Raw genomic sequence first — 56,446 nt, forward strand, 5'->3', positions numbered from 1 at the left:
TTCCCCCTCCTCGCCGCACGAGGCGTACCACCTGCTCAAATATGCCGCCACACGCCCTGATCCCGTGATCTTCATGGAACCGAAGTCCCGCTACTGGCAAAAGGGCGAGGTGGACACGGCCGACGGCGGCAACCCTCTGGGCTCCAAGGTGGTCCGCAGCGGCAAGCACGTCACCCTGATCGCCTGGGGTGCCATGGTGGCGCGCTGCCTGCAGGTTGCCGAACTTGCCGCCGAGGACGGCATCGAGGTGGAGGTCCTGGACCTGCGCTGGCTCAAGCCGATCGACGCCGAGGGCCTGGCCGCATCCGTCAGCCGGACCCGGCGCGCCGTCGTCGTGCATGAAGCTCCGCTGACCTCCGGACTGGGAGCGGAAGTGGCCGCCCTGGTGACCGAGCGCTGCTTTGACACCCTGCGCGCGCCCGTTGAGCGGGTCACCGGTTTCGACGTACCGTATCCCTCAGGCGATCTTGAAGATGAATACATTCCGAACATTGACCGCATCCTGTTCGGAATCCAGCGAGTATTGGAGTACCGGCGTGGCTGAAATCCCCTTTCCCCTTCCCGACCTCGGCGAAGGCCTGATTGAAGCCACCGTGCTGGAATGGCTGGTGTCCGAGGGCGAGCAGGTGGAACGCAACCAGCCGCTGGTGGAAGTGGAGACCTCCAAGTCCGCCGTGGAGCTTCCCTCCCCGCAGGCCGGCCGCGTGGCACGCACCTACGGCCAGCCCGGCGAGAAAATCAACGTGGGCGAGCCGCTCATCGTCTTTGAAGTGCCGGACAATACCGCAGGCATTGTGGGAACCGTGCCGGCCGAAGCGCCCGCCCGCCGGCGGGTCCGCCTCACCGCAGCCCTGGACGAGGACTAAGCCATGCAGCTGAACACCCATGCCGTGGAAGGCTCCGATCCGGGCCTGTTTGCCGAGGTCATCGCGCCCGACGGCGGTGCCCCCGCGTCGCGGCCGGTGCTGCTGCTGCACGGCTTTGCCTCCTCCTCGCAGCTGAACTGGCATGACACCGGCTGGGTGAGCGCTCTGACTTCCGCCGGCAAAACCGTAATTACCGTGGATCTGCCCGGCCACGGGCGCAGCGCAGCCCCTGCTGATCCGCAGGCGTATCGCCCCAGCCGCATCCGCGCAGACCTGCTGCAACTGCTGATGGATGCCGGGGTGCTTCCCCTCGCGGATGACAATCCGGCGTCGGGCGTGGACATCATCGGTTATTCGCTGGGCTCGCGCCTGGCGTGGGAATTCGGAGCCACCCAGCCGGAGATGGTGCACCGCCTGGTGCTTGGCGGCGGTCCGGGCACCACCGATCCCCTGACGGGCTTTGACCTGTCTGCGGCTCGGGAGGCTCTGGCCGGCAACGCAGTGATTCACGATGAGACCACCGCCGAGACGGTACGGATGGCCCAGCTGGTTCCGGACAATGATCTGGCTGCACTGCTGACCATGGTGGAAGCAGTGAAGGAGGAGCCGTTCATTCCGGATGAAGCTGTTCCCGGCATGCCTGCGCTGCTGGTGGCCGGAGACCGTGATTCCTTTGCCGAGGGCACAGCTGAGCTGGCCGATCTGTCCGGGAAAGCGGAAGTGCTCCTGCTGCCGGCCCGGACCCATGCCAATGCGGTAACCTCGCGGTCCTTCAAGCAGGCCGCCCTGGAATTCCTGTCCTCACCGGATGCGGCCCCGGTCACCCACGGGTGAGAAGCGGCATATTAATAGTTGGTTCCCCGGCCTTGAGGCGCGAATCGCCGGGGACCCGCCGCGATAGGGTTAAACCGATAGCAGAGTACGATTCCTTTAGTCAGGCTGCTGATTAAATGTATTTCCGGTGCCACACAAGAACCCTGGGAAATCACTGCCGCTTCTTCATTTTTTCGACAGACCCTCAGGGAGGACACCCGTGGATGTACTCCTTGGGCAGCGCTACCGCACCACCGAACTTATCGGTTCCGGCGGCGCTGCATCGGTCTACCGCGCGGTGGACCAAAACCTCGGCCGGGAGGTCGCAGTCAAGCGCTTCCGTCCCGAAAGCAGCGACACAGACGCAAACCGCCGGCAACAGCAGGAAACCCTTCTGCTCGCCACGCTGAACCATCCCGGACTGGTGACGCTGCTGGATGCCGGAACCTTCGAGGAGGAAGACGGACGCACCTCCACCTATCTGGTCATGGAGCTCGTGGACGGGCCGGACCTGCGGGGAACCCTGAAGTCCGGGCCGCTGACACCGGCGGGCACCGGCTCGCTGGGGGCCGATCTGGCCGACGCCCTGAATTACGTGCATTCCAACGGCGTGATCCACCGCGATGTAAAACCGGCAAATATCCTGCTCTATCCGCAGGCGGAAAATGACACGCGGCTCTACCCCAAGCTGACTGACTTCGGCATCGCCCGGATGACCGACGCAACCCTGGCCACCGCCCACGGCGCCACCATCGGAACCGCGAATTACCTCAGCCCCGAGCAGGTACAGGGCGGCACCGTTGATCCGCGCACGGACATTTACTCCCTGGGCCTGGTGCTGCTCGAGTGCCTTACGGGTGTGAAGGCTTTCCCGGGGCCCATTGTTGAGTCCGCCGTGGCCCGCCTGCTCCGGGATCCCGAGGTCCCCGCCGAACTGGGCTCGGACTGGGTGGAGCTGCTGCGCTCCATGACCGCCCGGACCGTTGACGCCCGGCCGGACGCACATGAGGCTGCCGAAGCCCTTCGTGCCCTTGCCGTGGAGCCGGAGGTTCTGCAGCATCTGGGGTTCCCGACGGATTCCGGTTCCGACGACGCCGTTACCGGCGGAATTACCACCGGCAACATCTACATTCCGCTGCCTCCGGCGCACGCCCCCAGCCTCGGCTGAACCAGCGCAAACAAAAGCCCGGGCCGGAAGAAACTCTCCGGTCCGGGCTTTTGTTTACCGGCTGATTTGCTGCCGGCTCCGCTTCTATTGGTTACAAAGCGTTACTTGGATCCGCCCTCGGCAGACTCCTGGTCTTCCTCGGGTTCAAAGTTCGACGCTTCACCGGTGGACGCGGCGGCCACGCCGTCTTCAGTGTCGGGGATGGTCCCTTCGGGTCCGGTGGTCTTCTCGCCGTCCTTCGAGGAACTCTCGTTGGCGTTCTTTTCGCTGCCCATGGTGGGTCTCCTCATCCGCTGCGGCTCCCGCCGATTGTTCCGGCGCTTACCTTCGATACTAAGCCACCTGTTGACCGCGCCGACAGCTGAAGCGGATTGGCCGCCGCTGCCGGGGGCTTGTTCCGTGCCCCGGACAGCCCCGGACGCTCAGGCACGCCGCCGGCGGGCAGCGACGGCCCACCTGGTGCACAGGCTCAGGATCAGCAGCGCAGCAGCCGCTCCCACGGTGACCAGGAACGCTGCCTGATGCCCGTGACTGTCCGCCAGCCGCCCGGCCAGGGCCGCACCAAGGGCGGTTCCGGTGACGACGCCGCTGGCGAGCATGGTCATGACGGTTCCCATCAGGTGTCCGGGGGCAACCACGGCACCGATGCCGAAGATGCTCACCATGGTGGGACCCACCGGAATGCCCAGGATAAAGAGTGCCACCAGCATGGTGGGAATGCTTGTGGGCAGCAGCAGGAGCACCGAGAAGGCCGTCATGGCAGCCGCGGCGGCCATCCACCGTGCCGCCGGACCGAACCGCTCCGGCCAGAAAGCGACGGACAGTGCTGCGGCCGCGGAGCTGATGCCCATGACCGCGTACAGCAGACCGGCGGCAGAGGAGATGCCAAAGACACCGCCGAAGGCCGTGAGGCTGGTCTGGGTTCCCCCGAAGAACGTTCCCATGGCCACCATGCCCAGCACGGGAAGGGCGATCAGCAGCCAGTCGGCGCGCGGCTCTGCGGTTGCCGCCGGTTCCGGCTGGCCGGAGGCCGCTGCAGCGCTCCGGGCGGCCTTGGCGGCGCGGGCCGGGATTACCGTTCGCACCGTGGGGTGCACGGCAAAGGCCGCGACCATGGTCAGAGTCAGGACGGCGGCGAGCGTCAGGGGCAGCCAGGGTGCGACGGCGGCAGCCAGGAGGCCGACGAGGGCCGGGCCGAGAACGAAGCTCAGTTCGTCAGCCGTTCCTTCGTAGGACATGGCGGTATCCAGATCCCGGGCACCTTCGGTGCCGGTGCCGGTGCTAGTGCCGGTGCCGGTGCCGGCCGGACGCCGCGACGTCATGGACATCCAGCGCACGCGGGCCAGCGGACCGACCTGCGGGCAGGTGGCCCCCATGAGGAACGCTGCAGCCAGGATTCCGGCCGCGCTGGAACCGTCGGCGGCGGATAGAAGGTGGGCCATGTAGAGCACCAGTGCCGTGGCCAGCGGGTTGACGATGGCAGCGGCCAGCAGAATCGGACGCTGTCCCACGCGGTCTGCCGCGAAGCCGAGGATCGGAGCACCGATGGCCGAACCGATGCCGACGGCGCCGGCTGCCAGTCCGCCGGTGGCGTATGAGCCGGTCACGCTGGTGACCAGGGTCAGGGCGCCCACCGTCAGCATGGCCAGGGGAAGCCGGGCGAGGAAGGCGACCGGAACGAAACCGCGGCCGGCGAGCGCAAAGATCCGTGCGTAACGGCCGGCGGTGCCTGCGGCAGCCTGGTCCGGCTCCTGCGGATGCGACTGCTGCTGCCGGGGATCCTGCGGCTGCGGGGGGTGGGAAGAGGCTGAAATTGGGGTTTGTTGATTGCTCATGCGATATCCAGATACGTTGCATCGCGCATCGTCCCCCCTCCCGATGCGCCCAACCCGGCTACCCAGCAACCTTACCCTTTATCCGCGGTGCCGATCGAGTTCCGGGGTCCGCCCGCCGCCGCGGGGTTACACCCCCACCGGGTCTCCGGCGGTGAACCGCACGGTGGATCCGTTGCGGCCCTTGGTGATCTGCAGCTGGGCACCGATCCGCTGCTTCATTTCCGCCACGTGGCTCACCAGCCCCACCACGCGGCCGCCGTCGCGCAGTCCTTCCAGCGCGTCCATGACCTGTTCCAGGGAGGTGTCGTCCAAGCTCCCGAAGCCCTCGTCCACAAACAGCGTTTCAATGCTCACCCCGCCGGCTTCCTGCTGAACCACGTCAGCCAGGCCGAGGGCCAGTGCCAGGGAGGCCATGAAGCTCTCTCCGCCGGACAGGGTTGACGTGTCCCGGTGCTGGCCGGTCCAGGCATCCGTGACGTGCAGCCCCAGGCCTGCCTTCTTGTTGCCCGACGTGGAGTCACTGTGTACCAGGGCGTAGCGTCCGCCGGTCATGGCGGAGAGCCGTTCAGTGGCTGCCGCCGCAACCTGTTCCAGCCGGGCGGCGAGCACGTAGGTGCTCAGCGTCATCTTGTAGCCGTTCTCCCCGAGACCGCGCGCGGTGTCAGTCACCGAGCGGAGAAGCTCATGCCGCTGCTCGAGGGGCTGGATGCGTTCCGCGGCGCCGGCCAGCTCGCGGCTGTAGGACTCCAGCGCCTGTGTGGAGGCTTCGAGGAGACCCAGCCGCACCGAGCACCGGGTCAGCTGCGCCCGTGCCGCCGCGGCTGCCTCGGAGGCCAGGACCACATCTTCCTCCTCGGGAACCGGGAGCGGTTCCCCGTGTCCGTCCAGTGCCGCGGACGAGTCCTCGCCCTCACGGCGAAGGGCAAGCCGCTGCCCTTCCTCGTCGTATCGGGCCACCGTGAGCTGAAAATCAGCGGCAGCGGCGGAATCCAGCAGGGCATCGCGCACATCCTGCACCGTGGCGAAGTCCGATCCGAGCAGCCTGGCCGCGAGATCTTCGCGGGCTTCAGCCTCGTTTTCCCGTGCCGTCTGCAGCTCCGCCAGGCTGCTGCGCGCGGCCGTCAGCAGGAGGTGAAGTTCAGACAGGCAGTCAACCCGCTCGCCGAGGGACGCGAAGCCGTCCCGGGCAGTTTCCACCCGGCCGCTGAGCTGTTCGATCTGCCGTTCGCCTGACAATCGCTGCTCATCGGCCTGCGCTGCAGCGAGCAGCGCGGAGGATTCATCGTCGGCGAGCTGCTCGAGCTGCCGGGACAGCTCGGTGCGCCGGGCTGTTGCCTCGGCCAGCTTGCCGGCGGCCGCTGCTGCCGCGGCGAGTTCGGCGCCGGCTGCTTCTTCGCAGGCCCTGGCAGCACCGGCATCGCCGTCGCCGCCCTGCACCTTGAGCTCGGCGACCCGGCGGCTGTCCCTGTCTGCCTGCAGCCGCGCAGCCTCGAACTCTTTCTCTGCGGTTTCGGTGCTCTGGCGGGCCTTGTCCTCGTCCTCTTTGGTGACGGCGCTCTCGCCGTCGGGCAGGGCCGCAGGTGCGGGGTGTTCGGCGCTTCCGCAGACCGGGCATCCCTGTCCGTCAACAAGCCGTCCGGCCAATTCAGCTGCTGCCTGTTCCAGCCGGCGCTGGAGCTTGTCCTGCCATTCCTGGCGCCGGTCCTGGTAGGCGCCGCGCAGCCGTGCTGCCTCGGCTTCGGATGCCGCTGCCGTCCGGGACGCTTCGGTGAAGTCTTCGATGGCGCGGGTTAGGGAGCGGGCGTGTTCCAGTTCACTGCGTGCTGATTCCTGCTTGGATGCCTGTTCGCGCAGGGTGTCCAGTTCCCGGGCAAGGCCGTCTTCTTCGGTGCGGAGTTCCCCGGCGGCAGCTTCCGCAGCCGCGGCAGCAGCACGGCTTGCCGCGGCCCGTGTGGCGGCATCCGCACAGTCCGCTTCGAGCTCGCCTATGCGCTGTTCCTCGGCCAGGGCGGCTTCCGCTGATCCGCGTTCGCTGGTCAGACGGGCGTCCGCGGCCGACAGCACCGGCAGCACGGCTTCCCGTGCCGGGCCGTTGTCTGCAGCCGTTTCCTGCCTGATGCCAAAACCGGCCGCCAACGGATGCTCGACCAGGGCCTGACGGGCCTGGTCCGCAGCGCTTTCTCGGCTTTCCAGCCGTTCCTGCGCCGTATCGACGGCCCGGACATAGCCGCTGAGCACCTCTGCCTGCAGGTGGCGGGCCAGGCTCTGGCGCACCGGTTCCACTTCCTCGCGGTGCCGGAGGTGGTCCTGTTCATCGCGTTCGAGCTGTTCACGTGCGATGCCGCGGGCACGGCGGTGCTCCACGTCCTGACGAAGGTCCTCGGCTTCGCGAAGCGCCGTCTCCAGGGCGGCGTGTTTTTCCCTTTCCTGCGCGGTGCGTTCTGCCAGCCGGCGGCGGAATTCTTCGACGGATTGGATTTCGCCGGCGGCGTCCTCCCCTGCCGGGTCGGGCAGCAGGCCGGCTCCGTCAACAGCATCGTCGGCGGCTTCGCCGTCGTCGCCGCTGTCCGCCCACCTGTCCATTTCATCGCGTGCCCTGCGCAGGACGTGCTCGCTCTCCGCCCGGGCGGCGTCCAGCTCCCCGGCGGCGACGGCGAGATCATCCCGCAGCTGCGCTTCAATGTTCTCGAACCGGGTGGTTCCAAACAGTTTCTGCAGCAGGGCGGCCCGGGTGAGCGCGTCAGCTCGCAGGAAGGCGGCAAAGTCGCCCTGCGGCAGCATCACCACGCGGGTGAACTGTTCCTTGTCCATGCCCATGAGGGCCTGGATCTCCGCACCTGCCTCATCGTTGCGGGCGGTTTTTTGGATCCATTCCCCGTTAACAAGCTCGCGGAGCGTGGTTTTGGCCTGCTCGACCACCGTTTTTCCGGTGCCGCGCTTGGCCGGACGGTTCCACGCGGGATTGCGCACCACTTCAAAGCGGCGGTCGCCAGAGCTGAATTCACACAGGACTTCCGGCGCGGTGTCCGGGGCGGCATGATCACTGCGCAGCCGCTTGGAGGTTTGCCGGGCGCCGGGAACGGATCCGTACAGGGCATAGCAGATGGCATCCAGGATGCTGGTTTTCCCTGCTCCGGTGGGGCCGTTGAGAAGGAACAGCCCGTGTGCTCCCAGTTCATCGAAATCGATGACCTGACGGTCGGCAAACGGACCGAACGCCTGGATTTCAAGCCGGTGGATCCTCACTGTGCCGCCTCCGCTGACTGGACTTTCGACAGGACTTCAGCGAAGAGCTGTTTCTCCTGTTCATCGGCGCGGCGGGACCGCACGTGGTCCAGGAAGCCGCAGCAGATGTCCAGATCATCAGTGGCCCGCGCCAGCCGCTGGCTGTAGGTCTGGGTGGCGGTCCGCGGGCCCGACGCCGGCTCAAACGTGAGCACGAGGGTGTCCGGGAAGCGGGTGCGCAGCCGTTCCATGGCTTTCGCCGGACGCTCGTCATCGGTGAGCGTGACCTGGCAGTAAGCGTCTTCAGCGTCGGTGAGCCCCGGATCGGCGAGCAGGTGCTCCAGCGTCCCCTTGAGCACGGCGAGCCGGCGCGGCGCCGGCCAGAGGACCGGTTCCACCGATGCCAGCCCGCCGCCGTCAAATTCCACCAGCAGCCCACCCTTTTGCTGCCGCGCTTCGGAGAAGGAGTACGGCAGCGGGGAACCGCTGTACCGGACGGAGGAGCTCAGTTCCTGCCGCCCGTGCAGATGTCCCAGCGCGGTGTAGGCAAAGCCGTCAAAGAGGTCCAGGGGAACAGCGCCGACGCCGCCCACGGTCAGGTCACGTTCACTGTCCGAGGTGATGCCGCCGCTGGCAAAAACATGGGCCATCGCCACGGGAATGACCGGCTGCCCCTCCGCGGCGCGGCGCTCAACGTCCGTCCGGATCCGGCGGACGGCCTCGCCCACCACACCGGCATGGTGCGGAACGTCAACGCCGAGCTCCGGGGCGGCCAGCCGCGGCTCAAGATAGGCAATGCCGTAGACGGCGACGGGAGCGCCGCCGTCCTGCGAAAGCAGCACCGGTTCCGCGATCTCGCTGATCCGGGTCCGCAGGTAGACGCCTCCGCGCTCGAAGATTTTGCTGCCGAAGCCCAGCCGGGCCGCGGAGTCGTGGTTGCCGCTGGAGAGGATGACCTTGGCTCCCGCGGCGGTGATGCGTTCCAAGGCCGAGTCGAGCAGGCGCACGACGTCGACTCCGGGCAGCGCGCGGTCGTACACGTCACCGGCGATCAGGACGGCATCTACGTCCTTCTCGCGGACCGTCTCGACCAGGCGGTCGATGAACTGCTGCTGGGCGCCGAGCATCCCCACGCCGTGGAAGGAACGGCCCAGATGCCAGTCGGAAGTGTGCAGTAATCGCATACCAACAAAACTACCCCGAGGCACTGACACTCCCCGGCCACCGGGAACATGAGAACGCCCACCCCCTTCCGCGGGTCCTGCTGCGGAAGGGGGCGGGCGGGGTAATGCTCGACGCCGGCGCCTGGCTGGCGGCGCGGGCTGCCAGCGGCGCCGGCGGCCCGGGCTAGGCCTTGGCGCTGCCCGGACGGTCGCCGTCGTCGTCGCCGTCGAAGAACCCGCGGGCGTCGTCCTTCTTCTCCAGTGACACCGCATGCGGCGCAGCGGGAGCAGAGGTGCCGGCAGGCGCTGCGGGAACGGCCGGAGCGGCAGCAGGTGCGGCGTCTACTGCATGATCTGCGTCATCAACGTCGGTTTCGATTTCGGCATCTTCTGCCGTGCGCTCACGGGCGGAAACCGTCAGGTCGATGCTGCGGTAGATCAGTCCGGTGATCAGCGCACCCAGGATCGGTGCCACCCAGAAGAGCCACAGCTGTTCCAGGGCGTCGGTGCCGGCAAAGATTGCCGCCGCCGTTGAACGTGCCGGGTTGAGGGAACCGCCGGTGATCGGGGCCAGGAAGGTCAGCAGGACGGCGTAGGTCACGCCCACGGCAAATGCGGCCGAGACGGCAGGGATCCGGCCCTTGGAGGCGCCGAGGAACACGGCCACCAGCAGTGCGGTGCCCACTACCTCTGCGAGCAGGGCGCTGGCCAGCGGAAGACCAAGCTGGTAATCGGGGCCGTAGCCGTTGGCAAGCGCGTTGAAGATGTCCGAGCGCTGTGCAATCTCGGCCGGGACGCCCTGGAACACTACCCACAGGATCAGGAACGCCAGGAGCGCACCGATAAGCTGTGCCACCACGTAGACGGGAAGGGCCTTCCAGGACGTGCGGCCGGCCGCGGCGCTGCCCAGGCTGATGGCGGGGTTGAAGTGACCCCCGGAGACATAGCCGAAGGCCACCATGCCGGCTGCGGCGGCCAGTCCGACGGCCAGGGGCGCCGAAACGCCGCCGGTGGAGCTGAAGATGGCGGCGGCCGTGGCGAAGACCAGCAGGAAGGAACCGATGAATTCCGCGGCGCTGCGCCCCAACAGCCCGTAGCTGTGCAGCGGCTTGCGGCGTCCGGGTCCGACGGCAGGGCGCACAGCGCGTGCGCCGCCTGCAGAGATGGGATCAGCATTCATTGGCAAAAGTTTCCTCTTCCTAGTTATTGCGGCATGGCGGTCGGCTCTCCGTGGAGCCACCGCCGCCCCGAGCCGTATCTTCGGCGCCGGGGCAAACTCCACCAGCCTCCCATCCCGCGCTGTGAAGTTCCTGTGGGCGCGCTCACTGGGGGACCCTCGATATGCTGGAACGGTGAGTCCTAACCCTGAAAATGTCCCTGCCGCCGAGTCCTCGCCTGCGGAGCCCGATGCAGCTTCCTTCCATCTTCCGTCGAACGGGCAGTCAGGCAAAGTAGTTGGCTGTCTGCTGGGCGGCGCGTTGGGCGATGCCCTGGGCTACGCCGTGGAGTTTTCCAAACTGTCCGAGATCCGGTCAGCCTTTGGCCCTGACGGGCTCCGGGACTTTGCGGCGCTGCCGTCGCCCGTCCCGTTTTCCGATGACACACAGATGACCCTCTACACCCTGGACGGGCTGCTGGAGGCGCTGGAATGGGCCAACCAGGGCCTGGGCGCGGATGAGACAGCCTGTATCTGGCTGGCCTACCTGCGCTGGCTGAAGACACAGGGGGTCCCCCTGGATCCCGGTGCTCCCAGCCCGCCGCTGCGCTGGATTGATTCACAGACCGTCCTGCACCAGCGCCGCGCACCCGGTAACGCCTGCATTTCCGGCCTTTCTGGACCGGACATGGGCACCAAGTTCCGCCCGGTCAACCCGGACTCCAAGGGATGCGGAACGGTGATGCGCTCCGCTCCCTTTGGGCTGCTCCCCTATGTGGAGTCCGAAATGGTGTACCGGCTCAGCGAAGATGCTGCGGCGCTGACGCACGGACATCCGTCCGCCCTGCACTCCGCTGCGGTGTTCTCCACCCTCATCCACGATCTGCTTGCGCCGGACGCTTCCCTGCAGCAGGCCGCGGATGAGGCTGTGCGCCGGGCCGCGGACAGCGGGGTGCCGGAACTGGCCGCCCGGCTCACCGCGGCGGTGGAGCTGACCCGCTCCGGACCGGTCTCCCCCGAGGCGCTCACCGCTGCCCTGGGCGAGGGGTGGGTGGCCGAAGAAGCACTGGCCATCGGGCTCTACGCGGCCCTGGCCACCGCCTCGGCCGGCTCGCCGCAGGAGCACTTCCGGGCAGCGCTGGCGCTGGCCGTCAACCACGACGGCGACAGCGACTCCACCGGCTCCATCACCGGCAACATCCTGGGCACTCTCTACGGCGCCGCCGCACTGCCGGCCGCCTGGGTGGCAGCCCTGGAGGGCCGGGACGTCATCGAGGAGCTGGCGCGGCAGTTCACCGCCGCCACCGCGGGCTAAGCGCCGCCCAGCAGCCGAAGGAATTCCGGCTCGGAAAGCACCTCGATGCGCTGTCCCTTGCCGTGCAGGTCCAGGACCCGGCGGGCCTTGCCCGTCAGGACGCCGTTGCGCAGGTCCCCGGCCTCAAAACCGTCCCCCATCACCAGCACGGTGGTGGCCCGGGTGACGTTGGAAGCAGGCCTGGCACCGAGATCGGCTGCCCGGTTCTTGGCGGACTGGCGTGACATGCCGAGGTTGCCGCTGAACACCACGGTCTGCCCGTAGAGGGGGTGGTGCGGGTCGGCCGCCGGGTTGGGTGCCGGGTTCTCCCCCTCGGACGGCCACCCCGCCCAGCCGGTGGCCGCTGCCTTGGCTTCGGTTCCGGTTCCGCGTTCCAGCGCTGCCCGGGTTGCCTTGGACAGGGCATCCACGCCGGGGATGTAGGCGGGCAGCCGGGACGGAACCATGCCCTGTCCCGTGAAGAACTCCGGCATGTCCGCCGCACCGCTGCGGCGCACAATGTCCAGCATGATTCCGGCGCACGCACGCGCGTCCTCGACGGCGTCGTGGTGGTTCTGCAGCGGCACCCCGGCGGCCTCGGCCGCGAACGGCAGCGAGTGCGATGCCAGGGAATAGGTCCGGCGGGAGTGGACCACTGAACAGGTGTAGTCATAGGCCGGGCCGGGCAGATCGGAGACTTCCAGCGCGGAGCGGATCACGCCCATGTCAAAGGCGGCGTTGTGGGCCACCAAAAGGTCCTCACCGATGAATGCACCGATCTCCGGAAACAGCTCGCCGAAGCGCGGGGCTCCGGCCACCATCTCCGCTTCGATGCCGTGAATGCGGATGTTGCGGCGTTCAAAGAAGTCGTGGCCGGCGGGCGGGCGCATCAGCCAGGACGTCTCGTCGACGACGACGCCGTCCCGCACCTTGACCAGCCCCACCGAACAGGGAGAACCCCGGAATCCGTTGGCCGTTTCGAAGTCAATGGCCGTGAATTCAATTCCCACGCGGTGTTCGGTTCCTTAGATTTCTGCCTGCAGACACTGCTGCGGTGATGCGGTTTTTCGTACGTGCCGGGGTGCTGGTGAAACGGAGAGTAAAGGCTGCTCCGGACTATTCGCCGTCGACCGGCTCAGCCGGCTGGACCGGACCGACCGGCTGCTGCGCCGAAGCCGACTTCTTGCGGCGGTGCGAGCGGACCTTGCTGATCACAAACCACACTGCCACCAGAACGCACACAACAATGACGATCTTCTGGAAGACACCGGCGTATTCCTCCACCACGTGCCAACTCTCGCCCAGGTAGTAGCCGGAAAAGACGAAGATGGCGTTCCAGATGAGGCTGCCTGCAGTTGTCAGGCCCAGGAACTTCCAGATGGGCATCCGTTCGATGCCGGCGGGAATGGAGATCAGGCTCCGGAAGATGGGGATCATGCGCCCGAAGAACACGGCCTTGGCTCCGTGGCGGTTGAACCAGGCTTCCACCTTGTCCACGTCCTCCAGGTCCACCAGGGGAACCTTGGACACCAGTGCCCGCATCCGGCGCCGGCCAAGCCAGGCACCGAGTCCGTACAGCGCCCAGGCGCCGATAACGGAGCCCAGCGTTGTCCAGATCAGGGCCGCGACGAGGGAGAAGTTGCCCTGGCTGGCGGTGAATCCTGCCAGCGGCAGGATGACCTCGCTGGGCAGAGGCGGAAAGAGGTTTTCCAGGGCGATGGCCAAACCTGCGCCCGGAGCACCGATGGTCTCCATGACGCTGACGGCCCAGTCGGCGACCCCTCCCAGCGCCGATCCGTCGGAATTGGCGGTGGCAACTGAGGCAAGAATCTGTGTAGTCATATTGCCCTCAATTCTGCCTTAGGAGCGGCCGGGGCGGAAACCCGACACCGCCGGCCCCGCGGATTGGCCCTTCTTCCCTGCTGCGCGAAGGCGGTGCGGAAGCCTGCGGGCACGCGGTGATCGGTCCGCGCAGGCTCCCGCAAAGACACTCAGGCCAGGGCCTCGATGATGGCCGGCAGCAGCGCCCTGAAGGCCTGCCCGCGGTGGCTGATGGCGTTTTTCTCCTCCGGGCTCAGCTCGGCGCAGCTGCGGTCCAGTCCCTCGGGCTGCAGGATGGGGTCATAGCCGAATCCCCCGTTTCCGCGCGGTGCGGCCAGAAGCGTCCCGCGCAGCTCGGCACGCTCCACCGTGGTGGCTCCATCGGGCAGCGCCAGTGCGGCGGCGCAGACGAAGGCTGCGCCTCTGTGCTCCTCGCCGATATCCGACAGCTGGGCGAGCAGGAGGTCCAGGTTGGCGGCGTCGTCGCCGTGCCGGCCGGACCAGCGGGCGGAGAAGATGCCCGGAGCCCCGCCCAGGACATCCACGGCCAGCCCGGAATCATCCGCGATGGCGGCCAGCCCGGTCGCCTCAGCGACCGCACGCGCCTTCAACAGCGAGTTGGCCTCGAAAGTGACGCCGGTTTCGGGGACATCCGGAACGCCCGCGGCGGCCGCATCAATCACCTGCGTGTCGACGTCGAGCCCCTCGATCCGCCCGCGCAGCAGTTCGCGCAGCTCCCGCAGCTTACCGGCGTTGCGCGTAGCCAGGACCAGGCGGGCCTGAGCGGGAACGACGGCGGTCATACCGTTTCCTTAAGGGCCTCACCGAGGGTCCGGCGCTGGATTTCGGCCAGTTCCGAAGTGCCCAGCAGGGCCAGGTCAAGGAGGGCGTTCAGCTCGTCGCGGTCAAACGGTGCACCTTCGGCAGTGCCCTGGACCTCCACGAACTTTCCGGATCCGGTCACCACCACGTTCATGTCGGTTTCGGCGCGGACGTCTTCCACGTACGGCAGGTCCAGCATGGGCACCCCGTCGATGATGCCCACGCTGATGGCCGCTACCGTGTCCAGCAGCGGGTTGGCGTTCTTGGCAATGAGCTTGTTCTCCTTGGCCCAGGCCAGGGCGTCGGCGAGGGCCACGTAGGCGCCGGTGATCGCGGCGGTGCGGGTGCCGCCGTCGGCCTGCAGTACGTCGCAGTCCAGGACAATGGTGTTTTCGCCCAGCGCCTTGGTGTCGATGATGGAGCGCAGCGAGCGGCCGATCAGCCGGGAAATCTCGTGCGTGCGCCCGCCCAGCTTGCCCTTCACGGATTCACGGGCGTTGCGGGTGTTGGTGGCGCGGGGCAGCATGGCGTATTCGGCGGTGACCCAGCCCTTGCCTTCGCCCTTGAGCCAGCGGGGAACGCCGGCCGTCAGGGACGCGGTGCACAGCACCTTGGTGTTGCCGAATTCGATCAGCGCGGATCCTTCGGCCTGCTTGGACCAGCCGCGGGTGATGGTGATGTCACGCAGCTGGTCGGGGGTGCGGCCGTCGGAACGGACGACGGCGGTGCCTGCGGAGGGCGTGGAGGAAGAACTGTTTGCGGCTGTAGTCATGCGCCCAGTCTATCGGCCGGCTCCGCGGGGCCGGCCGCAGCGGTGCCCCGGGTCCCCGGCTTCCCCCGTCGCTGATACCTGCCTGAGGTTGTGCCATCACACGGATCCGCGACCGCCTGTTCAGGACCACCCAACAGGAAGACCACGTCAGATACAGCCCGGCCGATTTTCTCCATGACCGCTGCGATGCGTCCGAACTTGGGGAACGGGGAATGGGAACGACATGGTCACAGCAAGGCGCGCGCCAAAATGCGTCATATTGCCGGACGTACACGTTCCAGGCTGCGCGACGGAGCTGACTACTGTTTCAGCCGGCTGCGGACGGCCGCGGCTTCACCGGATTCGACCACTGACTCATCGTCCTCATCCTTGGGGAGAAACGATACGGCGCCTGCGAGGTGTCTCACATCGACCACTAGTTTCTCCAGTACCGCCTCGGTGGCCAGACGGAATGCCGCGGCCTGCCTGTCGGGCGAAGCCTCTGCTCCCGACACGTCGATGGAGGGCGGGTCAGGCAGGCTGGCAAGCTTCTTCACCGGAGCCGGCGTTTCACGGCCCAGCTTTCCGTCGATGGTGACACGCAGCCGCGCAGCCGAAATATCCCGGCCCAGCTCGGCCAGGAATTCAGCTGCCTCGTTACGGCTCAGCTTGTGCGTTTCACTCATTGCCGTCCTCTCGGTCGCCGGTGTCGGTCCCATTGTGCTCCTCCGTGCCTGCCTCGTCCATGACCCGCTGGTACGCCGCCAGGTAGTCATCGCCGATGATGCCCTGAGCGGCCATGGCCTGGAGCGTACTTGCCGCCGTGTCCATGGTCTCCTCAGCCTGAGCGGCGCTTGATGCTGCCGTCGGACGCCATGCCGGGTCCAGCAGTGTCAGATCCTCATCATCGACCTTGCCGGCCGCAGTGAGCCGATCCAGCATCTTGAATCCAAGGTCCTGCCGCTTGACCTGGTCGGACAGAGAAGCGTCCAGGGCCCATTGGACCCTCTTCCACCATTCTGCGCGGTCATCGGCCCGGCGGCGCTCAGCCATGGCCTTTCGGTTATCCTCAGACTGCTTTTCCGCATTGATCCTCTGCCGGCGGACCGAGGCCAGCCCGATCCACAACGTAACCCCAGCGCCAATCAGGACGGCCAACGGACTCAAGGCAGCGGCGATTTCCCACCACGCCGGATCGGCACGGGCTAGTTCCGCCGCTTGACTGGCGATCTGTTCAAGCTGTTCCTCATCCATTGCGGGCCAGCCTAGCTGCTGTCCTGCCAGCTGCGGGTGAGCGCCGCACACGTACTGGGCATACCCTCTCTGCAGCCCAGCGATCCAACTGGCCGGCCGCAGCGGGGGCGGTCAGCCCGCGGGCAGGACTCCGCGGTTGACTGCCAATCCCGCGGTAAAGGGGCTCCCGACGTCGTAGGAGACGCCCGCAACGGCCACCGCGAGGTCTCCGGCGTAGGTTTCCCGCGCCTCGGACACTGAGGCGTTCGCGTCATTCCACACCGGCAGGTGGGTGAGCAGCAGGCGGCGGGCGCTGGCTGCCGAGGCGGCTGCGCCGGCGCGCTTTCCGGTCAGGTGCACGCCTTCAATCGCGTCGTCGCGGCCTTCGTGGAAGGCTGCTTCACACAGGAAGACGTCGCTTTCGCGGGCGGCCTCTTCCAGGCCGTCGCAGGAGTCCGTGTCTCCCGAGTAGGCCAGGGTGTGCACTACGGGGAGGCCCTCTGCGTCGAAGCCCGGTGCCTCCACGCGCAGGGCGTAGGCTTCCTCGGCCGGATGCAGGACCGGGTAGGGCGTGACCGTGAACGGCCCGATGGTGACGGCCTCGCGGCTGGTCCAGTGCTGGAACTCGAAGTCCTCATGCATGCCCGGATCGGCGGGCAGGCCGTAAGCCGTGGCCATCCGGTCCGCCGTGTCCTTGGGACCCCACACCGTGATGCGGTCGCGGTTCCATCCTTCGGGGTCCCAGTGCACTGCCACGTGCAGGCCGCACAGGTCCATGCAGTGGTCCGGATGCAGGTGCGTGAGCAGGACCGCATCAATGTCGCGCAGGTCCATGTAGCGCTGCAGTGCGCCCAGGGAGCCGTTGCCCAGGTCCAGGAGGATGCGCCAGTCGCGTTCGCCGTCGTTGGCGGTCACGAGATAGCAGCTGGCGGGTGAGGCCGGGCCCGGGAAGGAGCCGCTGCAACCCACAATGGTCAGTTTCATAAGGTGCCGTTCCGAAGGGCGCCGGGCGGCCTTCCGTGGTTGCGGTGAGTGGAGCGGTCTGCGGCGACCATGTCCGGAGTGATCCGGGCCATGCTGCCGGTGGGGTAGTGGGCGGCCACGTTGTCCACATGCTCAACGCTGAGGACTTCGGGGCCGAGGAAGCGCCGCGCGAGCAGTTCAAACGACGTCGAATCCCCGGTGGCCACGAAATGGTGCTCCGGAGCGGTTTGAGCCGTGCGCTGCAGATTATGGGAGATCAGGGCCCGGTAAACGTCCTTGGCGGTTTCCTCGGCACTGGAAACCAGCGTGACGCCATCGCCCATGACGTAGGAGATCACACCGGTCAGCAGCGGGTAGTGCGTGCAGCCCAGCACCAGGGTGTCCACGTCCCGAGCCTTCAGCGGGGCCAGGTATTCTTCGGCCGTGGCCAGCAGATCGGGTCCGGCAGTGACGCCGGCTTCCACGAATTCCACGAAGGCCGGGCAGGCGACGGAGGAGATCTCCAGGTGCGGGGCGGCGGCAAACGTGTCGTTGTAGGCCCGTGAGCCAACGGTGGCTTCGGTGCCGATCACGCCCACCCGCCCGGAGCGTGTGGCGGAGACGGCCCGCCGCACCGCAGGCTGGATAACTTCGATGACGGGAATCCCGTAGCGGCGGGTGTAACGCTCACGGGCGTCCCGGAGGACGGCGGCGGAGGCGGTGTTGCAGGCGATCACCAGAAGCTTGACGCCGGAATCCACCAGTTCATCCATCACGCCAAGCGCATTGGCCCGGACTTCGGCGATGGGAAGGGGACCGTACGGCCCCTTGGCGGTGTCCCCCACGTAAAGAATCGACTCATTGGGCAGCTGGTCGATCACCGCGCGGGCAACCGTCAGGCCTCCCACGCCGGAGTCGAAAATACCAATGGGGGCGTCCTTGCGCTGTGCATTCGGCGATTCGGTCATCAGCGTGGAACTACCCGGGTCAGAGCTCATAATGTAACGACAATAGCCCCCGGGCGGCCCGCCGCGTACTTAGGCCGGAGTGCTCTTGATCACAGCAGGGAGCGTGTCATCGCCTGCATGAGTGTCTCCTGGAGCCAGGTGACAAAGTTGTACACCAGGGCCAGGTAACCGTCCACGTCCTGTGCCTTCGAGGGGTCCGTGATGCCGTGCAGGCGCTCGGCGTCTTCGTCCGTTTCAAGGTCCAGCCGGTCCGCGAGGACCAGCCGTACATCATTGAGAGCCCGGGCAAAATACTGGGCCTGTTCGGGGTTCAGCAGCAGCGGCTTGGACTCCAGGAGCAGAGCAGATGCCCGCAGCGCACCGGTCTTGTCCTCCCTCAGCGAGCGCTCGGTCAGGCGGCGGAATTCGAGGGCTTCGTCGTCGTCGCCCGTCACTCCGTCCGGCAGCAGCCGGCGCAGTGCGGAGTCGGACGGGACACGTGCACTGGTGTCCAAACCCACCATCGCGGCGAGCGGGTCGGTATCCGCAGGGGTGTCCGGTTCCAGCATGCCGAGCACATCGGCAAAAAGGCTGCGCAGCAGCTCCCGCTCCCCCGCCTCCAGCGATGCTGAGATTCCCTTGCGGGTGACCTTGAATCCGGTTGCCACGTTTGTCCTATCCGCCGACCCGGGGCCGGTCTGTGCTGCGCGTTGGTGCTGCTCGGTGCTGGAATGCCGGGCCGGCGGTGCGGCCTACGGCTCGTCCGTCTTCTGGAAGGTGGCCCAGAGACCAAAGGAATGCATCGCCACGGTGTCGCGCTCCGCAGATTCCCGCGAGCCGGCTGCCACCACCGATTTTCCCTGTTCGTGCACTTCCATCATGAGCTTGTTGGCCTTGGCTTCCGAGTAGCCGAAATAGCTGCGGAACACGTAGCTGACGTAGCTCATCAGGTTGACGGGGTCATTCCACACAATGACCACCCAGGGCACGTCATTGTCCACCAGGGACTCCGTCCCGGTCCGCTCGAGGGTATCGGTGCCGGGCGACGTGCCCAGCACAGCGCCGGCTGCAGTGCTCAAAGTCATGACTCCAATTGTAGGTTGGACGAGGTTCCCGAACCGCCAGCGGATGCCTTCTACTCAATAAGCGAACGGAGGATAGAGTTTTGACTGTGAACAGTCCTTCCGCGTGGCGCCAGCCGAATGCCGCCCTCTATACCGACCACTACGAGTTGACCATGCTGCAGGCTGCCCTGCACTCGGGCACCGCCTCCCGCCGCTCAGTCTTCGAGGTCTTCGGCCGCAGGCTGCCGGACGGGCGCCGGTACGGCGTGGTGGCCGGAACCGGCCGGATCCTCGAGGCCCTCGCCGCGTTCAGGTTCGACGATGAACAGCTGGAGTTCCTGGAGCGCACCTCCGTGGTGGACGCGCGCACGCTCAAGTGGCTGGCTGATTTCCGGTTCTCCGGCAACATTTTCGGCTATGCCGAGGGTGAGGCGTATTTCCCCAATTCGCCCATTCTCACCGTGGAGTCCAGCTTCGCCGAGGCCTGCATCCTGGAGACCCTGCTCCTGTCCGTGGTGAACCATGACAGCGCCATTGCCTCCGCCGCGTCGCGCATGGTTTCTGCCGCCGGCGGGCGCCCGTGCATCGAGATGGGATCGCGCCGCACGCATGAGGAAGCAGCCGTGGCCGCAGCACGCGCCGCCATCATTGCCGGCTTTGACAGCACCTCCAACCTGGAGGCCGGCCGGCGCTACGGATTGAAGACTGTGGGCACCGCAGCGCATTCCTTCACCCTGCTGCATGACACGGAACGGGCCGCCTTCCAGGCGCAGGTGGACTCACTCGGCTCCAACACCTCGCTGCTGGTGGACACGTACGACGTCGAAGCCGGCGTGCGCAACGCCGTCGCCGTCGCCGGGCAAAAGCTGGGCGGTGTGCGGCTGGACTCCGGGGACCTCGTGGCGCAGGCCCGCTGGGTCCGCGAACTCCTTGATGACCTGGGGAACACGGAAACCCGCATCATGGTGACCTCCGATCTGGACGAGTACGCCATTGCAGCCTTGGCCTCCGCACCCGTGGACGCCTATGGTGTGGGGACGTCGCTGGTGACCGGTTCCGGCGCACCCACCGCCGGCATGGTCTACAAGCTGGTCAGCCGGGAAGGGGACGACCACGAGTTTGTCTCCGTGGCCAAGGCCGCCAAGAACAAAGCGTCGCGGGGCGGACGCAAGTACGCGCTGCGCCGGCTCAACGAGCGCGGAACCGCCACGGCGGAGGTCATCGGCATCGGCCACCGTCCGCTGGATGACGGCAATGACCGGCCGCTGCTGGAGCAGTTTGTTGCGGACGGTGAAATACTTCCCGGCTGGACCGGGGCCGAGGCCGTGGAACGGGCGGCCAAGCGCCATGCCGCCTCCCTGGCAGAACTTCCCAGCTCGGTGAACCGCCTGCAGCGCGGCGAACCGGTGATCCCCACTGAATACGAGGAGTAAGAATGACGCGTGCCCTGATTGTTGTAGACGTCCAGAACGACTTCTGTGAAGGGGGTTCCCTCGCCGTTCCCGGCGGAGCCGACACGGCATCCGAAATCACCGACTACATCGAAACGACGCTGGGCCGCTACGCCGTCGTCGCCGCCACCCAGGACTGGCACATAGAGCCCGGCGCCCACTTCTCCGACACTCCCGATTACAAGGAGTTCTGGCCGGTGCACTGCGTCGCCGGCACGACCGGTGCCAATCCGCATCCGGACCTGGACACCGAACACATTGATGCATTCTTCCGCAAGGGACAGTACGAGGCAGCCTACTCGGGCTTTGAGGGCGTCCTGGCACCCGAGGATGAGGTGCCCACCGGCGATTTGGACGCGGCTACCGCACCGGTGGACCCCGCCGAAACGGTGAGCTTGGATGACTGGCTTCGGGACAACGACGTCGACGAGGTGGTCATCGTGGGCCTGGCCACCGACTACTGCGTCCGGGCGACCGCGCTGGACGCCATCGCTGCCGGCTATGACACCTACGTCATTCCGGACCTGTGCGCCGGGATCGACCGCGCGGACACCCGGGCTGCCCTGGCTGAGCTCGAAGACGCCGGCGTGGAGCTGCTGGACCTGTAACACCGGTTCGGGCGGACTGCACAGAGCAGAACACAAAGACAGGAAGAGGTGCTGGAGCGTATGGCTCCGGCACCTCTTCTGCGTCTTCCGGGGGCCTGCGGTCAGGGCTGCCCCTCTTGGGAGTGCCGAGCCGGCGGCCCGCCCGATTCTTTCGTGCAGCTAACGGGGCTTGGAAAAATCCCTCGTACAGATACCGGGTCTATTTGGCCCGAATTCGCGGGTTTGAGTCCGTTACCTGCACCAAGGATCCGCCCCCGAGCCCACCAGAGCCCGTTACCTGCCCGAAGGATTCGCCCCGAACCCCTACTTGCGCCCGATGAACCAGTCCTGCAGCTTCTTGAGCCGCTGATTGAGCTGTTCCTCGTTTGCCTGCGCCACGGGCGGCCCGCCGCAGATACGCCGCAGTTCGCTGTGCACCATGCCGTGCGGCATTCCCGACCGGGCAGCCCACGCGGACACATTCTTTGCCAGCTGGCCGCGCAGTTCGGTGAGCTGGCGGTGGTCCATGACCGTGGGGGCGGGTTCGGGCTCGCGTGACGCCGCTGCCTTGCGCCCGCGCCGGGACTGCTGCTCATGCTGGCGCTGGCGCAGCAGCATGCCCACCTGGTCTGCGTCCAGCAGGCCGGGGATGCCCAGGAAGTCCTGTTCCTCTTCGCTGCCCAGCTCTCCGCCGGTCCCGAACTCGCCGCCGTCGAACAGCACGCGGTCAAAGGACGCCTGCGATTCCAGTGCCTCGAACTTCTGCTTGGTGAGGGAGTCGGAGGCTTTTTCCTCGCGGTTGGCGGCCTCCATGAGGCTGTCCTCCAGCGCGAACCCTTCCTCCTCGAGGTGGTTCTCCGGCCGGTCCAGGGCGTGGTCGCGTTCCAGTTCCAGCTGGTTGGCCAGGGCCATCAGGTTGGGCACCGACGGCAGGAACACCGACGCCGTCTCACCCCGCTTCCGGGCGCGGACAAACCGGCCCACAGCCTGCGCAAAGAACAGCGGCGTGGCTGTGGAGGTGGCGTACACGCCCACTGCCAGGCGCGGAACGTCCACGCCTTCGGACACCATGCGCACAGCCACCATCCAGCGGCGGTCCCCGGCGGAGAACTCATCGATCTTGTCCGAGGCCTTGGCGTCATCGGAGAGGATGACCGTGGGAGACTCCCCCGTAATCTTCTTCAGCTGGCCCGCATAGGCACGCGCGTCGTCGTGGTCCGTTGCGATCACCAGCCCGCCGGCGTCGGGCACTGCCCGGCGCACCTCGGAAAGCCGGCGGTCAGCGGCGGCCAGCACCGCAGGGATCCATTCACCCGTGGGGTTCAGCGCCGTGCGCCAGGCCTGGGCGGTGATGTCCTTGGTAACGGCGGCTTCGCCGAGGGAGGCGGCCATTTCATCACCGGCGCTGGTCCGCCAGCGCATGGTGCCGGAGTAGGCCATGAACATCACCGGACGCACCACGTGGTCCTTCAGTGCCTGCCCGTAGCCGTAGGTGTAGTCCGCCTTGGAGCGGCGGATCCCGTCGCGGTCCTTCTCATACTCCACAAAGGGAATGGCCGCGGTGTCCGAGCGGAACGGCGTACCGGTCAGGGACAGCCGCTTGACGGCCGGTTCGAAAGCCTCACGGATGCCGTCGCCCCAGGACAGGGCGTCGCCGCCGTGGTGGATCTCATCCAGGATCACGAGGGTGCGGGCAGCTTCGGTCTTGGCCCGGTGCAGCATGGGCTTGGAGGCCACCTGCGCGTAGGTCACGGCCACGCCGATGAAACCGTCGCCGTGGCGGCCGTCGGCGTTCTTGAAGTTGGGGTCCAGGGCCAGTCCCACCTTGGCGGCGGCGTCGGCCCACTGGCGCTTGAGGTGGTCGGTGGGCGCGACGACGGTGATCCGCTTGACGATCCCGCGGTCCACCAGTTCGGTGGCAACGCGCAGGGCGAAGGTGGTCTTACCTGCGCCGGGGGTGGCGACGGCGAGGAAGTCATCGGCGTCGGCGGCAAAGAACTTTTCGAGGGCTTCGGCCTGCCACTGGCGAAGCTTCGGGGCTGTGCCCCACGCGGCTCGTTCCGGGTAGGCGGGCGGCAGGGCCGGTCCGCCGAAGAGGGTGTCTGGGCTCACGCTGTGAACGGCACCTTTCCTGTGTTTGGGGTAACAATTGCACTGCGGGCACCGGAGACAATCCCCAGGCACGCGAAAACGGCCAGGACAAGCCACATGACGCGGAACACGCCGGTTTGTCCGGAAGCAGCGGGGTCCTGCAGGAGGGCGAAAAGAATTCCCGCCACTGTGGTTCCCGCAACGGCTCCAAGCTGGTCCGAAATCTGGAGGGACGCGGAGTTGCGTCCCCGGTCCGCGGAAGTGGACAGGGCCAGCACCATCACGGAGGTACTGGAGAGGGCCAGGCCCATGGCTGCTCCCGCGAAGGACCACACCAGGACGATCACCCAGAAGGGGACGGCCGGTGAGGCAAGCAGCCCGATTCCTCCCACGGCTGCGGCCAGCATGGTTGCGCCAATCACCAGGAGGCGGTGGCGGCGACCGGAGGCACGTGCCTGCAGGAAGGAACCCACAGCCCAGCCTACCGCTCCTGCGGTCAGGGCCAGTCCGGCAGTGGCGGGGTCCACACCGTAGGCGGCCAGCAGCATCAGCGGCAGGAAGGCTTCAGCCGCCACGAATCCGGCGCTGAGCAGTCCGCGCGTGGCAACCACGCTGGGCAGCCCGCGGGTCAGGCGCAGCGTGCCGGCAGGCAGCAGGCGGATCAGGGCGACGACGGCGGCTCCGGTCCCCAGTGCGGCAGCGGCCCAGACCGGCACGGCGGCCGACGGCGAGGAGGCAGCGGCGCTGCCCGCCCACTGGGCAACGAACACGGCAACCGCCAGCACGGTGCCCCAGAGTGCCCGACGGCGCCCGGCCGCCGCATCCAGGGCCGGGTTTTCCGGCGGACCGAGGCTGCGGACCCGCGGCCAGACCAGCAGCCCTGCAGCCAGCACAATCGGAATGACTGCAGCAAAGACCCAGCGCCAGCTCACAAACTGTGCCAGCAGGCCTGCTGCCAGCGGACCCACCATGGACGGCAGGATCCAGGCGGCCGCGAGCCAGCCGAACACCACGGGCTGCAGCGCCGACGGGTAGATCTCGCCGATGATGACGTATACCGCCACGATCATGGCCCCGCCGCCGAGGCCGGAGACGGCCCTGCCCACGGTGACAATCCAGAACTCACCGGCCAGGGCGGACAGCAGCAGCCCGGCGGTCATCAGGACCATTCCCGCTCCCAGCGACGGCAGCGGACCGTCCCGGTCGCATCTGCTGCCGGCCACCACGGTGCCCAGCAACGATGCCGTGAGGAACATGGAGAAGGCGAGCCCGTACCCGGCGCCCGCGGAAAGCTCCTGCGCCACCACGGGCATCGCCGTCGTCACCGCCATGGCTTCGAAGGCAGAACAGGTGATGATCGCCAGGATCCCCAGGGTGAGCGCACGGTATTGGGCGGACATGGCGCCTGCAGGGCGCGGCTGCGCAGCCGAACCGCTCATGCGTGCACCGGAATTACTTCTTGCCGTCCTTGGGCGCGCTCAGCCCTTCGTAAATTTCCTTGCAGGTGGGGCACACCGGGAATTTCTTCGGATCCCGGCCCGGGGTCCAGACCTTGCCGCACAACGCGATCACGGGCTCGCCGGAAAGCGCGGACTCCATGATCTTTTCCTTGCGGACGTAGTGGGCAAACCGCTCGCTGTCACCGGGCTCGGTGTACTCGCGCTGCTCTTCGCGCTCGATGACTGCAGTGGAACCGCCGCCGTCGTCGAGGCGGCGGGCGGGGTCATTTTCGAAAGGATCGGGAGGAAGACTCATGGTTTCCATCTTAGTACGAGGGGGCCTGTGCCGAGCCGATGCCCCGCCGCCCGGCAGGGGCGGGCACAGGCCCGTGCCGGTCCGTGCGGGCGCATCATTTGTTGACCGATACTGCCTGCAGCAGCTCCGGTCCCCGCCGGTCCATCCAGCGGCCGCCGATGCGGATCCCGGCCGCCAGCAGCCCGGCCCCGAGGAGCAGGCCGGCCGCCAGGGTCAGCCAGCTCAACAGCGCACTGCCGGTCAGGACCGCCGCCAGGGCCAGCGCCAGGACGGGCAGCACAATCACCACCTGCGCCGTCATGCCCAGGCCCTGCACCAGGAAGGTCCGGGCACCGGAACCCGGAGGTGTCTTAAAGGCGTTCTCCCCGGGCAGCGGAACGTTGTAGGTGTAGCGGGCCGACACCACGCTGGACAGGCCGAAACCGCTCAGCAGCATCCCCAGCGAAACGCCGAGCACCACCGGCAGCAGCTCCGTCCGCCCCAGCAGCAGGTACGGCAGCACGCTAGCGATAAGCACCGTCGGAACGGCGAAAACGGCGCACGCGAGGACGCGTCCCGCGCGGTCGGCGGCACCGGAGACCCCGGTGCTGAGGTGCAGGGTGAAGGCGGTGTTGTCATAGGCGACGTCGGCCGACAGCCCATAGGCGAGCAGGAAAGCCACCAGCGGTCCCAGGAACAGGGGCAGCACCGGCTCCCCGTTGGTGCGGTTCAGGAACAACAGCACTACAACCAGCAGCGGAATGGTCAGCAGGGAGGCACCGTAGCGCGGATCCCGGATCCAGTAGGTCAGCGCCCGGGCGGCCACGGCGCCGGTGGGGGTGCCCGGGAACACTCCAAAGAATCCAAGCTTCCCGCCCTTGCGCCGGGCGCCTGCGTTGTGCGGAGGCGTCACCAGCGCCCGCACCAGGAGGACCTTCCAGGCCCAGGCGAGCAGTCCGAGGAAGACGACGGCGATGCCCAGCTTGGCGGCCGCGGATCCGGTCTGCCCCAGCGCCATGTCTCCCGGAACGGCCCACACGGCACCGAGCGGGGTCCAGGACACGGTGCGGGCCAGGGACGGCAGGTAGTCGGGGGCGCTGCCGACGCCGGAGGCAATTCCGGCAATGGCAGGGCCCAGCAGCACCAGCGGGATGATGGCCACCAGACCGGATATGTCCTTGAACCTGCGGGAGGAGGACAGCGAGGTACTCGCTGCCACCGTCACCCGGGCTGCGATGACGCAGGTGAAGACCGCGATCAGGGCGGTCACCAAACCTGCGGCAACTGCGGCGGGAGAACGCCACCACACAACTGCGCTGGCCAATGCTGCCAGCAGGGTGACGGCGCCGGGAATGCCGATGAGCCCTCCGATGGCCAGCCCGGCCAGCAGTTTGGGCAGCGGAACGGTGAAGGTGACAAACCGCGCCGGGTCCAGGGTCAGGTCCACCCCGGTGGCCAGGAGGGGAATCAGGGCCCAGCCCAGTAAGGCAGCCGCTCCCACCAGGACGATTGCGGTGCGCGCCAGCTCCTGGTCGGTCGTGCTCAGGAAGAACAGCCCCGCGAACAGCCCGGTCAGGACAAAGAGCCCGTACAGAGCACCGAGGACAATGCCCACAATCTGCCAGGGGCTTCGGCGGAGGGAGTTGCGCAGCAGCGTGAGCTTGAGCCTCAGGAGGTGCGCAACCACGGCAGTCCCTCCGAGTGGGTGCGTCCGCCGACCAGCTGCACGAAGCGCTCTTCCAGGCTCTCGCCGGCGCGGACCTCATCCACGGTTCCGGCTGCCAGGAGATTGCCGCCGGCAACGACGGCGACGTGGTCACACATGCGCTGGACGAGGTCCATGACGTGGCTGGAGACAATGACCGTGCCGCCGGAGGCCACGTAGCCGGAGAGGATGTCCCGGATGTTGGCGGCGGACACCGGGTCCACTGCCTCGAACGGCTCGTCCAGAACCAGCAGCCGCGGCGCGTGGATCAGCGCCGATGCGAGGGCAATTTTCTTGGTCATTCCGGCGGAGTAGTCAACCACCAGGGTGCCGGCATCCCGGGTGAGGTCCATTGCTTCCAGCAGGTCCTGCACGCGGCTGGCCACAGTTTCCCGGTCCATGCCGCGCAGCAGGCCGGCGTAGGTCACCAGCTGCTCACCGGTGAGCCGGTCGAAAAGCCGGACCCCGTCCGGGAGGACACCCATCAGGCGTTTGGCTTTCAACGGCTCGGCCCAGACATCAGTGCCGTGCACCCACACCTGGCCGTGCCCCGGACGCAGCAGTCCCGTTGCCATGGACAGCAACGTGGTCTTGCCGGCACCGTTGGGCCCCACCAGGCCATAGAAAGAACCCGCGGGGACGTCCAGGCTGATCCCGTTGACCGCGATCTTGTCCCCGAAACGCTTGCCCAGTGCCCGTACGGCCAGAGCCGGGGCACCGGGAGCCGGGGCGGCGGGAACGGCGGGAGATTCCCCGGGCATGTACTCGGTCATGTCATCACCACGTTCATCATGGCTCCAAGGTACCGTCGCCCGGGGCCGGCAGGGATCATCCGCAGGGACCAATTCCGCCCGGCCCGTACCCGTCCTCCGGACCAGACTGCCCCCTCCCCCGGCGCCGGTCACCGGCGATCCGTCAGCCGCGCCGGAGGCGTACGCCGGGGGTGTGCGTCAGGGGTGGGCCCTTTCGTACTGCGGCGCCCAGGGCAGCTTGGCATCCAGCTCGGCGGCAGCATGCAGCCACCAGTGCGGATCGCTCAGCGCGGCGCGGGCAATCAGCACGGCATCCGCACGGCCGGTGCGCAGCGTTTCCTCCGCTTCGGCGGCGGTGCGGATGAGGCCGACGGCGCCCGTCGGCACCCCCGCGTGCGTGCGGACGTGCTCAGCGAATCCGGTCTGGTACCCCGGTGCCACCGGAATGGAAGCGGCCGGAACGGCTCCGCCGGTGGAGACATCCACGAAATCGACGCCCCGGTTCCGTGCCTGGGCCGCCAGGCGGGCGGAGGTGTGCTCGTCCAGGCCGCCGGGGATCCAGTCGGTTGCCGAGATGCGCAGCAGCAGGGGCATGGACTCCGGGATCACGGCACGAACGGCGTCAATGACTTCCAGGGTGAGGCGGTTGCGGGCGTCCTCCGAGCCTCCCCAGCCGTCGGTGCGCGTATTGACCAGCGGGGTCATGAACTGGTGCAGCAGGTAACCGTGGGCGGCATGGATTTCTATCGTGTCAAAGCCCGCTTCCACGGCCCGCTCGGCCCCGCGGGCAAAGTCTTCGATAACCCCAGCGATGCCCGCCTCATCAAGTTCGCGCGGCGCTGCGTAGTGGCCGAAGGCTTCCGAGGTGGGGCCAACAGTGTCCCAGCCGCCCTGGTCCACCGGGACACTGCCGCGGCCGGCGGCAAAGGGAGCAAAGGTGGAGGCCTTCCGCCCGGCATGGGCGAGCTGTACGCCGATCTTTGTGTCCACCGCGCCGTACAGGTGGACAAAGTCGGTGATCCGGCGCCAGGCGTCCGTCTGCTCCTGATTGTAGATTCCGGTGTCCTGCGGACTGATCCGGCCCTCCGGGCTGACGGCGGTGGCTTCGGTGATGATCAGGGCCGCTCCCCCGGCGGCAAAGGAGCCAAGGTGCATCAGGTGCCAGTCATTCGGTACACCGGGGGCGTTAACCTCATCGGCCGAGTACTGGCACATGGCCGCAACCCAGCCCCGGTGGGCCAGCTCGAGGCCGCGGAGGGCAAACGGGTCAAACAAGCCGGGGAACAGGTTCTTCGGAGAGTTGGTCATGCCGGCCCGCTTAGAACAGTGCCCGGGCGAGGGCGGAGCGCGCCTTGGTCACCCGCGGATCGGCCACGCCCACCACCTCGAACAGATCAAGCAGCCGAAGGCGTGCCTTTTCCCGGTCGTCTCCGAAGACGCGGGAAATCAGGCGGACCACCCGGTTGAAGGCGTCCTCAACGTGGCCGCCGGAAATATCCAGATCCGCAACTGCCAGCTGCGCGTCGACGTCGTCCGGGTTTTCCGCAGCATCGGAGCGGAGCTTCTCTGCGTCAACTCCCTTGAGCCGGGCCATCAGCTCCACCTGGGCGAGCCCGGCCTTGGCTTCGGCGTCGGCCGGCGTTTCCGCCAGCGCCCGGCGGTAGGCGGCGGCAGCGCCGTCGTAATCCCCTTCAACAATGGCGTCGTACGCTTCCTGGTGAAGCGGAGACAGCGGAACCTCTTCGGCCGGTTCGGACGCGCCGGCCTCATTCAGGCTTCCGGTGACGCCGTTGGCTGCGGCCACCTGGAGCAGCTCGGCAACCAGGGCGCGGATCTGTTCCTCGGGGACCGCGCGGTCAAAGAGCGGCACGGGCTGGCCCTTGAGGACCGCCGCGACGGTGGGAACAGCCACGGCTTGGAAGGCCTGGGCAATCTGCGGATGCGCGTCAACATCCACGCGGGCCAGGAGCAGCTTTCCGTCAGCCTCCGTGACCACGTTCTGCAGCACCGCACTGACCTCGGCGGACTCCGGGCTGCGCGGGGAATACAGGTCAATGATGACGGGCACCTGTGCGGAGAGCTGGACCACCTGAGGGAAGGACTGTTCCGAGACCTCCACAATGTAGGGGCTGGACGCTGCCGGCGCTGCGCCGGCCGGTCCGGCAGCCGCTGCAGGGGGCGCCGTGGCCTTTGCCTTCAGGGCGGAAAGGTCAACGGCTCCCCGCAGGTTCATCGAGGAAGCGGCCGGGGCGGGACGGTGATTCGGAGTGCTCATGGCTTTACCTTAATACGCAGTCTCGGGTCACCGGCATCCCCCGGCTCTCCCTGACGGAGGGTGGGCTTACTTCAGGTTTGCGGACAGCAGTTCCTGGACGGCACCAATGACCTGAGCCTGGTCCGTGCTGCCGGCCGGCGGAACGTAGAGCATGACGCCTTCGCCGTATTTGACGTCGATTCCGGCTTCAGTGTTCGCCTTGCCCGTCAGCTTCTGGTAGATCGTGCCCTCCAGGTTGATGGAGTCACCGGCCTCGCGCGGAATGCTGGTGTAGGTGCTGTCCATGTAGCCAAAGACAATGGCGCCGCCGTCCGGGGTGCGCAGAGCGCGGGTATCGCTTGGGTTGGCGGTGTGCTTGAACGCAATTTTGGCGAACTTGTTGTCCGGGCTGGCCAGGACATCGGCCTGGAACTTGGTGACTGCCTCCGTGAAGGTGTTGGCGGAGAACGTGTCCTTGTTGGAGCCCTCGGGGTTGGTCAGGGCGTCCGCCAGGCAATCGACAGCAGTCTTCGGGGCTGCGGCCAGACCGTCGGAGGAGTCGGCCGGCGCGGGGCTGACGCCCGTGTTAGCCGCCGGGCGGGCGGGGAAGGTGGTCCCGGGCAGCATCTTGATGGCCGAGACCAGCTTGTAATTCTCACGGGCGGATTCCTGCACCATCAGGAGTGCCTGCGGAACCTCGTTGTCCGTTCCCTGGGTTACGGCAACAATGCTGCGCGGGAATTCCGTTCCGCCCATGACCAGGTCAGTCTTCAGGGGATCTGCAACCACCGGTTCCGGCGCGGCGTTCTCCGGCACCTTTGCTGCGGTGGCGTAGTTGGCCTCCCGCAGGGTGGCGGCGGCGCCGCCGGCCCGTGTTTCCAGGAGTTTCGCGTCCTTGGCAGCATCTGCCTCGTTGACCGTGCCTGCCACCTCGGTGAGGATGCGCTGAAGCTGCGAGTCCAGAACCACGGGAGGGGTCGCCTCGCTGTTCGCCTCCGCTGTTCGGCTGGCCGTCAGCGGCAGGGCCGCGACTGCGGGCACCGCGCCCAGCGACAGGGAAGCAACCAGGACGGCGCTGAAGGCCGTGCCGCGGCGGCGAAGGGCGGGAAGAACTGCAAAGGAGGAGACGGAACCGGAGTTTCCGGCATGCTTGCCGGCGCCTGCCCTATCGGCTGCCGGCTTGTCGGCAGCCGGAAGCGACGTGGCGGTTCCGGTGGCCGGATGTGCGGCTGCCGCCGGAGTCTTAGCGTCGGGGCCGGCGTTTACCGGACCGTTGCCGCCGGACGGGCGTCCGCTGCGGCCCCGCCCGGAGGTGAAGGCCAGGGCCAGGCCGAGAACGGCGATGAGCGCGCCCGCAACGATCAGCGGGATGGCGAACGGGGTGGAAGCGTCATTGGCGTAGGTGACGGAGACATCCGCAGGAGCGGCACCGGTGCCGTCGGTGGCCAGCAGGATCTGCCAGTCACCCGCCGCGGGGGCTTCCCAGGTGAAGGTGGTTTCGCCGTCAATGTCCTGTTCCGAGACCCAGAGGTCGGAGCCGGCGGGGTTGGGCACTGTCGCAGTGCCGTCCGCAATCTCCGAGGTCAGGGAGTCGCCGTCGGCTCCAATCCGCAGAACGGAGGCATCCCCCACCCAGGCATCGACGTCGTCGGCCCGGCCCACGGCCATCAGGAAGGTGCCGTCCCCTGCAACAGTCAGGTCCACGCCCCCGGAATGTTCGGTGAGGACATCCGAGCCGATGACGGTCAGAGGTGCTTCACGGTCTTGGGTCGGTGCTGCGGCGGTGAGGGTGGTGGGAGGAGCCCAGATGGTGCGCTGGCCGATGCCAACGAGCATCAGGAGCACTCCGATCACAATCAGCGGAACTGCAATTTTGTTTCGCACAACTTACCTATCTTCAGTCTCGGTGCAATCGCCTCACCTGCGGGCAGGCGGAACGGGACGTGGGCCTCTTGGCTGTCGGGGCGGTAACCGGTTTATAACCCAATGGTAACGAAATACATGTTGGGGTCACATTCGGGCCCCTGTGTTGGACTGTGACCCCCTCCTGCCGGGGCTCCTGCTGATAATGTGACGCTTCGTACGGCGGGCGTTCGCCAGAGCTAGGAGACTTGGAAAATTATGGCCGAGAACCAGGACCAGCCGGCTGAACAGCCTCCTTCCGGGCCGCAGCAGGCAGGGGAGCCGGCTCCGCAGGAACGCCCGGGGCGGCGGTTCCTGACCGGAGCCTCGGAGCGGATCCGGCTTGCGGTGCCCCGCAGTGTTCCCGGCCCCCTCCCCCGGCCCCGGTTTGAGGTCCCGCCCGAAGCCGCTGCAGCCGATGAAGCCCCCGGACAAGCCGGAACCCCGGCCGCCGGCTTGGACCGCGCAGGCACCGACGATCAGCCCCGCGGCATGAACGGCCATCCGATTCACTTTGGCTTCATGTTTTCAGTGGGCGTGGGAATTGCCCTGCTGGGATATTTCATTCTCACCAACGTCGGTGAACTGCTGGTGTGGATTGGCGCAGCACTGTTCATTGCCCTGGGCCTGGACCCGGTGGTCCGGTGGCTGGGGGCACGGCGCATACCCCGGCCTGCCGGAATTGCCATCACCGTACTGGGCCTGGCCGCCATCGTTATTGGTTTCTTCGCAACCCTGATTCCCACAATCGTCCGGCAAACCTCAGAAATCGTCACCAATGCGCCGGGTTACGTGGACAAGTTCCTGGAATCCGATTTCTTCGTCAGCATTGAAGATCAGTTCCATGTGCGCGAGCGGATCGAAGACGAGGTCAACAAATTCTTCACCAACGCCGACGCCCTCGGCGGAGTTTTTGGCGGCGTGCTCTCCGTGGGCACCGTCATTGCCAACGGTCTTTTCGGTGCCCTGATCATCCTGGTCCTGACTCTCTATTTCCTCTCATCCCTGCCCTCCATGAAGAAATGGGCCTATCGGCTGGCTCCGCGCAGCCGGCGGCGCCGGGTCGAGACATTGTCAGAAGAAATCACCAGCAGTGTGGGCAATTATGTAATCGGCCAGGGACTGGTGGCCCTGCTGGACGCCACTTACGCCTTTATCGTCATGTCCATCACGGGAGTGCCGTTCTCGGTCCTGCTGGCGTTTGTGGTCGCCCTGCTGGCCTTCATTCCGCTGGTAGGACCACCCATTGCGCTGGTCCTGGTTTCCCTGGTGGCGCTTACCGTCAGCTGGCAGACGGCCGTGGTCTTTGCCCTGTTCTACGTGGCCTACCTGCAGTTCGAGGCTTACTTTGTGTCCCCGCGCATCATGCAGCGCGCCGTGGCGGTGCCCGGAGCCGTAGCCGTCATTGCGGTGATCGCCGGCGGAACCCTGCTGGGCGTCCTCGGCGCCCTGATTGCCATTCCCACCGCTGCTGCGGTGCTGCTGCTGCTCAAGGAAGTGTTTATTTCGCGCCAGGACCGGCTCTAGCGGCGCCGGCCGCCGGTTCGCCGCGTGCGCCAGCACCGCTCGTGCCAGTGCCGGCGGTCTGCGACGGCGGTTTCACGGCCCAGCAGCGAATCCTCCTGCCACACCACCAGGTGCGGGATCCCCGGGGGGATAATCATGCCGCATCCGGGGCATTTGTACTCTTTTGCCGCGTTGCGTGCCGTGATTTGCCGCACTGACCATTCGCCGTCGGGCGCACTCTCGCGATGCGGAATGCCGGCGCGGGTCCGCTCCAGGTCCAGCTCCACGGCAGGCATTGCCCACTTGCTGCGGACACTTCGGCCCAGATTGGCGTTGGCTGCGCCCGGCGGGCGGCGGGGTCGGTTGGAACGGGGCATATAAATCATTTTGCCCGAGCGGAGCCGGTAAAGTGCAACTGTGCGTTTAGTAATAGCCCGCTGCTCTGTTGACTACATCGGCCGCCTCCGTGCCCATCTTCCGCTCGCCGTCCGTCTGCTGATGGTCAAAGCCGACGGTTCCGTCCTGATCCATTCCGACGGCGGCTCCTACAAACCCCTGAACTGGATGAGCCCTCCGGCCACCCTGCGCATCACCGCGCCCAGCGAGGACGACGCCGAAACGGGGGTGATCGAAACCTGGAACGTTCAGAGCGCCAAGACTGACGACAAACTGATCATCAGCATCTATGAACGGTTCTCCGAGACCAACCATGACCTGGGTGTTGACCCCGGCCTGATCAAAGACGGAGTGGAGGCTGACCTGCAGCGGCTTCTGGCCGAGCAGATCACCAAGCTGGGCGCCGGCTACACCCTGATCCGCCGGGAATACATGACGGCGATCGGCCCCGTGGACATCCTCGCCCGTGATGCCTCCGGGGCCACCGTGGCTGTGGAGCTCAAGCGCCGGGGAGATATTGACGGCGTGGAGCAGCTGACACGGTATCTGGAACTGCTCAACCGCGATCCGCTCCTTGCCCCCGTCAAGGGCGTGTTTGCCGCGCAGCAGATCAAGCCCCAGGCCCGGGTGCTGGCAAATGACCGCGGCATTGAATGCCTGACGTTGGATTACGACGCCATGCGCGGCGTGGACGATTCGGAGTCCCGACTCTTTTAGGCTGTTTTAGCCCACCGGCGGAATGCCCGGCCGGGGATCGGAACACCTGCAAACGACCCGGAAGAATACTCGACGAAATACTGGGAAATTTTTTGGACGAATTCGTTGACCAGCCATTACGGGTGTGTAATCCTATAACCAGTCTTTGTGTAGGTGTTATTCATGCTCGCAAGACCGTTGCGAGCGTGAAGCTCCTCAAGGAACTGCTGAATGGCAAGGAACTTGAGCCTTCCCGTTTCAGTAACATAAGGTCGCCGCGGGGTGTGGCGGCCGGTAGTTCCACTTATGAGGAGAAACAAAATGGCACAGGGTACCGTCAAATGGTTTAACGCTGAAAAGGGCTTCGGCTTCATCACTCCCGATGATTCAGACGGAGACGTCTTTGTTCACTACTCTGAAATTCAGACCGGTGGCTTCAAGACGCTTGATGAGAACCAGCGCGTTGAGTTCGAAATCGGCCAGGGCGCCAAGGGCCCCCAGGCCACCGGCGTCACCGCCCTCTAAGCTTCACCACAAACTCAGCATTACCTGTCCGGGGTTTCCCGGATAAACAAAGGAAGTCCCCGGCACATGCCGGGGACTTCCTTTGTCTCTGCGGCCCGGAACCAGTCCGGATCCCTCCGGTTTGGGAAAAATCGTCCGTTATGGGAAATCCCTGCCCCGGCGAACCGGAGGGATTTCCCATAACGGAGGGATTTTGCGTAACGCAGGGGAACCGGCCGGCTCAGCGGCGCGGGCTCAGGGACGGCACCGAAGGACCAGCAATCAGCTGCGCCGGCGCACGACCCGCGCGCCGAGTCCGCGCAGGTTCTCCATGAAGTTCTCGTAGCCGCGGTCAATGTGGTCGACCCCGCGGACCTCCGTGGTGCCCTCCGCCGCGAGCCCGGCAATCACCAGTGCAGCCCCTGCGCGGATGTCGTTGGCTTCCACCGGTGCACCTGAGAGCCGGGGAACGCCCTGGATCAGGGCGTGGTGGCCGTCGAGTCGAATCACTGCCCCGAGCCGGGCCAGCTCCGAAGTGAATCCCCAGCGCGCTTCAAAGACGTTTTCAGTAACCATCCCGGACCCGGTGGACACCGCGTTCATAGCCACCACAAAGGGCTGCAGGTCGGTGGGAAAGCCCGGGTACGGCAGCGTAGACACGTTGATGGGCTCCGGGCGGTCGTTGCCCTTGACCGTGAAGCTGTCCTCCCCCACCGTAACAGTGCAGCCGGCCTGGGAGAGCTTGTCCAGGACAACGCTCAGGGCGGAGGCATCGGCGTTGCGGACTTCGATGCAGCCGCCGGTAATGGCAGCGGCAAACGCCCAGGTTCCCGCCACGATCCGGTCCGGAACTACCCGGTGGACCACCGGGTTCAACCGCTCCACTCCCTCGATTACGAGGGTATTGGTGCCTATCCCGGAGATCCGAGCGCCCATCTCGTTGAGCATCTCGGCAATGTCGGTGATTTCCGGTTCGCGCGCAGCATTGTCGATCACAGTGGTGCCGGCAGCCAGGGTTGCGGCCATCATCAGGTTCTCGGTGGCACCGACGGAGGGGAAGTCCAGCAGATGGCGGGCACCGATCAGCCCGTCCGGAACGGAGGCCACCAGATAGCCGTGGTCAATGGTGATGGTGGTTCCCATCAGCTCCAACCCGGCGCGGTGCATGTCCAAACCGCGGGAACCGATGGCGTCGCCGCCCGGGAGCGCCACCTCGGCCTGCCGGCAGCGCGCCACAAGGGGGCCGAGAACGGAGATGGAGGCACGCATGGCCCGCACCAGGTCATAGTCTGCCTGGTGGCCGGGCAGCTCGGGAACGTCGATCGAGACCGCGGCCGCGTCGACGTCGTAATCAACAGTGCAGCCCAGCCGGCGCAGCAGCTCGGCCATGATCCAGACATCCTGGATGTTGGGCACGTTGGTGATGGTGGAGCGTCCTTGGGCAAGCAGCGTTGCCGCCATAAGTTTCAGGACGCTGTTTTTGGCTCCGGGGACACTGACCGCTCCGTTGAGCGAGGCCGGGCCGGTAACAACAATGACGTCTTCCATCCCTCAATACTAAGGTGGCGGACGGTCAGCCCCGACTCAGCGCCAGGTCCCGATGCCGATGACCGGTCCGGCTTCAAGCCATGAGGAGAGGCCGGTATAAACGTCGTACTTCATCGCCACGAGGAACTCATTCTCCTCGTACCGCAGAGTGACAATAATGGCGCCGGGCTGGATTCGGGCGCGCTCGGCTTCCGTCGGCTCCCTCCAGCTCCCGATCTCCAGGGAGCTGCGCAGGAATCTGTGGGGCGGGCGGGGGCTGAGCGAAATCAGGCGCAGCCATTCCAGATGGGTGTCCGTATAACGACAAACCCCCATCTGCCACCCGCCGGGCGGGAGGCAAATGGAGGCATCGAAAGTACCGAGGGCGCGCCGCAGCTGGCTGCGGCGCACCCCGAACAGAACTACTGCCAGCAGCAGCAGGCAAAGCAGCCCTGCCAGCGCAATGAACAAATAAGAGCTGCTCATTGGGAAGGGTCAGCGAGTCCCAGCGTTGGCTGCGTCGTTCATCTGAGCGTTGTCAGCGACAATTACCACGCGGTTGCTGTCGACGGAGAAGAATCCGCCGTCGACGTTCACCGTGAAGCGCGCACCGGAAACCGGCTCGATGGCCATTTCGCCTTCAGCCAGGATGGCCAGCAGCGGAGTGTGGCCGGGAAGGACCCCGACGTCACCCTCGCTGGTGCGTGCCTTGACCATCTTTGCCGCGCCGGACCACACGAAGTGGTCCGCTGCGACAATCTCAACTTCGAGTTCAGCAGTGTTCGCCATAGGGCTTACTTCCCGGTCTGCTCTTGGATCTTCGCCCAGTTGGCCATGACATCGTCCATGCTGCCGACGTTGAAGAAGGCCTGCTCGGCGATGTGGTCCACGTCGCCGTCGCAGATGGCCTTGAAGCCCTCAATGGTTTCCTTGATGGTAACCGTGGAGCCCTCGACGCCGGTGAACTGCTTGGCGGTGTAGGTGTTCTGCGACAGGAACTGCTGGATGCGGCGTGCACGTGCCACGACAATCTTGTCTTCTTCGCCCAGCTCGTCAATGCCGAGGATGGCGATGATGTCCTGCAGTTCCTTGTTCTTCTGAAGGATCTGCTTGACGCGGACAGCCGTGTCGTAGTGCAGCTGGCCCACGTACTGCGGGTCCAGGATGCGCGACGTGGAGGTCAGCGGATCCACGGCCGGGTACAGGCCGCGCGAGGCGATTTCACGGGAAAGTTCCGTGGTGGCGTCCAGGTGCGCGAACGTGGTGGCCGGAGCCGGGTCGGTGTAGTCATCAGCAGGCACGTAAATGGCCTGCATCGACGTAATCGAGTGACCCTTGGTGGACGTGATGCGCTCCTGGAGGAGACCCATCTCATCGGCAAGGTTCGGCTGGTAGCCCACGGCGGACGGCATGCGGCCCAGAAGCGTTGAAACTTCGGAACCTGCCTGCGTGAAGCGGAAGATGTTGTCGATGAAGAGCAGCACGTCCTGGTTCTGCACATCGCGGAAGTACTCCGCCATGGTCAGGCCGGACAGGGCCACGCGCAGACGCGTTCCCGGCGGCTCATCCATCTGGCCGAATACAAGGGCGGTGTCCTTCAGGACGCCTGCCTCTTCCATTTCAACCCAGAGGTCATTTCCCTCACGGGTACGCTCGCCAACACCGGCGAATACCGAGGTACCACCGAAGTTGCGGGCAACACGGGTGATCATTTCCTGGATCAGAACGGTCTTGCCAACGCCGGCGCCGCCGAACAGGCCGATCTTTCCACCCTTGATGTACGGGGTGAGAAGGTCGATCACCTTGATGCCGGTTTCCAGCATCTCGGTCGAACCCTCAAGGTCAGCGAAGTTCGGAGCCTTGCGGTGGATGGGCCACCGCTCGGTGATTTCCAGCTGGTCCTCGGCAACGTCGAGGGGCTTGCCCAGGACGTTGAAGATGTGGCCCTTGACGCCGTCGCCTACGGGGACGGAGATCGGTGCACCGGTATCCTTGACGGCTGCGCCGCGGACCAGGCCGTCGGTGGCCTGCATGGAGATGGCGCGCACGAGGTTGTCACCGAGGTGCTGGGACGTTTCGAACGTAATGGTGCGGGTCTCACCGTTGAGCGTCAGCTCGGTGGTCAGCGCGTTGTAGATGGTAGGAATTGCGTCAGCCGGGAATTCGACGTCGACAACCGGGCCGATGACACGGGCGATACGGCCTGTGGCACCCGAGGCTACGGAATCAGATCCGTGCTCGACAGTTTGGGCAGTCATCTCTCTCACTTCACTCAGTTAGATGGCGTGTGGACTAAGTTTGCTTCTGGTGGAACCGTGCGTATTGGGGCGGAGGCTAGGACGCGTTAAGCGCGTCGGCACCAGCCACAATCTCGGACAGTTCCTGGGTGATCTCGGCCTGACGGGCGTTATTGCGAAGTCGCGTGTACTTCTTAATAAGGTCTGTGGCGTTGTCCCCTGCGGACTTCATTGCACGCTGGCGGGCGGCGAGCTCGGAAGCGGCTGCCTGAAGCATGGCTGCGAAGATGCGCGACTCGATGTAGCGCGGCAGCAGTGCGTCAAGAACCTTTTCGGGTTCGGGCTCGTACTCGTACAGAGGCAGCAGCTCAGTCTCAGACTGTGCTTCTTCCTCCACTACCTCCAGCGGAAGCAGGCGGATCACCGTGGGTTCCTGGACAACCATCGACTTGAAGCGCGTGTAGACGATGTGGATTTCATCCACGCCGCCGTCTTCGTAGTCGGTGTTGAAGTCGTCGAGGAGTGCCCGGCCGATTTCGCGGGCGGTTTCAAAGTCCGGTGCATCGGTATTTCCGGTCCAGACACGCGCAGACTCACGGTCACGGAAGTCGTAGTACGCCTGCGCCTTACGTCCCACCAGGTAGGTCTTGACCTCTTTGCCCTCTTCACGGAGCAGTTCGGCCAAGGATTCGCTTTGCTTGAGCACACTGGCGGAATACGAACCAGCAAGACCACGGTCGGAAGTCAGGACCACCATGGCTGCCCGGCGGATCTGATCCGGCTCGGTAGTCAGCGGGTGGTCGATTTCCGACTGGGACGCCACAGCAGAAACGGCACGGGTGATCGCATTGGAATACGGCAGTGACGCAGCCACACGGGTGCGTGCCTTTCCAATGCGAGAGGCAGCAATCAGCTCCATCGCCTTGAAGATCTTCTGCATCGACGTCGTCGAAGCGATCTTCTGACGGTAGACCCGAATTTGGGCTCCCATACTTTTCCTTTCAGTTCCTAGCGTTCTACTAGGGCTAAGGCAAAGGCCAAGGGTTCCGCGTCCGGATCCACAGGATCCGGACGCGGAACGACAAAGGCGTTAGCGCTTCTGCTTGACGATCTTTTCCTGGTCAACAGCGTCTTCGCCCAGGGCGGAGTGCTCTTCGTGGCCGGCAGCAACCAGGTGGTTGTCGCCTTCGCCGAAGAACCCTTCCTTGAACGAGACAACGCGCTTCTTGAGTTCATCCACAGTGGAGTCCTCAAGCTTGCCCGTCTGTGCCAGGGTGGTCAGCACGGAAGTGGTGTGCTTCAGGTGGTCAATGAACTCGCCTTCGAAGCGGAGCACATCTTCCACGGGAACATCGTCCAGGTAGCCGTTCGTGCCGGCCCAGATGGAGACAACCTGCTCTTCAACGGGGTACGGAGCGTACTGACCCTGCTTGAGGAGTTCCATCAGGCGCGCACCGCGGGTGAGCTGCTGACGGGTGGCTGCGTCCAGGTCCGAAGCAAACATGGAGAATGCCTGCATGTCGCGGTACTGGGCCAGTTCCAGCTTCAACGTTCCGGAGACCTTCTTCATGGCCTTCTGCTGTGCAGCACCACCGACGCGCGAGACGGAAATACCGACGTCGACGGCGGGGCGCTGGTTGGCGTTGAAGAGGTCCGACTGCAGGAAGATCTGGCCGTCGGTGATGGAGATGACGTTGGTCGGGATGTACGCCGAGACGTCGTTTGCCTTGGTCTCGATGATGGGCAGGCCCGTCATCGAACCGGCACCGAGGTCGTCGGAGAGCTTCGCGCAACGCTCCAGCAGGCGGGAGTGCAAGTAGAACACATCGCCCGGGTAGGCTTCGCGTCCCGGCGGGCGCCGGAGCAGCAGGGACACGGCGCGGTAGGCTTCAGCCTGCTTCGACAGATCATCAAAGATGATCAGGACGTGCTTGCCGCCGTACATCCAGTGCTGGCCGATGGCCGAACCGGCGTAGGGTGCCAGGTACTTGAAGCCGGCGGGGTCCGAAGCCGGGGAAGCAACAATGGTGGTGTACTCCATTGCGCCGCGGTCTTCGAGGGTCCGCTTGATTTCAGCAACCGTGGATGCCTTCTGGCCGATGGCTACGTAAATGCAGCGCACCTGCTTCTGGACATCGCCGGATTCCCAGTTGGCCTTCTGGTTAAGGATGGCGTCAACGGCAATGGCGGTCTTACCCGTCTTGCGGTCGCCGATGATCAGCTGGCGCTGGCCGCGACCGATCGGAATCATGGCGTCAATGGCCTTGAGTCCGGTCTGCAGCGGTTCGTGGACCGACTTGCGCTGGGTTACGCCGGGTGCCTGGAGCTCCAGTGCACGGCGTCCTTCAGCCTGGATCGGGCCCAGGTCATCCATCGGCTCGCCCAGCGGGTCGACAACGCGGCCCAGGAAGGCGTCGCCCACGGGTACGGACAGAACTTCACCGGTGCGGTGAACTTCCTGGCCTTCTTCAATCCCGGCGAAATCGCCGAGTACAACGACACCGATTTCACGGGTGTCAAGGTTCTGGGCGAGGCCCAGTGTGCCGTCCTCGAACCGAAGCAGCTCGTTTGCCATGACGGAGGGCAGGCCCTCCACACGGGCAATGCCGTCGCTGGCGGTTGTTACGCGGCCAACTTCAACGCGCTCTGCGTTTCCGGGTTCGTAGGACGCCGCGAATTCGTTCAACGCATTACGGACGTCGTCGGCGTTGATGGTCAATTCGGCCATCTGCAGTCCCTGCTCTCCTGTGTTGTGATCATCGCTTCGTGCCAATGACCGTGATTAATTCTCAAATGTTCGTGAACTGGTCTCTTACCGTCCGAAAGGACGGCTAGACCGCGAGCTTCCGACGGAGGTCGGACAGACGGGAAACTACTGATGAATCCAGTATCTCGTCTCCCACTGCGATCCGCACGCCGCCGATTAGTGACGGGTCAACGTCGGCGTTGATCTTCAACTCACGGCCGTAGAGTCCGTTAAGAGAGGACTGCAGACGCGAAAGCTGCTCCTGGGTCAACGGACGGGCTGCCCGAACCTCGGCGATCCAGCGCTTCTGGCGCCCGGCGACGAGCTCCAGGAAACGTGCCACGAGGGCGCTGGGCTTCAGGCCACGCGGATGCGTGACTGCCTGGCGGATCAGCACCAGTGCTTCGGGAGTAGCCCCGGGCACCAGTGTCTCTGCCAGGCGGATCTTTGCCTCAGGCGATGCCTGCGGTTCAGACAGTGCCCGCTGCAGCTCGTGGCTGGAAGCTACCGTCCGGTTGAACCGGAGGAGGTCGTCTTCCAGGGTGTCGAGGCCGGCAAGGCCTGATCCCCTGTTTTCGGCCGTTGCTGAAACAACAGTGGCAGCCAGTTCCTCGAGCGCATCACCCAAGTCACGCGGAGACCGCCAACGCGAGGAGACCAGATCAGCCGCAATGGCCTCGGCGTCAGCCGAAACCTTGCCGCGTACCAGCTGTGAAACCAGCGCCGCCTTGGCATCGCTTTCACGGGCGGGGTCGGTCAGCGCGCGCCGGATACCGGCGCTGCTGTCGACAACGCCCAGGATTCCAAAGAGTTCCTCGGCCAGTGACAGCGAAGCAGACGGAAGCTTGGCTTCCAGGTGCTCATGCGCCACGGCCAGTGATTCGCTCGATACTCCTGCCATTACCTAGCTGCACCTGCGTTCTCGTTTTCCAGTTCCCCAAGGAAACGGTCAACCACGCGTGCAGCGCGGGCGTCATCCTCGAGCGTTTCGCCGATGATGCGTCCGGCCAGCTCGGTGGCCAGCGTGCCGACCTCAGCGCGGAGCGACGTAACAGCCGCCTGCCGCTCTGCAGCGATCTGCACCTGTGCCTGCTCGGTGATCCGTGCGGATTCCGCAGCTGCCTTGGCCTTCAGTTCCGCGAGGATCTGGGCGCCTTCGGCACGTGCTTCTTCACGGATGGTGTTGGCTTCTGCCCGGGCATCGGAAAGCTGTGCCTTGTACTCGTTCAGTGCCGCGCTGGCCTCAGCCTGAGCCTTCTCGGCCTTGGCGATGTTGCCTTCGATGGCTTCCGTCCGCTCTGCGAACGTCTTTTCGAAGGCCGGCACCACAAACTTGACGACGATGAACATCAGTATGGCGAAACTGACTCCCGTCACCAGGATTTCCCAGGGGTTGGGAATCAGGGGGTTGGCGCCTTCAGAGGCTGCCAACAGAACTACCTGATCCATAATTCACCCGTCCTATCTGCTTGGTGTGTCAGTGGGCTGTCTTTAGCCAAGGATGAACGCGAGAACCAGACCAAGGATAGCGAGTGCTTCGGTCAGTGCCAGACCCAGGAAGGCGATCGGCTGGAGGACGCGCTGTGCCTCCGGCTGGCGTGCAACGCCGCTGATGTAGGCGAAGAAGACAAGACCCACACCGATGGCGCCGCCGATAGCGGAGAGGCCATAGCCGATTGCGTTGAGGCTACCCGTGATTTCCATGTTCATTTTTCCTTTCAAGATGCCCTGAAGGGCAGGTTGCTTGGGGTTTCCCCGGAGGGAAGTTTTGGTTTTCCCTAAAGGGAAAGCTTAGTGATCGTCTGCCAGTGCGCCCTGGATGTAAATGGCGGTCAGCAGGGTGAAAACGTAGGCCTGGAGCACCATGATCAGTGCTTCAAGCATGTACATGGCGATGCCGCCACCCAGGACCAGCACTGAGGAAGCCTGGAGCAGGATGTTGTCCTGGAGGACCAGGAGGTATTCGATGCCGGCTCCGGCAAGCATGATGATCAGGTGCCCGGACATCATGGTGGCGAACAGACGCAGGCTGTGCGTGATCGGCCGGACCAGGAAGTTGGAGATGATCTCGATGGGAACCAGGACGGGAAGGATGTACCACGGCACGCCCGAAGGAACGGTGGCCTTCACGAAGTACTTCATGCCGTGCTTCTTGATGCCGATACCGATCCACGTGAAGTAGACGATGCCGGCAAGCAGGTATGCTCCGCCCGGATGGGAGAAGCTCGGCAACTGGATCAGCGGAATTGCACCGTAGATGTTGTTGACGAGGATGAAGAAGAACAGCGCGAAGAGGAACGGGACGTACTTGATGAATTCCCGCTCGCCGATCACATCCTTGGCGATGCTGTTACGGACAAAGCCGTACCCCGATTCGCCCAGGAACTGCAGCCGTCCCGGCACGAGCTTTCCCTTGCGGGAAGCGAGGATAAAGAACACGGCGATGATGATGACCGAGATGATGACCAGCAGCATCTGCTTGCCAATACCGGAACCGTATTCGGCGCCCCACGGGAAAATCTCAGGGAGGTGCATTTCGTCAATGGCCGGCGGAACGAATCCACCTTCATTAGTGGCCGGGAGTGCAAGCGCGATCAACGCGTTTCCTCTCTGCTGTGTCCTTCAGCGGGCGTGTGTATCGGGGCAAAGCTTGTTGCCCGGTCGAAAGTCTGTGGCATTACTGTTCGGCTTCTTCACGGTCGTGGGCTGGATGGCCGACGCTGGCTTTCGCAGGTTTGCTTCCGGTCAGGCCGTGCACTTTGGTCAGGTAGAATCCGGCGGCCGCTCCGAAGAGAAGACCGACGAGCACCAACCACTGAGTTTCGAACAGATTGTCCAAAAACCACCCTATCAAACCCCAGGCGACGATCCCGCCAATGATGTAACTGAAGACACGCATGCCGGAGTCGTAAGTGGACTCGGGGTCATAGTCAGGCTTTTCAGACATCCTTTTCCCCTTTATCAGATGGTGTATCCCCGGTTGCCGGATTCGTTCCCCGGTGCCCGTCGGCGTCGTCGTTGTACAGCTGGAAACGGATCCGGGAAAAGGCACGAATTTCCGCGGCCTGCCAGACCACTATGGTTCCGATCGCCGAGACGAAGAACCACGTGGCATCCAGCCAAGCCGGCCTGCCGATGAGCAGCAGCACCGCGGCGAAAACAACCACTTTGACGATGTAGATCAAAGCGAACATAGCCATGGCGCCGTGGGGGTTATTCCGGCCCACCACGTGGACGATCAGGAGGCTAACCCCGCTGAACGCAATGATGAGAACCCAGCCGAAGAGTGCGCTGCCCAGTCCCGCAATGCCGGAGGCAACCAGAGAAGCCGCCGCCAGGACCACAAACAGCATGCCCGTCCATTTCATGGACGTGGCAAAGATACCGAGCCAGGGATTGGAAGTGGGCCCTGAGGCGGCCAAGGGACGTCCAGTCTGGGCTCCGTCTGCGGGGCTCATAACTTTAGGAACATCCTTCGGGCCTGGGCGGGTGATAGCAGTGGCGCGGGATTCCGCGACTGAAAGAATTCTACAACAGATAGAAGTGCCCGTGCTCCGCGTCAGTCATGCCGGCTCACACATTGGTGCGCACGCGGCCGAAGATCCGGGGCGCGAGCAGGTAAAACACCACTACCGCAAGGGCGAACAGAGTGACGGCGACCTTGACCACATCGCCGGCCTCGGCGATGAGCAGGCCTGCCGCACCGGTTAGCAGCGTGCAGGCAGTCACAACCGACGCCGACTGCAGGTGACTGAGCCCGACGTCGGTCAGGCGCTGATAAACATGCTGGCGGTGTGCCGCGTACCAGCGCTCCCCCCGGCTCATGCGCCGCAGGAGGGTCGAGAAAGTGTCGGCGAGGTAGATGACAATCGGGAACAGCAGATACTCCACGTTGACGCCGGCCAGGAAGGCTGCCACGGCGATGCCGGAGATCGATGCCCCCAGGAGATAGCTGCCGACGTCGCCCATGAACACTGATCCGCGGCCCAGGTTCCACGGCAGGAAAGCGGCGAAGGCCGCCGCGGTGACCGCTCCGGCCACCGTCATCCACAGCTGGTCCCCCAGCACTCCGGCCACCGAGTACAGGACGCCCACCGTGATGCCGTGCAGCCCGGAGATTCCGTTCACGCCGTCCATGAAGTTGGCAACATTGATGTAGGCGGCGATGGCAAGGGCGCCGACCGGAATCCACCAGTAGCTCTGCCCCATGGTCCACACCAGGGCAGCGGTCCCGGCAATGCCCAGCAGCAGCTGCAGGCCTGCGCGGACCCGAACGGACAACCCGCGGAAATCCTCTATCCAGCCCAGCAGCGAGGCCAGGCCAATGACCGCCATCAGGATCAGCATTATGGAGCGGTCCACCGCCAGCAGACCGGTGGCCAGGGACAGCCCCAGCCCCAGCAGGACGCCGACGGCGATGGTGACGCCCACGCCGCGGATGATCACCTTGGAGTGGGAAGAGCGCTCATTGGGGATATCCAGGACACCAAGACGGCGCAGGAAGGGCACGAACAAAAACGGCAGCAGCAGGCTGGCGAGGAACGCCGCGCCGGTGCACAGGGCGAGCAGCATCAGCCGGTCCGCCGTTCAGCCGTTCCGCCGTTGTAGCGGTGCAGGCCGGCACGGTCCCGGGCGGCTGCGTCGCCGATGCCCGTGACCGGAGGCAGCGTCTCGCCGTGGGAATTCACACCGCATTTGAGCAGCCAGTCCTCGAACTTCAGGTCCGAGGGATCCAGCTCGTCCACCGCGGTGTGGGAAATCTTCGGGTGCAGCGGCCGGGAGTCATCCTCGCCGGTCCCCACCAGGATTTCATGCATCTTTTCGCCCTGCCGCAGGCCGGTGAAGACAATTTCGATGTCCTTGCCGGACATGGCAATCATGCGCTTGGCCACGTCCAGGATTTTCACCGGCTCGCCCATGTCCAGGATCAGGACTTCGCCGCCGCGGCCGATGGCGCCGGCCTGAATGACCAGCTGGCAGGCCTCGGGGATCGTCATGAAGAAGCGGGTGACCTCCGGGTCGGTCACGGTCAGGGGTCCGCCCTGGCGGATCTGCTCCGTGAACAGCGGCAGCATGGAGCCGCGGCTGCCAATCACGTTGCCGAACCGCACTGAGACGTAACGGTCCTTGGTGCTGCCGGCCATCCAGGCGGTGAGCTTTTCAGCCACGCGCTTGGAGTGGCCCAGCACCGTGGTGGGGTTTGCGGCCTTGTCCGTGGAAATGTTCACGAAGTACCGGACCTTGGCCTTCTTGGCTGCCCGCAGGACATTGGCCGTGCCCAGGACGTTCGTCTTCCAGGCCTCCTGCGGGTACTGCTCCAGCAGGGAGACGTGCTTGAGAGCTGCGGCGTGGAAAACGACGTCGGGACGCCGCTCGGAGAAGATTTGGTCCAGGGCTTCGGGGTCCCGGATGTCGGCCAGGACAGTGTCCTTGCCGTTGAGCAGGCCGTGCCCGGTAATGGAGAGCTGGGTGAGCTGCAGGCCGGTTTCATCCCGGTCAACCATGATCAGTTCAGCGGGGTCAAAAGCGGTGATCTGGCGGCACAGTTCCGAGCCGATGGAACCTCCGGCGCCGGTGACCAGGACCTTGCGTCCGGTGAGGTAGCCGGCCACTTCCTCCACATGGATGTCCACGGGACGGCGGCCGATGAGGTCTTCGACGGCGACCTCGCGGAAATCGGTCAGCCCGGCGCCGGCGCCCTTGCTGAGCATGTCCTTCAGCGGCGGCAGCACCAGCACCCGCAGGTTCAGCCCCTCGGCGGTGTCGGTGACCTGCCGCACCTGGCGGGCTTCGACGTCGGCGATTGCAATGATCAGGGTGGTGGCGCGGGTTCGCTGCACAATCTCGCGCAGGTCCTCCAGCCGGCCCAGCACCGGAACCGTGGACAGGCGCAGGTGCTTCTTGGCCGGGTCATCATCGATCAGGCCAACGGGGTAAAAGGGGGAATCGGGATCCTTCATCATGCGGGTGACCAGCGAACTGCCCAGGAAACCGGCTCCGTACACGAGGGCGCGCTGGGCCTCGTCGCCCGGCCGGGCCTTGCCCTCCACATACATGCGCTTCAGGTAGCGGATGGCAGCCATGAACAGGCAGGCAAACGGGAAGGCGATCATGCCGGTGGAGCGGGGAATGTCGATGGTCAGGCCGAAGAGTGCGCTTACCAGGACCAGGATGACGGCGACAACCAGGGTGACCATGGCCAGCAGCCGCATTTCGTGGAAGCTGCCGAAGCTGTACCGGCCGCGGTACAGGGCGAAGGAATATCCGACCACCAGCTGCACCAGGACGGCCACACCGCAGAAGACTGCGAGGCCGCCGAAATTGATCTGGTCCACCGTCAGTTCATAGCGCAGAACCAGTGCCAGGACCACTGCCACAATCCAGGCCAGGGAGTCCAGGATGTACTGTGACCACAGCCACAATGCGGGCTTTTCCTCGCGGAAGGACCCGCTTTCGTCCGTGCTTTTCTGCCTCATAATCCTCAACGGGTATTTCCCCGGTTCTCTTCTCGATGGTTGCAACACAGTTCGGAAGAATCCGGTGTAATAGACTGGAATCTCATCTGCATTCTAACTGCACACCCTTCTCCGTTCGGCTTGTGCCGCGCATCCGGGTTGCCTCGAAAGGACCATTTTGCCGGACTCCGTGGCCGTAGCAGCAGTAACTTTCGACCGCCCAGACGACGTATCCACCCTCCTGGACTCGCTGGCTGCCCAGAGCGCCAACATTACGTCAGTATCCTTGGTGGACTCAGGGAAGACTCCGGTTCAGGATATCGCTGAAGCCTCGCCGGCGCCGGTCACCTACATCCGTTCCAACACCAACCTCGGCGGTGCCGGCGGTTTTTCGCTGGCCATCCTCTCCGCCATGGCCTCGGGTGCCGACTGGATCTGGATCATGGATGACGACGCGCATCCAGAGGACCCCAACTGCCTGGCCGCCCTGCTCGAAGCCGCACAGGAACACCGGATGGACGTGGTCCTTCCCCTGGTGGTGGCCCCGGGACAGCCGGACACCCTTTCCTTCCACTTCCGGCTCGACGGCAAGCTCACGCACAGCCGTGCCGAAGTTGAAAAGCTGGGCTTCATTCCCGACGTCGGACACTTCTTCAACGGCGCGCTGATCCGCGCCGATGTCTTCTTTCGCGTTGGCCTGCCGGACCTGCGCCTGTTCATCCGCGGAGATGAGACGGACTTCATGATCCGCCTGCGCCGCGCCGGGATCCGATTTGGGACAGTCACCTCCGTGGCCCTGACCCATCCCGCGGCATGGGCGGAGGTGCAGCAGGTGGCCGGTGACCGACTGCATGTGCTGGTTCCCGAAAACGCCTTCAAGCAATTCTACTTCTACCGCAACCGCGGCCACCTGACCTGGAAGTACAAGCGGCTGCGGTCCTTCGCCGCGGACGCCGTGGGCTATCCCGTGCACTTCGCCAGGACCCGCGACCCGCGCGGTTTCGCCGCGTGGCTGCGTGCTTACGCTGCAGGTATGCGCGGACGCCGGTTCGGACCACCGTCGGACTTCGGGTTCTGACATGACCGCCGCCCAGGGTTCCACTGAAACTGCCGAGCTGACGCTTGTCATCACCACGTTCAACCGTTCCGGTTACCTGCGGGGCCTGCTGGATTCCGTGTCCGCGCTTGAGTCCGGACCGGAGCGGATCATTGTGGTGGACAACGCAAGCACCGATGACACGCAGGACGTCCTCGCCGCTGCTGCCAAGCAGCTGACCGTTCCGCTGGTGAACCTGCGCCTGCCCGTCAATGCCGGCGGTGCCGGGGGCTTCGCGGCGGGCGTGGAACGCGCCCTCGCCGAAGGTGCGTCCTGGCTGTGGCTGATGGACGACGACGTCGCCATCCTTCCCGGCGCGGTGGACGCGCTGCGCAAATGGACCGGCACGTATGAGTGCATCCACGGGCGGCGCCTGGACGGGGCGGGGCGGCCCTTCTTCTGGCAGCACCGCTTCCTGCCCTTCCTGGGCATCCATGTCCCGGTCCGCGGGAACGTCTTCCGGGACTCGCCGGTGTTTGCCACCAATGTGGGCTGCTTCGAGGGCATGCTGATTTCCGCTGACCTGGTCCGCCGCATCGGCCTTCCGGACGAGCGCTACTTCATCAACGGCGACGACGAAATCTATGGCTGGCTGGCCTCCCGCCTGACAGACGTGGCCTACGTCAATGACTTTGTGCTGCAGAAGGTCCGCCCGCAGAAGCAGATTGACCTGGGCATCAGGCACCTGAATGACTCCAGCGACCTGAGCCGCTTCTATTCCATGCGCAACCGCGGCCACACCGCCCACTATCTGCAGGTGCACGGGCAGTTCAGCCGTCCGGGCTTTGCCCTGGGCACCGTGCTGACCGCTGCCAAGGAACTTCTGCGGCTGCTCGCCGTCGAGCACCGGCTCACCGGCGTGGCCAGCCTGTGGCGCGGTTGGCGTGAAAGCCGCAGCATCCTGCACGATGGATCATGGCAGCCCATGCCGCCGCTTGTTCCAGCTCCGCCCAAATGATCGGAAAGCACCAGGTTTGACGCAGCACCCTTCCCCGCAGGAATCCGAAGTCCAGCAGTCCAACGAGTCCGACCGGCCTGAGCGCCCTGGCCGGCCTGAGCGCCCTGGCCGGTCTGAGCAGTTTGACCGGCCTGAGCAGTTTGACCACCCCGCGCAGTCCCCGAACCGCCGGCAGCCGCTCTGGGTGGTGCTCGGCTCCTCCGGTTTCATTGGCGGCGCCGTGTGCGCAAAGCTGAGGGAAGCCGGAATCACGGTCCGGAGCGTCCCGGCTCCCCGGCTGGAATCCGCTGCCGCTGATGCGGCGGGCCTGCTGGATGAGGCCGCTGACCTGCAGGATGTGCGGGCGAGCCTGACGGCGGCCTTCGCCGGCGCCGAGGTGGTGGTCAACGCCGCCGGACTGGCCACGCCGGGCGGGGCCGACTCCCCCGCGCTGCGCGGTGCCAATTCGCTGCTTCCGGTGGTGATTGCCGATGCAGCCGACGACGCGGGTGTCCGCCGCTTCATCCATCTCAGCAGCGCAGCCGTCCAGGGGCACCGCCCGTTCCTTGACGAAACCAGCTACGTGCAGCCCTTCTCCGCCTATTCCCGGTCCAAGGCCCTGGGCGAACGGGCCCTGGCTGCCCGGGGCGCCGGTTCCTGCAATACAGTGACCATCCGCGCCACCTCAGTCCAGGGGCCGCGTCGCCCCACCACGGCGAAGCTTGTGCGGCTGGCTTCTTCTCCCCTTGCCACCGTTGCGGGGAGCGGCTCAGCTCCGTCGCCGGTCAGCTCGGTGGATTCCCTGGTGCAGTATGTCCTCACAGTCGGGCAGCATTCCGGAACCGTTCCCGCCGTCGTGCTCCAGCCCTGGGAACAGTCGACCGTGGCGGGCGTGCTGGAAGCCGCCGGCGGACGGAAGCCGCGGCGGCTGCCGGCCTGGCTGTGCCGGAGCGCGCTGTGGAGCGGCTACAAAGTGTCCTCCCTCGCGGGAGAACGGCTGCACGGTCCGCTGCGCCGCCTTGAGATGATGTGGTTTGGGCAGCGGCAGGTTCCGGGCTGGGCCGAAAAGACGGGCAACGTTCCGGAGCCCCGGGTGCAGGAAGTTCTTCGTTCCGTGCACGGCCGGGAACCCGCGGACCGCTAGTCCGGCAGCTGGGCCGGCAGTTAGGCCGCGTCCTCCGCGGGACCCTGCACGCCCGGCACAACTTCCTGCAGGCGCTCCAGGCTGATCGCGCCGAGGCGGACCACGCGAAGAGTCTCGGAGGTGGCGTCCACGATGGTCGAGGGCACCCCGGGTTCGCCGTGCTCAGGCCGGTGCCCGGCTTCAAGGTAGACCTCCACGGACTCGCCCAGCTGCTCTCGGGCTTCTTCTGCGGTCTGCGCGGCGGGGTTTCCGGTGCGGTTGGCCGAGGAGACGGCCATGGGCCCGGTCAGGGCCAGCAGCTCCAGCGCAGTGCTGTCATCGGGCATGCGCAGGGCCACGGTGCCCAGGGTATCGCCCAGATCCCAGGTGAGGGACGGCTGGGACTGGAAGATCAGGGTCAGGCCGCCGGGCCAGAAAGCCTCGGCCAGGGCGCGGGCATCCGCGGAGACATCCACGGCCAGTCCGTCCATGGTCTGCATCCGGGGAATCAGCACGGGCGGCGGCATGGACCGGCCCCGCCCCTTCGCCGCGAGCAGCGTTGCCACGGCCTGCGGAGAAAAGGCGTCGGCGCCAATTCCGTAAACGGTGTCGGTGGGCAGGACCACGCACTGCTTGGCGGCAACGGCCTGCTGCGCTTTGGCCAGGCCCTCGCTTCGGCTCTGAGGATCAGTGCAGTCGTAAGTGGTAGTCACGGGCGTCTTTCATTCCTTCGTTTCGGATGGTTCACGTAAATTCAAATGTGGGGCGGGGTGCCTCAGGCGGCCGACGCCGTCCGCACCGCGGAGGTGGCCCGCGGGCGGCCGTTGAGGTCAGTATGGGAAGCAACGTCCCGCCAGCAGGGCTCCGCAGAGAGCAGTGCAGCGATCCGTTCGGCCTGGACCTCGGCGTGTTCCATCACAAAGTACCCCGCCGGCAGCAGCAGCCGGGCGGCGGTGCGGGCAGCAGCCATCGGCAGTTCCAGCCCGTCCTGCCCTCCTCCGTACAGTGCCATGGCCGGGTCATGCTCGGCGGCTTCAGGTTCGTTGGGGACGGCATCAGCGGGAACGTAGGGCGGGTTGGACACCACCACGTCAAAGGTTCCGTCTTCATCCGCCAGTGCGGTCCGCAGGTCTGCGTGCAGGAGGCGGATTCCCAGCGGGTCCAGGTTGCGGCGGGCCCAGGCCAGGGCCAGCGGGCTCAGTTCGACGGCGGACACCTCCGCTTCCGGAACCTCGGAGGCCAGCGCTGCGGCGATCGCACCGGAACCGGTGCCAAGGTCCACGGCCCGAACCGGTGACTTGCCGGCGGCGAGGACGCCGCGGATCCGGTCGATGGCCAGCTGGGCCACTGTCTCGGTCTCCGGCCGCGGAACGAACACGCCCGGCCCCACCTTCAGCTCCAGGTAGCGGAAGGATGCGGTGCCGGTCAGGTGCTGCAGCGGGATGCGGGCGGCACGCTCTGCCACGAGCTCGGCGTACCCCTCAGGCACCGGGGCGTCGGTGAACGCCAGCGCCTTGACCCGGCCGCGTGACTCCCCCAGCAGATGGGCGGCCAGCAGCTCGGCGTCGACGGCCGGGCTGGGCACCCCGGCCGCAGCCAAGGTGGCAGTAGCCTCGCGCAGGGCCGCTGCCAGCGTGGTGGATTCCATGGGCAGGTTAGTTCTCGTCACCAATGGCGTCGAGGCGGGCCTGTTCATCCATCTCGATGGCTGCCTGCACCACTGCCTCCAGTTCACCGTTCAGCACGGTGTCCAGGTTGTAGGCCTTGTAGCCGGTGCGGTGGTCCACGATCCGGTTTTCCGGGTAGTTGTACGTGCGGATGCGCTCGGAGCGGTCCATGGTGCGGATCTGGGACTTGCGGATGTCCGAGTTCGCGGCGTCGATCTTCTCCTGCTCATGCGCCAGGATGCGCGAACGCAGCACGCGCATGGCGGCTTCACGGTTCTGCAGCTGCGACTTCTCGTTCTGCATGGCCACCACGATGCCCGTGGGCAGGTGGGTAATGCGGACGGCGGAGTCGGTGGTATTCACTGACTGGCCGCCGGGGCCGGAGGACCGGTAGACGTCAATCTTGAGGTCGTTCTGGTTGATCTCGACTTCTTCGGGCTCGTCCACTTCAGGCAGCACCAGCACGCCGGCAGCCGAGGTGTGGATACGTCCCTGGGACTCCGTGACGGGGACGCGCTGCACACGGTGCACGCCGCCCTCGTACTTCAGGCGTGCGTAGACGCCCTCGGCGGGGTCATTCGAGTTGCCCTTGATCGCCATGGAGACGTCCTTGTAGCCGCCCAAGTCTGACTCAGTGGCCGAGATAATCTCGGTGCGCCAGCCGCGGTGCTCCGCGTAGCGGGTGTACATGCGCAGCAGATCACCGGCAAACAGGGCTGCTTCATCGCCGCCTTCACCGCCCTTGACCTCGATGATGACATCGCGGCCGTCATTGGGGTCGCGGGGAATCAGCAGGCGGCGCAGGGTCTCCTGGGCGTCGTCGAGCTGTTCCTTCAGGACCGGAACCTCGGCGGCAAATTCGGGATCCTCGCCTGCCATCTCCGAAGCGGCCGCAAGGTCGTCTTCAAGGGCGTGCCACTTGTTGTAGGCGTCCACAATGCGGCTGAGTTCGGCGTAGCGCCGCCCAAGCCGCCGGGCCAGGCCCTGGTCCGCATGCACTGCGGGATCGGAAAGCCGCAGCTGCAGCTCTGCGTGCTCATCCAACAGACCCTGTATGGACTCAAACATGTTTTACGTTCCTCTTTCGACGGTGGATCCGGTCCCGAACCGGGACGGATCCGTGACAATTTCACGACGGATAATTTTCCAACTGCCTTCAGCAGTTTATCCGTGCACAGCGTCCGGGCGTGCGCCGCGAATGGACCTGCGCGTTAACTGCCAAGCCGCCCAGACTCCGGCACATCCGCAAAGAGCGGAGGCCGGAGTATGAGCGGCTTGGTAAGGCAGCTAGTTGTCCTTGGTGCCCAAGGTGGTCTGCTGGACCTGCATCAGGAACTCAACGTTGGACTGCGTCTCCCGGATCTTTCCGGTGAGCAGTTCAAGCGCCTGCTGCGTGTCCAGGCCGGACAGGACGCGGCGGAGCTTCCACATGATCTTGACTTCATCAGGCGAGAGCAGGTTCTCTTCGCGGCGGGTACCGGACGCGTTGACGTCCACGGCCGGGAAGATGCGCTTGTCCGCGAGGTTGCGGGACAGGCGCAGTTCCATGTTGCCGGTGCCCTTGAATTCCTCGAAGATCACTTCGTCCATCTTGGATCCGGTTTCCACCAGGGCCGTGGCCAGGATGGTCAGCGAACCGCCGTTTTCGATGTTGCGGGCAGCACCGAAGAAACGCTTGGGCGGGTACAGTGCGGACGAATCCACACCACCGGAAAGGATACGGCCCGACGCCGGAGCGGCCAGGTTGTAGGCACGGCCCAGGCGGGTCATGGAGTCCAGGAGGACGACGACGTCGTTCCCCATTTCCACGAGGCGCTTTGCCCGCTCGATGGCGAGTTCGGCAACCGTGGTGTGGTCATCGGCGGGACGGTCGAAGGTGGAGGCAATAACCTCGCCCTTCACCGTGCGCTGCATGTCCGTGACCTCTTCAGGGCGTTCGTCCACCAGGACCATCATGAGGTGGACCTCAGGATTGTTGATCGTGATGGCGTTGGCGATTGCCTGCAGGATGAGGGTCTTACCGGCCTTGGGCGGGGAAACGATCAGGCCGCGCTGGCCCTTGCCGATCGGAGCCACGAGGTCGATGACACGCGGGCCGATCACCTTGGCGGAGGTTTCCAGGCGCAGGCGCTCGGAGGGGTACAGGGGAACCAGCTTGGAGAACTCCACGCGGTCCTTGTTGTCCTCGGCCGGCTTGCCGTTGACGGAGGTCAGGCGGACCAGGGCGTTGAACTTCTGGCGCTGGTTGCCGCCCTGGTTTTCACCTTCACGCGGTGCGCGGATGGCGCCGACGACGGCGTCACCCTTGCGCAGGTTGTACTTCTTGACCTGGGCCAGGGAAACATACACATCGTTCGGGCCCGGCAGGTAGCCGGAGGTCCGGACGAAAGCGTAATTTTCGAGGACGTCCAGGATGCCGGCTACGGGCAGCAGGACGTCATCTTCGGTGACCTCGACGTCGTCCACATCCGGGTTCTGGTTCCGGTTGCGGCGGCGCTCGTTGCGGTCCCGGAAACGATCGTTGCGGTCATTGCGGTCGCCGCGGTCGTTCCGGTCATTGCGGTTGCGGTTGCGGCGGTTGCGTCCGCGCCCGTTCTCGTCGTTGTCGTCACGGCTGTCGCGGCTGTTATTGTCGCGGTCGCTGCGGCTGTTGTCACGGTCCGCACGGCTGTTGTCACGGTCCGCACGGTTGCTGTCGCGGTCGCTGCGGTTGTTGTCACGCTCCGCGCGGTTGTTGTCGCGGTTGTTCTCGCGCTCCGCGCGGTTGCTGTCGCGGTTGTTCTCGCGGTCGCCCCGGTTGTTCTCACGCCGGTTTTCACGGGCGTTGTCGCGGTTGTTCTCACGGGAGTTCTCCCGGTTGTTCTCGCGATTGCGGTCCTCGGAGGCGGAACCGTTTGCCGAAGCGCCCGTTCCGTTCTCGGAAGCGGACGGTGCTGCCTCGGGAGCCTGCGTCTCCGGCTTGGAGTCCGTCCGGCTGTTTTCCGAGGTGCCGTCGCTGTCAGCGCGGCGGCTGCGTGAACGGCGGTTGCTGCGCTCGCGCTGCGGCTGCTCCTCGCGACGGCTTTCCTCGCGCGGGGTCTCCTCACGCGGAGCATCGGCCTGCGCCGGCTCGCTCTGCGCAGGTGCTTCCGCGGCCGGTGCAGTGACAACGCCGTCACTGGCAGCACGGCGGTTACGGTTGCGGGTACGGGCAGGACGCTCGGGGGCGGACTGCTCAGCGGCGGGGGCTTCGGCCGCGGCCGGAGCGGCCTTGGCGACGTCAGCCTGGGGGGCTTCGGTCTTGGCACCGCGCACCGGGCGGTCGGCTACTGCGCCGCCGCGCTGATGGTTGGAGATGGCGGTCACGAGATCGCCCTTGCGCATGCGCGAACCGCCGGTGATGCCAAGCTGTCCGGCCAGTGCCTGCAGCTGGGCGAGCTTAAGGCCGGCCAGTCCTGAGCTTTTTGAAGTCGCTTCGCCGTTGTTTCCGGCGGTAGCTGAGTCCACACCTGTTGTCAGGTCAGTGGTGTCTGTCACGAAGGATCCTTCCCCCTCGTCGGGCGGTCCGGCGCAGTGCCGGCCGCGGATGATTGGCCCTGGTTCCCCTATGGTCAGACATGGGGGTCAGGGTTCGCCGGTCCGGCATGTGCCGGGCAACGGCGAATCTACTTGGGTGCCTCTTGGAAAGAAATCCACAGGGGTTTGGTCAGCTTCGCTGCCGAACTTGCGGCATTCAAGGGAACTGACCTTTTCTTGGCAGTACCCGGAAGGCTGCACCGAGAATTTGAGCTCCCGCACTTGAAACAGTTTTCAACACGGTGTTTGGACACTATGCCCTTGACAACGGGTTTTCAACAAATTTCAGGGCGGCCCAGAAGCGGACGGCCTGGATACGGGTGCACAAAAGACGGTTAGTACCGCTGGTGCACTTCCACTCTAGCACCATCTCGGTCCACACTCAGCCGTAAAACACGCCAGAA

General features: G+C 65.7%; 55 protein-coding genes and 1 pseudogene (2 of these 56 only partly in view). 13 read left to right on the forward strand and 43 right to left on the reverse strand.

The annotated features are described in order from the left end of the window. The 4 genes from AC4D2Q_RS00255 to AC4D2Q_RS00270 all read left to right on the forward strand — a co-directional run. Nucleotides 1-544, forward strand: the 3' portion of a protein-coding gene (locus AC4D2Q_RS00255; protein WP_490945683.1) for an alpha-ketoacid dehydrogenase subunit beta. 422 nt of this gene lie to the left of the window's left edge; 544 of the gene's 966 nt are visible here — the last part of the coding sequence; its start codon lies off the left edge, out of view; its stop codon occupies nt 542-544. After that, on the forward strand, nt 537-866 hold the full coding sequence (locus tag AC4D2Q_RS00260; RefSeq protein WP_400931789.1) for a biotin/lipoyl-containing protein: 330 nt from the start codon (nt 537-539) through the stop codon (nt 864-866). Before AC4D2Q_RS00255 ends, AC4D2Q_RS00260 begins: the two co-directional genes overlap by 8 nt. Before the next feature lie 3 nt (nt 867-869). Then, the gene (locus AC4D2Q_RS00265; RefSeq protein WP_490944104.1) at nt 870-1,700 is read left to right on the forward strand and encodes an alpha/beta fold hydrolase; all 831 of its coding nucleotides are present in this window, start codon (nt 870-872) and stop codon (nt 1,698-1,700) included. Between the two features lie 199 nt (nt 1,701-1,899). Further along, nucleotides 1,900-2,847, forward strand: a complete 948-nt coding sequence (locus tag AC4D2Q_RS00270) for a serine/threonine-protein kinase (RefSeq protein ID WP_490944106.1) — start codon at nt 1,900-1,902, stop codon at nt 2,845-2,847. 101 nt (nt 2,848-2,948) lie between these two features. Here AC4D2Q_RS00270 and AC4D2Q_RS00275 read toward each other — a convergent pair whose 3' ends face one another. The 5 genes from AC4D2Q_RS00275 to AC4D2Q_RS00295 all read right to left on the reverse strand — a co-directional run bounded on the left by AC4D2Q_RS00275 (nt 2,949) and on the right by AC4D2Q_RS00295 (nt 10,250). Then, on the reverse strand, nt 2,949-3,122 hold the full coding sequence (locus AC4D2Q_RS00275) for a hypothetical protein (RefSeq protein WP_490926751.1): 174 nt from the start codon (nt 3,120-3,122) through the stop codon (nt 2,949-2,951). 147 nt (nt 3,123-3,269) lie between these two features. Continuing rightward, the gene (locus AC4D2Q_RS00280; RefSeq protein ID WP_490944108.1) at nt 3,270-4,682 is read right to left on the reverse strand and encodes an MFS transporter; all 1,413 of its coding nucleotides are present in this window, start codon (nt 4,680-4,682) and stop codon (nt 3,270-3,272) included. Between the two features lie 126 nt (nt 4,683-4,808). Then, complete coding sequence (locus tag AC4D2Q_RS00285; RefSeq protein ID WP_490944111.1) at nt 4,809-7,928, reverse strand: AAA family ATPase; 3,120 nt, start codon at nt 7,926-7,928, stop codon at nt 4,809-4,811. Further along, entirely contained in the window at nt 7,925-9,091 is a 1,167-nt protein-coding gene (locus AC4D2Q_RS00290) for an exonuclease SbcCD subunit D (protein ID WP_490944114.1), read from the reverse strand. Before AC4D2Q_RS00290 ends, AC4D2Q_RS00285 begins: the two co-directional genes overlap by 4 nt. A gap of 163 nt (nt 9,092-9,254) precedes the next feature. Next, complete coding sequence (locus AC4D2Q_RS00295) at nt 9,255-10,250, reverse strand: MIP/aquaporin family protein (RefSeq protein ID WP_490944117.1); 996 nt, start codon at nt 10,248-10,250, stop codon at nt 9,255-9,257. 172 nt (nt 10,251-10,422) lie between these two features. On the opposite strand from AC4D2Q_RS00295, the gene AC4D2Q_RS00300 reads away from it, so the two are divergent. Then, entirely contained in the window at nt 10,423-11,541 is a 1,119-nt protein-coding gene (locus tag AC4D2Q_RS00300; RefSeq protein ID WP_490944118.1) for an ADP-ribosylglycohydrolase family protein, read from the forward strand. On the opposite strand, the gene AC4D2Q_RS00305 is transcribed toward AC4D2Q_RS00300, so the two are convergent. From AC4D2Q_RS00305 to clpS, 10 genes are all read right to left on the reverse strand, one after another. Beyond that, complete coding sequence (locus AC4D2Q_RS00305) at nt 11,538-12,530, reverse strand: 3'-5' exonuclease (RefSeq protein ID WP_490944120.1); 993 nt, start codon at nt 12,528-12,530, stop codon at nt 11,538-11,540. The genes AC4D2Q_RS00300 and AC4D2Q_RS00305 overlap by 4 nt on opposite strands. Before the next feature lie 106 nt (nt 12,531-12,636). Then, nucleotides 12,637-13,362, reverse strand: a complete 726-nt coding sequence (locus AC4D2Q_RS00310) for a DedA family protein (protein ID WP_490944122.1) — start codon at nt 13,360-13,362, stop codon at nt 12,637-12,639. A 149-nt stretch (nt 13,363-13,511) separates the two neighbouring features. Continuing rightward, nucleotides 13,512-14,144 (reverse strand): RdgB/HAM1 family non-canonical purine NTP pyrophosphatase, encoded by a 633-nt coding sequence (rdgB, locus tag AC4D2Q_RS00315; protein WP_490926743.1) that lies wholly within the window; start codon nt 14,142-14,144, stop codon nt 13,512-13,514. After that, entirely contained in the window at nt 14,141-14,935 is a 795-nt protein-coding gene (gene rph / locus AC4D2Q_RS00320) for a ribonuclease PH (protein WP_490926742.1), read from the reverse strand. Before rph ends, rdgB begins: the two co-directional genes overlap by 4 nt. Before the next feature lie 299 nt (nt 14,936-15,234). Next, nucleotides 15,235-15,600 carry a hypothetical protein gene (locus AC4D2Q_RS00325; RefSeq protein ID WP_490944124.1) on the reverse strand — a complete coding sequence of 122 codons (366 nt, stop codon included), beginning with the start codon at nt 15,598-15,600 and terminating at the stop codon, nt 15,235-15,237. Further along, nucleotides 15,593-16,168 (reverse strand): hypothetical protein, encoded by a 576-nt coding sequence (locus AC4D2Q_RS00330; RefSeq protein ID WP_490944125.1) that lies wholly within the window; start codon nt 16,166-16,168, stop codon nt 15,593-15,595. Before AC4D2Q_RS00330 ends, AC4D2Q_RS00325 begins: the two co-directional genes overlap by 8 nt. A 111-nt stretch (nt 16,169-16,279) precedes the next feature. Beyond that, nucleotides 16,280-17,131 (reverse strand): MBL fold metallo-hydrolase, encoded by an 852-nt coding sequence (locus tag AC4D2Q_RS00335; protein WP_490926739.1) that lies wholly within the window; start codon nt 17,129-17,131, stop codon nt 16,280-16,282. After that, nucleotides 17,128-18,078: a glutamate racemase gene (gene murI, locus AC4D2Q_RS00340; RefSeq protein WP_490945684.1), complete on the reverse strand. Its 951-nt coding sequence runs from the start codon at nt 18,076-18,078 to the stop codon at nt 17,128-17,130. The genes AC4D2Q_RS00335 and murI overlap by 4 nt, the downstream gene beginning before the upstream one ends. An 89-nt stretch (nt 18,079-18,167) precedes the next feature. After that, a complete protein-coding gene (locus AC4D2Q_RS00345; protein ID WP_490944127.1) occupies nt 18,168-18,725 on the reverse strand; it encodes a DUF2017 domain-containing protein in 558 nt (185 codons plus the stop codon). A gap of 84 nt (nt 18,726-18,809) precedes the next feature. Then, on the reverse strand, nt 18,810-19,142 hold the full coding sequence (clpS, locus tag AC4D2Q_RS00350; RefSeq protein ID WP_490926737.1) for an ATP-dependent Clp protease adapter ClpS: 333 nt from the start codon (nt 19,140-19,142) through the stop codon (nt 18,810-18,812). Between the two features lie 86 nt (nt 19,143-19,228). Between clpS and AC4D2Q_RS00355 the strand changes: the two genes are divergently transcribed. Further along, nucleotides 19,229-20,554, forward strand: a complete 1,326-nt coding sequence (locus AC4D2Q_RS00355; protein ID WP_490944129.1) for a nicotinate phosphoribosyltransferase — start codon at nt 19,229-19,231, stop codon at nt 20,552-20,554. 2 nt (nt 20,555-20,556) lie between these two features. After that, a complete protein-coding gene (locus AC4D2Q_RS00360) occupies nt 20,557-21,180 on the forward strand; it encodes a nicotinamidase (protein WP_490944131.1) in 624 nt (207 codons plus the stop codon). A 303-nt stretch (nt 21,181-21,483) separates the two neighbouring features. Here the strand turns inward: AC4D2Q_RS00360 and AC4D2Q_RS00365 are convergent, their stop codons facing one another. The 8 genes from AC4D2Q_RS00365 to AC4D2Q_RS00400 form a co-directional block, all read right to left on the reverse strand. Beyond that, a complete protein-coding gene (locus AC4D2Q_RS00365) occupies nt 21,484-23,271 on the reverse strand; it encodes a DEAD/DEAH box helicase (RefSeq protein WP_490944133.1) in 1,788 nt (595 codons plus the stop codon). Next, nucleotides 23,268-24,689, reverse strand: coding sequence for an MFS transporter (locus tag AC4D2Q_RS00370; RefSeq protein WP_490944134.1), 1,422 nt, complete (start codon nt 24,687-24,689; stop codon nt 23,268-23,270). The genes AC4D2Q_RS00365 and AC4D2Q_RS00370 overlap by 4 nt, the downstream gene beginning before the upstream one ends. Before the next feature lie 13 nt (nt 24,690-24,702). Continuing rightward, nucleotides 24,703-25,014, reverse strand: a complete 312-nt coding sequence (locus AC4D2Q_RS00375; RefSeq protein ID WP_400931744.1) for a DUF3039 domain-containing protein — start codon at nt 25,012-25,014, stop codon at nt 24,703-24,705. An 85-nt stretch (nt 25,015-25,099) separates the two neighbouring features. Beyond that, nucleotides 25,100-26,671, reverse strand: a complete 1,572-nt coding sequence (locus AC4D2Q_RS00380; RefSeq protein WP_490944136.1) for a transporter — start codon at nt 26,669-26,671, stop codon at nt 25,100-25,102. Beyond that, a complete protein-coding gene (locus tag AC4D2Q_RS00385; RefSeq protein WP_490926732.1) occupies nt 26,653-27,462 on the reverse strand; it encodes an ABC transporter ATP-binding protein in 810 nt (269 codons plus the stop codon). Before AC4D2Q_RS00385 ends, AC4D2Q_RS00380 begins: the two co-directional genes overlap by 19 nt. Before the next feature lie 177 nt (nt 27,463-27,639). Continuing rightward, on the reverse strand, nt 27,640-28,749 hold the full coding sequence (locus AC4D2Q_RS00390; RefSeq protein ID WP_490944138.1) for an NADH:flavin oxidoreductase/NADH oxidase: 1,110 nt from the start codon (nt 28,747-28,749) through the stop codon (nt 27,640-27,642). Nucleotides 28,750-28,759: 10 nt separating this feature from the next. Next, the gene (locus tag AC4D2Q_RS00395; protein ID WP_490944140.1) at nt 28,760-29,716 is read right to left on the reverse strand and encodes a co-chaperone YbbN; all 957 of its coding nucleotides are present in this window, start codon (nt 29,714-29,716) and stop codon (nt 28,760-28,762) included. Between the two features lie 66 nt (nt 29,717-29,782). After that, entirely contained in the window at nt 29,783-31,579 is a 1,797-nt protein-coding gene (locus tag AC4D2Q_RS00400; protein WP_490944142.1) for a DUF8094 domain-containing protein, read from the reverse strand. Nucleotides 31,580-31,816: 237 nt separating this feature from the next. Between AC4D2Q_RS00400 and AC4D2Q_RS00405 the strand changes: the two genes are divergently transcribed. Continuing rightward, nucleotides 31,817-33,124, forward strand: a complete 1,308-nt coding sequence (locus tag AC4D2Q_RS00405) for an AI-2E family transporter (RefSeq protein ID WP_490926728.1) — start codon at nt 31,817-31,819, stop codon at nt 33,122-33,124. Here AC4D2Q_RS00405 and AC4D2Q_RS00410 read toward each other — a convergent pair. After that, nucleotides 33,121-33,480: an Rv1322 family protein gene (locus AC4D2Q_RS00410; protein ID WP_490944144.1), complete on the reverse strand. Its 360-nt coding sequence runs from the start codon at nt 33,478-33,480 to the stop codon at nt 33,121-33,123. The two genes, AC4D2Q_RS00405 and AC4D2Q_RS00410, sit on opposite strands and share 4 nt — an antisense overlap. 40 nt (nt 33,481-33,520) lie before the next feature. Here AC4D2Q_RS00410 and nucS point away from each other — a divergent pair, with 40 nt between their 5' ends. Further along, nucleotides 33,521-34,216, forward strand: coding sequence for an endonuclease NucS (gene nucS / locus AC4D2Q_RS00415; protein WP_490944146.1), 696 nt, complete (start codon nt 33,521-33,523; stop codon nt 34,214-34,216). 300 nt (nt 34,217-34,516) lie between these two features. After that, complete coding sequence (locus AC4D2Q_RS00420) at nt 34,517-34,720, forward strand: cold-shock protein (protein WP_104101230.1); 204 nt, start codon at nt 34,517-34,519, stop codon at nt 34,718-34,720. Between the two features lie 261 nt (nt 34,721-34,981). Here AC4D2Q_RS00420 and murA read toward each other — a convergent pair whose 3' ends face one another. The 14 genes from murA to AC4D2Q_RS00490 form a co-directional block, all read right to left on the reverse strand. Next, on the reverse strand, nt 34,982-36,247 hold the full coding sequence (murA, locus tag AC4D2Q_RS00425; protein ID WP_490926725.1) for a UDP-N-acetylglucosamine 1-carboxyvinyltransferase: 1,266 nt from the start codon (nt 36,245-36,247) through the stop codon (nt 34,982-34,984). A 36-nt stretch (nt 36,248-36,283) separates the two neighbouring features. After that, nucleotides 36,284-36,712 (reverse strand): DUF2550 domain-containing protein, encoded by a 429-nt coding sequence (locus tag AC4D2Q_RS00430; protein ID WP_490944148.1) that lies wholly within the window; start codon nt 36,710-36,712, stop codon nt 36,284-36,286. 9 nt (nt 36,713-36,721) lie between these two features. Next, on the reverse strand, nt 36,722-37,015 hold the full coding sequence (locus AC4D2Q_RS00435; RefSeq protein WP_490944150.1) for a F0F1 ATP synthase subunit epsilon: 294 nt from the start codon (nt 37,013-37,015) through the stop codon (nt 36,722-36,724). Between the two features lie 5 nt (nt 37,016-37,020). Then, nucleotides 37,021-38,484 carry a F0F1 ATP synthase subunit beta gene (atpD, locus tag AC4D2Q_RS00440; protein ID WP_490926722.1) on the reverse strand — a complete coding sequence of 488 codons (1,464 nt, stop codon included), beginning with the start codon at nt 38,482-38,484 and terminating at the stop codon, nt 37,021-37,023. A gap of 76 nt (nt 38,485-38,560) precedes the next feature. After that, nucleotides 38,561-39,454 (reverse strand): F0F1 ATP synthase subunit gamma, encoded by an 894-nt coding sequence (locus tag AC4D2Q_RS00445; protein WP_490926721.1) that lies wholly within the window; start codon nt 39,452-39,454, stop codon nt 38,561-38,563. Between the two features lie 99 nt (nt 39,455-39,553). Further along, nucleotides 39,554-41,191 (reverse strand): F0F1 ATP synthase subunit alpha, encoded by a 1,638-nt coding sequence (gene atpA / locus AC4D2Q_RS00450; RefSeq protein ID WP_490944152.1) that lies wholly within the window; start codon nt 41,189-41,191, stop codon nt 39,554-39,556. Nucleotides 41,192-41,294: 103 nt separating this feature from the next. Then, on the reverse strand, nt 41,295-42,110 hold the full coding sequence (locus tag AC4D2Q_RS00455) for a F0F1 ATP synthase subunit delta (protein WP_490926719.1): 816 nt from the start codon (nt 42,108-42,110) through the stop codon (nt 41,295-41,297). Beyond that, nucleotides 42,110-42,658 (reverse strand): F0F1 ATP synthase subunit B, encoded by a 549-nt coding sequence (locus AC4D2Q_RS00460; protein WP_490926718.1) that lies wholly within the window; start codon nt 42,656-42,658, stop codon nt 42,110-42,112. The genes AC4D2Q_RS00455 and AC4D2Q_RS00460 overlap by 1 nt, the downstream gene beginning before the upstream one ends. A gap of 42 nt (nt 42,659-42,700) precedes the next feature. Continuing rightward, nucleotides 42,701-42,913 carry a F0F1 ATP synthase subunit C gene (locus AC4D2Q_RS00465; RefSeq protein WP_342024192.1) on the reverse strand — a complete coding sequence of 71 codons (213 nt, stop codon included), beginning with the start codon at nt 42,911-42,913 and terminating at the stop codon, nt 42,701-42,703. Nucleotides 42,914-43,000: 87 nt separating this feature from the next. Continuing rightward, complete coding sequence (gene atpB / locus AC4D2Q_RS00470) at nt 43,001-43,807, reverse strand: F0F1 ATP synthase subunit A (protein ID WP_490926717.1); 807 nt, start codon at nt 43,805-43,807, stop codon at nt 43,001-43,003. Nucleotides 43,808-43,886: 79 nt separating this feature from the next. Then, nucleotides 43,887-44,156, reverse strand: coding sequence for an AtpZ/AtpI family protein (locus AC4D2Q_RS00475; RefSeq protein ID WP_490926716.1), 270 nt, complete (start codon nt 44,154-44,156; stop codon nt 43,887-43,889). Next, nucleotides 44,149-44,667: a Cg1360 family ATP-synthase-associated protein gene (locus AC4D2Q_RS00480; RefSeq protein WP_490944153.1), complete on the reverse strand. Its 519-nt coding sequence runs from the start codon at nt 44,665-44,667 to the stop codon at nt 44,149-44,151. The genes AC4D2Q_RS00475 and AC4D2Q_RS00480 overlap by 8 nt, the downstream gene beginning before the upstream one ends. A 115-nt stretch (nt 44,668-44,782) precedes the next feature. Further along, complete coding sequence (locus AC4D2Q_RS00485) at nt 44,783-45,781, reverse strand: MraY family glycosyltransferase (RefSeq protein ID WP_490944155.1); 999 nt, start codon at nt 45,779-45,781, stop codon at nt 44,783-44,785. Further along, a complete protein-coding gene (locus tag AC4D2Q_RS00490) occupies nt 45,781-47,685 on the reverse strand; it encodes a polysaccharide biosynthesis protein (RefSeq protein WP_490944157.1) in 1,905 nt (634 codons plus the stop codon). The genes AC4D2Q_RS00485 and AC4D2Q_RS00490 overlap by 1 nt, the downstream gene beginning before the upstream one ends. Nucleotides 47,686-47,842: 157 nt before the next feature. On the opposite strand from AC4D2Q_RS00490, the gene AC4D2Q_RS00495 reads away from it, so the two are divergent. From AC4D2Q_RS00495 to AC4D2Q_RS00505, 3 genes are read left to right on the forward strand one after another with little or no spacing between them, the layout of a single operon-like run. Further along, a complete protein-coding gene (locus AC4D2Q_RS00495) occupies nt 47,843-48,742 on the forward strand; it encodes a glycosyltransferase (protein ID WP_490944158.1) in 900 nt (299 codons plus the stop codon). Between the two features lies 1 nt (nt 48,743). Next, a complete protein-coding gene (locus AC4D2Q_RS00500) occupies nt 48,744-49,718 on the forward strand; it encodes a glycosyltransferase (protein WP_490944160.1) in 975 nt (324 codons plus the stop codon). A gap of 16 nt (nt 49,719-49,734) precedes the next feature. Next, a complete protein-coding gene (locus tag AC4D2Q_RS00505; RefSeq protein WP_490944162.1) occupies nt 49,735-50,841 on the forward strand; it encodes an NAD-dependent epimerase/dehydratase family protein in 1,107 nt (368 codons plus the stop codon). 32 nt (nt 50,842-50,873) lie between these two features. On the opposite strand, the pseudogene AC4D2Q_RS00510 reads toward AC4D2Q_RS00505, so the two are convergent. From AC4D2Q_RS00510 to thrB, 5 genes and pseudogenes are all read right to left on the reverse strand, one after another. Then, a pseudogene (locus AC4D2Q_RS00510) lies at nt 50,874-51,533 on the reverse strand (L-threonylcarbamoyladenylate synthase); the annotation flags it as partial. Between the two features lie 62 nt (nt 51,534-51,595). Beyond that, nucleotides 51,596-52,468 (reverse strand): peptide chain release factor N(5)-glutamine methyltransferase, encoded by an 873-nt coding sequence (gene prmC / locus AC4D2Q_RS00515; RefSeq protein ID WP_490944163.1) that lies wholly within the window; start codon nt 52,466-52,468, stop codon nt 51,596-51,598. Between the two features lie 7 nt (nt 52,469-52,475). Further along, a complete protein-coding gene (gene prfA / locus AC4D2Q_RS00520; RefSeq protein ID WP_490926709.1) occupies nt 52,476-53,555 on the reverse strand; it encodes a peptide chain release factor 1 in 1,080 nt (359 codons plus the stop codon). A gap of 219 nt (nt 53,556-53,774) precedes the next feature. Further along, nucleotides 53,775-56,003 carry a transcription termination factor Rho gene (gene rho, locus AC4D2Q_RS00525; protein WP_490944165.1) on the reverse strand — a complete coding sequence of 743 codons (2,229 nt, stop codon included), beginning with the start codon at nt 56,001-56,003 and terminating at the stop codon, nt 53,775-53,777. Between the two features lie 374 nt (nt 56,004-56,377). Further along, nucleotides 56,378-56,446, reverse strand: partial view of a homoserine kinase gene (gene thrB, locus AC4D2Q_RS00530; RefSeq protein WP_490944166.1) — the end only. The gene runs 939 nt beyond the window's last position; 69 of the gene's 1,008 nt are visible here — the last part of the coding sequence; its start codon lies beyond the right edge, outside the window; its stop codon occupies nt 56,378-56,380.

It is taken from the genome of Arthrobacter sp. TJ-178 (assembly GCF_058269275.1).

Excerpts from the sequence above, each read along its gene's own strand:
- AC4D2Q_RS00435 (WP_490944150.1), bottom strand. The coding sequence starts at position 37,015 with ATGGCGAACACTGCTGAACTCGAAGTTGAGATTGTCGCAGCGGACCAC.
- AC4D2Q_RS00405 (WP_490926728.1), top strand. The coding sequence starts at position 31,817 with ATGGCCGAGAACCAGGACCAGCCGGCTGAACAGCCTCCTTCCGGGCCG.
- AC4D2Q_RS00395 (WP_490944140.1), bottom strand. The coding sequence starts at position 29,716 with ATGAGCACTCCGAATCACCGTCCCGCCCCGGCCGCTTCCTCGATGAAC.
- murA (WP_490926725.1), bottom strand. The coding sequence starts at position 36,247 with ATGGAAGACGTCATTGTTGTTACCGGCCCGGCCTCGCTCAACGGAGCG.
- atpA (WP_490944152.1), bottom strand. The coding sequence starts at position 41,191 with ATGGCCGAATTGACCATCAACGCCGACGACGTCCGTAATGCGTTGAAC.
- atpD (WP_490926722.1), bottom strand. The coding sequence starts at position 38,484 with ATGACTGCCCAAACTGTCGAGCACGGATCTGATTCCGTAGCCTCGGGT.
- prmC (WP_490944163.1), bottom strand. The coding sequence starts at position 52,468 with ATGGAATCCACCACGCTGGCAGCGGCCCTGCGCGAGGCTACTGCCACC.
- AC4D2Q_RS00480 (WP_490944153.1), bottom strand. The coding sequence starts at position 44,667 with ATGAGCCCCGCAGACGGAGCCCAGACTGGACGTCCCTTGGCCGCCTCA.
- AC4D2Q_RS00465 (WP_342024192.1), bottom strand. The coding sequence starts at position 42,913 with ATGGAAATCACGGGTAGCCTCAACGCAATCGGCTATGGCCTCTCCGCT.
- prfA (WP_490926709.1), bottom strand. The coding sequence starts at position 53,555 with ATGTTTGAGTCCATACAGGGTCTGTTGGATGAGCACGCAGAGCTGCAG.
- AC4D2Q_RS00310 (WP_490944122.1), bottom strand. The coding sequence starts at position 13,362 with ATGACTACACAGATTCTTGCCTCAGTTGCCACCGCCAATTCCGACGGA.
- AC4D2Q_RS00265 (WP_490944104.1), top strand. The coding sequence starts at position 870 with ATGCAGCTGAACACCCATGCCGTGGAAGGCTCCGATCCGGGCCTGTTT.
- AC4D2Q_RS00390 (WP_490944138.1), bottom strand. The coding sequence starts at position 28,749 with ATGACCAACTCTCCGAAGAACCTGTTCCCCGGCTTGTTTGACCCGTTT.
- AC4D2Q_RS00385 (WP_490926732.1), bottom strand. The coding sequence starts at position 27,462 with ATGACCGAGTACATGCCCGGGGAATCTCCCGCCGTTCCCGCCGCCCCG.
- AC4D2Q_RS00290 (WP_490944114.1), bottom strand. The coding sequence starts at position 9,091 with ATGCGATTACTGCACACTTCCGACTGGCATCTGGGCCGTTCCTTCCAC.
- AC4D2Q_RS00410 (WP_490944144.1), bottom strand. The coding sequence starts at position 33,480 with ATGCCCCGTTCCAACCGACCCCGCCGCCCGCCGGGCGCAGCCAACGCC.
- AC4D2Q_RS00330 (WP_490944125.1), bottom strand. The coding sequence starts at position 16,168 with ATGGATGAGGAACAGCTTGAACAGATCGCCAGTCAAGCGGCGGAACTA.
- rph (WP_490926742.1), bottom strand. The coding sequence starts at position 14,935 with ATGACTACAGCCGCAAACAGTTCTTCCTCCACGCCCTCCGCAGGCACC.
- AC4D2Q_RS00280 (WP_490944108.1), bottom strand. The coding sequence starts at position 4,682 with ATGAGCAATCAACAAACCCCAATTTCAGCCTCTTCCCACCCCCCGCAG.
- AC4D2Q_RS00420 (WP_104101230.1), top strand. The coding sequence starts at position 34,517 with ATGGCACAGGGTACCGTCAAATGGTTTAACGCTGAAAAGGGCTTCGGC.
- clpS (WP_490926737.1), bottom strand. The coding sequence starts at position 19,142 with ATGACTTTGAGCACTGCAGCCGGCGCTGTGCTGGGCACGTCGCCCGGC.
- AC4D2Q_RS00275 (WP_490926751.1), bottom strand. The coding sequence starts at position 3,122 with ATGGGCAGCGAAAAGAACGCCAACGAGAGTTCCTCGAAGGACGGCGAG.
- AC4D2Q_RS00295 (WP_490944117.1), bottom strand. The coding sequence starts at position 10,250 with ATGAATGCTGATCCCATCTCTGCAGGCGGCGCACGCGCTGTGCGCCCT.
- AC4D2Q_RS00375 (WP_400931744.1), bottom strand. The coding sequence starts at position 25,014 with ATGGAAACCATGAGTCTTCCTCCCGATCCTTTCGAAAATGACCCCGCC.
- AC4D2Q_RS00455 (WP_490926719.1), bottom strand. The coding sequence starts at position 42,110 with ATGGCAGGAGTATCGAGCGAATCACTGGCCGTGGCGCATGAGCACCTG.
- AC4D2Q_RS00335 (WP_490926739.1), bottom strand. The coding sequence starts at position 17,131 with ATGAAACTGACCATTGTGGGTTGCAGCGGCTCCTTCCCGGGCCCGGCC.
- AC4D2Q_RS00475 (WP_490926716.1), bottom strand. The coding sequence starts at position 44,156 with ATGTCTGAAAAGCCTGACTATGACCCCGAGTCCACTTACGACTCCGGC.
- AC4D2Q_RS00500 (WP_490944160.1), top strand. The coding sequence starts at position 48,744 with ATGACCGCCGCCCAGGGTTCCACTGAAACTGCCGAGCTGACGCTTGTC.
- rdgB (WP_490926743.1), bottom strand. The coding sequence starts at position 14,144 with ATGACCGCCGTCGTTCCCGCTCAGGCCCGCCTGGTCCTGGCTACGCGC.
- AC4D2Q_RS00360 (WP_490944131.1), top strand. The coding sequence starts at position 20,557 with ATGACGCGTGCCCTGATTGTTGTAGACGTCCAGAACGACTTCTGTGAA.
- AC4D2Q_RS00490 (WP_490944157.1), bottom strand. The coding sequence starts at position 47,685 with ATGAGGCAGAAAAGCACGGACGAAAGCGGGTCCTTCCGCGAGGAAAAG.
- AC4D2Q_RS00445 (WP_490926721.1), bottom strand. The coding sequence starts at position 39,454 with ATGGGAGCCCAAATTCGGGTCTACCGTCAGAAGATCGCTTCGACGACG.
- AC4D2Q_RS00325 (WP_490944124.1), bottom strand. The coding sequence starts at position 15,600 with ATGAGTGAAACGCACAAGCTGAGCCGTAACGAGGCAGCTGAATTCCTG.
- murI (WP_490945684.1), bottom strand. The coding sequence starts at position 18,078 with ATGACCGAATCGCCGAATGCACAGCGCAAGGACGCCCCCATTGGTATT.
- AC4D2Q_RS00460 (WP_490926718.1), bottom strand. The coding sequence starts at position 42,658 with ATGGATCAGGTAGTTCTGTTGGCAGCCTCTGAAGGCGCCAACCCCCTG.
- AC4D2Q_RS00370 (WP_490944134.1), bottom strand. The coding sequence starts at position 24,689 with ATGAGCGGTTCGGCTGCGCAGCCGCGCCCTGCAGGCGCCATGTCCGCC.
- AC4D2Q_RS00485 (WP_490944155.1), bottom strand. The coding sequence starts at position 45,781 with ATGCTGCTCGCCCTGTGCACCGGCGCGGCGTTCCTCGCCAGCCTGCTG.
- AC4D2Q_RS00430 (WP_490944148.1), bottom strand. The coding sequence starts at position 36,712 with ATGAGCAGCTCTTATTTGTTCATTGCGCTGGCAGGGCTGCTTTGCCTG.